The organism is Bradyrhizobium macuxiense, from assembly GCF_001542415.1.
Lineage (GTDB): Bacteria > Pseudomonadota > Alphaproteobacteria > Rhizobiales > Xanthobacteraceae > Bradyrhizobium > Bradyrhizobium macuxiense.
In genome coordinates, this window is sequence record NZ_LNCU01000010.1 from 217,786 (window position 1) to 271,899 (window position 54,114).

Sequence of the window (54,114 nt, forward strand, 5' to 3'; positions counted from 1 at the left end):
GGTCAAGCCGGCGCCCGGCACGGTCAGGCCGCGGCCGCGTCCGCCATTGTCGTTGACACCGCAGGTTGCCAATCCGCCGCCGCGACCCGCGATGCAGAACTAAAGCATTTCGGTTCTGATCGAGTCCGAGCCGAAGCGCTGGATCCTCGTCTTGACGCGTTTCATCACGCGAACCGGCGTCGCTCTCGCTTACGAGCGGTGCTGGAGAATATTGACCAGCCTGCCGAAGGGATCGCGCACGAAGAAGCGCCGAACGCCCCACGGCTCGATCGCCGGCCCATATTCGATCGCGATGCGGGCCGCCGTCGCGCGACGAAGCGCCTCGTCGAGATCATCGACCTCGATCGAGAGATCGGGCACCGGCGTGCCGGAGCCACCTTCGGATGCGAAGCTGATTTGAACCTGCATCGTTTCGGATGAGCCGTAGGTCGCAATCCAACCGAAATCCATCAGCGGCTCGAGCCCGAGGACGTCGCGATAGAAGCGCGCCGCTGCCGCCACGTCAGCGGCGGCAATGTCGGCTACGATGCGTTTGACTTTCATCCTGATGTCCGCGCGACAACCCGATCGCATGCTCTATAGCATGGCAGCGATCCGGTCGCGGGACCGGGCAGGTTGTCAGGCCTGCTGGCGCGTATCGACCTGTTGCGGCCTGACGTCCGCCGGCACGGCCGGCGTGGCGCGCGAACGGAAATAATCCAGCACGAAGAGACGGATCGCCGAGGAAAGATTGCCCTGCTGGCGATTGCTGTCGATCTCGCCGACCAGCTCCGACAGCGTCATGTTTCGGAGACCCGAGATCTCCTTCATGCCGTTCCAGAACGCCTCTTCGAGGCTGACGCTGGTCTTGTGTCCGGCGACGACGATCGAACGTTTGACGACGGGAGATTTCATGACGCTTCTCCGCCATCGATGTGATGTTGATCCAGCAGGCGCGCGTTGCGCTCGGCGATATCCTCGTCGCGTGCGCGTTCGGTCTTGGTGCGACCAAATAGCGCACGGTTGGCGTCAGCCTGCTTCGCTGCTTGTTCGCGCTCGTTGCGCTTCTTGAACCGTTTCAAGTTGACCACGTCGCCCATGCTCGTCCTCATCGTCCCTTCATCCGAGTTGGTGATGCATCGTGACGAAAGCAAGAGTGGCCGCGCTGTGCGCCTGGTTCGATATCCATCCAGAATCCTCATTTTGATGCTTCGTGATAGCATCAAAGAATCGGTTTCGCTCTGCGAAAACTTGACGTCTGTCTTGCTGTACCATGCGTCAGCGCAGAGCTGATAGATGAGCTGCCTTAGTCTTTAGGCGTTATGATCCATAATTATATCACGCGCGCTGACCGTAATTATCCGGACATTGAATTACTCACCTAGCCCGGGTGTGTCATTTTGTCCGGCTGCACCAGACGATCGAATTCATCTGCAGATACAAAGCCGAGCCGCAGGGCTTCTTCCTTCAACGTCGTTCCGCGCGCATGTGCTGATTTCGCGACCTTCGCTGCGTTGTCGTAGCCGATCTTCGGCGCGAGCGCGGTCACCAGCATCAGCGAACGCTGCATCAGCTCGCTGATGCGCTTTTCGTCTGCGCGTATGCCGACAACGCAATGCTCGGTGAACGAGCGCACGACGTCGGACAGCAATTGAATGGAATTTATCATACAATATGCCAAAACGGGCTTGTATACGTTGAGCTCGAAATGCCCCTGGCTGCCGGCGATCGTGATCGCGGTTTCATTGCCGAACACCTGGCAGCAGACCATCGTCACCGCCTCGCACTGGGTCGGGTTCACCTTGCCCGGCATGATCGAAGAGCCCGGCTCGTTCTCGGGCAGGATCAGTTCTCCTAGGCCCGAGCGCGGGCCGGAGCCGAGGAAGCGGATGTCGTTGGCGATCTTGAACAGGCCGGTCGCGACCGAATTGATCGCGCCATGCACCAGCACATAGGCGTCGTTGGAGGCGAGCGCCTCGAACTTGTTCGCAGCACTCGTGAACGGCAGCTTGGTGATCCTGGCGACATGCCGCGCAAAGGTCCTGGCGAATCTCGGCTTCGAGTTGAGCCCGGTGCCGACTGCGGTGCCGCCCTGCGCCAGCGGAAACAGATCCTTCACCGCCACGCGCAAGCGTGCGATGCCGCTCTCGACCTGCGCGGTGTAGCCGGAGAATTCCTGGCCGAGCGTCAGCGGCGTCGCGTCCTGGGTGTGCGTGCGTCCGATCTTGACGATCCTGGCGAACGCCTTCTCCTTCTTGCGCAGCTCGCGATGCAGTTCGGTCAGTGCGGGAACCAGGTCGGAGATGATCCGCGTTGCGGCGGCGATATGCATCGCGGTCGGGAATGAATCATTCGACGACTGGCTCATATTGACGTGATCGTTCGGATGGATCGGCTTCTTGGCGCCGAGTTCGCCGCCGAGCATCTGGTTGGCGCGGTTGGCGATCACCTCGTTCACGTTCATGTTGGTCTGCGTGCCCGATCCGGTCTGCCAGACCACCAGCGGAAAATGATCGTCGAGCTTGCCCTCGATCACTTCCCTGGTGGCGCGGACGATGGCGCCGGCACGGCGCGCGTCGAGCTGGCCAAGCTCGCGATTGGTCTCGGCGGCAGCGAGCTTGACGATGCCGAGCGCGTGGACGATCGCGATCGGCATCCGGTCGCGCCCGATCTTGAAATTCTGCCGCGAGCGTTCGGTCTGCGCGCCCCAGTAGCGATCGGCAGGAACGTCGATGGGACCGAAGCTGTCGGTCTCGCTGCGGGTGGTTGCCTTGGATGGTCTGGTCGATCGGGCCATGGATGCTTTCCGTTGCGTCTCGTCTGCGCATGATCCGACGTGCCAAACGCGAAACGTCGGCGCAAGGTCACGCTCATGCAGAAGATAGTCCGGGATGACGATCCGTCACCCCGGTCTTCGCAAGCATCCTACAGGGTCGATGATTGGTCTGTGTCTAGATTATTTCTTGCGGAAGCGATCGAGCCGCACCACCTCGGCGCCTTCGCTGGGCTTGGCTGGCTCGTCCGCTGTCTCGGCCTCGATGGTCTCGGGCGCCGCGCGGGCCTGTGGCGCGGGAAGGGAGGTCGCCGGCGTCGCGGCCGGCACCTGGGACGGCGGCGCTTCGGCCACCGCATCCGAGGCGTCGAACTGCAGGTCGAATGGCGCTGACGGATCGAGGAAGCGCGTCACGGAGGCGAACGGCACCGTCAGCCGCTCGGGGATTCCGCCGAACGACAGGCCGACCTCGAAGCGATCCTCGGTCACCACCAGGTCCCAGAACTGGTGCTGCAGGATGATGGTCATCTCTTCCGGATATTGCGCAAGCAGCCGCGGCGATATCTTCACGCCGGCGGCGGTCGACAGGAAGGTGATGTAGAAATGGTGCTCGCCCGGCAGGCCATGTTCGGCAGCGTCGGCCAGGACCTGGCGCAGCACCCCGCGCAGCGCATCCCGCGCCAGCACGTCATATCGGATGTGATCGGTCGCCATGAGTATCCCGTCGCTTTCGAAAATGGCCGGCTTCAAGGGGGCCGGAGCCGTCCGACTCGCCCCTGGGCCATGCTACCCCGCCGGGAGCCGGAAATCAGCAGGGGGTAATGGAAATGGGCGCGGAAGCACGCGCCCAAAAAAATGAAGTGGAGGCTTCTGTTGCCAGGTGCCTCCGAACCCCGCCTAGCGGAGCTTAACCCGCTAGGACTTTAAGATGGTCTTTCAAACTGCGTTACGCAGCCTGAGCAACCGGAGCAAAGTTGTCGTTGGCAACTATTGCAATGGCCCGATGTCGGCGGAACCATACCGAGAAAAAACACGCCCTTTACGCCCTCGTCGATCCTATTTCGCCCCCGCCAAAAGCCACCCGTGATGGGTTTTGGTGGAGGCGCCGGGTACCGCCCCCGGGTCCGAATGGTTTATTGCGACGGCCATTTATTTCCATAGCCGGCGAACCGGCACTCCTAATATAGAGTGCGCGGTCGAAGAAAAACAGAGCCGATTCAGGGCCTTTCCCGCGCGAAAACCGTCTCGATCGGGGTTGGCGCGGCCACGAGGCCGCCCTCGCGGCCATGTCACCCCAATCGGCACGGCCCGCTGAAGCTGTTCCCGGCCTCTGCCGCACGTCGCTGGCCAGCTTTGGCGGGGGCCGGCCCAGGCTTGGTCGGGCATCGTCGGCGCTAGCTTGCCGACTTCGCCGGCCTGGTCGGCCGTCCCGGGCCATCGCGACTGTCCTCGGCGATCTACGGCGAGATCGATGCGCTGCGGCGTCTGCTCGGCGCCGTGGTCGGACTGCTGATCGCCGTCGTCTTCGAGATGGTGGTGCTGGAGCGGCGCGATGTCATAGGCCATATCCTCATGACTCGATCGCGATCGTGACGCGCCGCAAGGTGACGCCATGAGCTCGCGACGCTGCTCTGGACCTTCGGCCTGATGTCGCTGTTTGCGATCTCGCAGTTGTCGCCGGGACTGAGCGTGCTGATCGCGGAGCGGATAGGCTATTCTGTCGCAGGGTTGTCGGCGCATTGGCGGCAACAATTGCGATGCGTGGACCGACCGCACTGCTTGCCCATTATGTATGTGAGCCGCTTCCTCGAACGCTCGCGCCATTCGCGCTTGTCCGCGATCATTCAAGCGGGCGCTGGTTCCATCGTCGGCCGCGAGCGGGCTGATCCTGCTGCAAACATTAGACCAAAATTGGATCGTCCCCGAGCATGATGTCGCAGCCGCGCTTGCCGGCGGCATTTTTGGTTTCGCTGGCGTTGTCCGGCGAAAATCGCTAGCAAGTCGTCGGGGCCATCATCACAAGCCATCCAATCAGATCGGGCGGGAAACCCTGCCGGGGGAGCGAAATCATGAGTGACACGCCGAGCCAGGCGCAAGTCAAATCCATCTTGCCGAAATGGGTGCGCGGACCGCAGGATTTTGTCGGCGGCATCGCACTGATGGCGATCGCCGTGTTTGCGCTGTGGGCGTCGAGTGATCTACAGGGCATGCACGGATTTTCGTTCGGTGCCGGCACGGCGCCGCGCATGTTCGCGGTGCTGCTGCTGCTGCTTGGTGCCGCCATCGCGCTGACGGGGATCCTCAACGAGGGCCCGCCGATCGCGGCCTATTCGTGGCGCGGGCCATTCTTCGTGGCGCTGTCGATCCTGTTCTTCGCATTGGCCATCAGGCCCCTCGGGCTTGTCGTCTCGGCGTTCTCGAGCTTCCTGATCGCAGCGCTCGGCTCGCATGAGACCAAATGGCTCGAGGCCATCATCGTCGGCGCCTGCCTGACGCTTGGCTGCGCGCTCCTTTTCCCCTACGTGCTGGGACTGCCGATGCCGATGTTCCCGCGTTTCCTGATCCAGTGAGGACGTGATGGAACTCTTTGCCAATCTCGCACACGGTTTCGCCGTCGCCTTCTCGCCGATGAATCTCTTGATGTGTCTGATCGGTGCGCTGGTCGGCACGCTCGTCGGCGTGCTGCCGGGCATCGGCACCATCGCGACCGTCGCGATGCTGCTGCCGATCACCTTCGGCCTGCCGCCGGTCGGCGCGCTGATCATGCTCGCCGGCATCTATTACGGCGCCCAGTACGGCGGCTCGACCACGTCGATCCTGGTCAACATTCCAGGCGAGGCGACATCGGTCGTCACCGCGCTCGACGGCTTCCAGATGGCCAAGCAGGGCCGCGCCGGTCCTGCGCTCGCGATCGCCGCGATCGGCTCGTTCTTCGCCGGCTGCGTCGCCACCGTCCTGATCGCGGTGCTCGGCGCGCCGCTGACCAAGCTCGCGCTGGCGTTCGGTCCGGCCGAATATTTCTCGCTGATGGTGCTCGGCCTGATCTTCGCAGTCGTGCTCGCCAAGGGCTCGGTGCTGAAGGCGATCGCGATGATCGTGTTCGGCTTGCTGCTCTCGATGGTGGGCTCCGACATCGAGACCGGCGCCTCGCGTATGGCCTTTAATATTCCGGAGCTTGCCGACGGCCTCGGCTTTGCGACGGTGGCGATGGGCGTGTTCGGCTTTGCCGAGATCATCCGCAACCTCGACGCCGGTTCCGAGATGAACCGCGACCTAGTGCAGCAGAAGATCACCGGGTTGATGCCGACGCGGAAGGACATCGCGGATTCCACGCCTGCAATCCTTCGCGGCACGGTGCTCGGCTCGATCCTCGGCATCCTGCCCGGCGGCGGCGCCGTCATCGCGTCGTTCGCGGCCTATACGCTGGAGAAGAAGCTCGCGAAAAATCCGTCACGCTTCGGCCGCGGCGCGATCGAAGGCGTTGCGGCGCCGGAGAGCGCCAACAATGCCGCGGCACAGACCTCGTTCATCCCGCTGCTCACGCTCGGCATTCCGCCGAACGCGGTGATGGCGCTGATGGTCGGTGCGATGACCATTCACGGCATCGTGCCGGGCCCGCAGGTGATGCAGAAGCAGCCCGATCTGGTCTGGGGCATGATCGCCTCGATGTGGATCGGCAATCTGATGCTCATCATCATCAACCTTCCGCTGGTCGGCATCTGGGTCCGCCTGCTGCGCGTGCCCTATCGGCTGATGTTCCCCTCGATCGTGATCTTCTGCTCGATCGGCATCTACTCCGTGAACAACGCGCCGGTCGACGTCATCCTGGCCGGTGTCTTCGGGCTGGTCGGCTACTGGTTGATCAAGCACGATTTCGAGCCGGCGCCGCTGCTGCTCGGCATGGTGCTGGGACCGCTGATGGAAGAGAACCTGCGGCGCGCGCTCTTGATCTCGCGCGGCGACTGGAGCGTGTTCATCTCGCGGCCGCTGTCGGCGGTGCTGCTTGCGATCGCAGGCGGTCTGTTGCTGCTCGCGGTGTTGCCGGCGCTGCGCGCCAAGCGTGATGAGGTGTTCGTGGAATCGGAGAGCTGATCGCACGTCGGCCTGCGTCCGCGCGCCGCAGGCGGAAGTCGAGTAGACTTTCGATGCAGCTTCATGAAATGAAAATGCCGGCCCGATTGGGTCGGCATTTTTGTTTGCTTGGACGTTCTGCCTGGACGTTCTCAGGGAGGATTCGAGATGATGTCCGTTCGCTCGCTTGCGGGCGCGTGCCTTGCCACGGTCGCTTCACTGTGCGTGGTCGCCGCGCCGGTCTCGGCGCAGAATTATCCGACGCGCACCATCACGATGATTGTGCCGTTCGCGGCCGGCGGTCCGACCGACGTCATCTCGCGCATCGTCACCGCCAACATGGCGCAGACACTCGGACAGAGCATCGTCATCGAGAACGTGGTCGGCGCCGGCGGCACCACCGCAACCACCCGCGCGGCGCGCGCCGCCAATGACGGCTACACGCTGATCACCGGACATATGGGCACGCACGCGGCCTCCGTGCCGCTCTATCCGAAGCTCGCCTATCATCCGGAGAAGGATTTCGAGCCCGTGGCGTTGCTCGCCGGCACGCCGATCCTGATCCTCGCGCGCAAGGATTTTCCGCCGAAGGATCTCAAGGAATTCGTGGCCTACGTGAAGGCCAATGCCGAGAAGGTCAACGCCGCGCATGCCGGTGTCGGTTCGGTCTCGCATGCGTCGTGCGAGCTGCTGAACTCGATCCTCGACGTCAAGCCGGTCGGGGTTCCCTTCAACGGCACCGGTCCTGCGATGAATGCGCTGGTCGCGGGGCAGGTCGACTACATGTGCGACCAGATCGTCAACGCGGTGCCGCAGATCAACGCCGGCACCATCAAGGCCTATGCGATCGCAACGCCCGAGCGCAATCCGTCGCTGCCTGACGTGCCGACCACAGCCGAAGCCGGCCTCCCGGCATACCAGGCCCAGGCGTGGAACGCGATCTTCGCGCCGAAGGGAACGCCGCCCTCCGTCATCGCCACGCTGAGCGCGGCCGCCACCAAGGCGCTCGACGACGAGGCGGTCCGCAAGCGCCTGCTGGAACTCGGCAGCGTGATCCCGGCGCCCGCCAACCGCACGCCGGAGGCGCTGGCGACGCTCGTCAGAAGTGAGATCGCGAAGTGGACGCCGGTGCTCAAGCCAGCAACTTAAGCCAATGCAATCAAGCGGATAGGGAAGGGGCGGGACGCGAGTTCCGCCCCTTGCCGTTTGGTGCGGAGGTGCTCATTTTTCGGGGTATAATCGCTGCAATCAGCCGAATCGGCGTGTCGGCCGGCGGCCTCGGCCGCTAAGTTCGCCGTTTCCTCGAAGACCCGAAACAGACGCCATGAACCAGTATCACGATCTGCTCGAACGCATCCTCGCCGACGGCGCGGAGAAGCACGACCGCACCGGCACCGGCACGCTGTCGATCTTCGGCCATCAGATGCGCTTCAACCTGTCGGCCGGCTTCCCGATGCTGACCACCAAGCGGCTGCCGCTGAAGGCGATCGTGCACGAGCTGCTCTGGTTCCTCGCCGGCGATACCAACATCAAATATCTCAACGACAACGGCGTCACGATCTGGGACGAATGGGCCGACGCCAATGGCGATCTCGGCCCGGTCTATGGCTCGCAATGGCGCTCATGGCCCGCGCCTGATGGCCGCAGCATCGACCAGATTGCCAACGTCATCGAGATGATCAAGCGCAACCCGGACTCGCGGCGGCTGATCGTCAGCGCCTGGAATCCGGCCGAGGTCGACAAGATGGCGCTGCCGCCGTGCCACTGCCTGTTCCAGTTCTACGTCGCCAACGGCAAATTGTCGTGCCAGCTCTACCAGCGCTCCGGCGACGTCTTCCTCGGCGTGCCCTTCAACATCGCCTCCTATGCGCTGCTCACCATGATGGTGGCGCAGGTGACCGGCCTGAAGCCCGGCGACTTCGTGCATTCGCTCGGCGATGCGCATCTCTATTCGAACCATCTCGAGCAGGCGAAGTTGCAGCTAACGCGGCCGACGCGGCCGCTGCCGACGATGACGATCAATCCCGATGTGAAGGACATCTTCGCGTTCCGTTACGAGGACTTCAAACTCGAGGGTTACGACCCGCACCCGCACATCAAGGCCGAAGTCGCGGTGTGAGGGATTGAATGTCTCTCACCATCCGCCGCGCGCGGCCCGATGAGGCCGGACTGGTTTTCTCGCTGGTTCGCGAGCTCGCCGAATACGAAAAGCTGCTGCACGAGGTTCGCGCCAGCGAGGCCGACATTGCCGAGGCGCTGTTCGGCCCCAATCCGCGGCTGTTCTGCGACATCGCGGAATGGAACGGCGAGCCCGCAGGCTTCGCCGTCTGGTTCGTCAATTTCTCTACCTTTGCCGGCAGCCACGGCATCTATCTGGAGGATCTCTTCGTGCGGCCGGCGCTGCGTGGCAAGGGCATCGGCAAGGCGTTGCTCGTGCATCTGGCGCAGGAATGCGTCGCCAACGGATGGTCGCGCCTGCAATGGGCGGTGCTCGACTGGAACGCGCCGTCGATCGCGTTCTACAAATCGCTCGGCGCCGAGCTGATGGACGAATGGACGATTTGCCGCGTCTCCGATGCCGCCCTCACGGCGCTGGCCAAGGGAGTACGCTGATGGAGATCGTGCTCGTCGTTGCAGTCGCCGAGAACGGCGTGATCGGGCGCGACAACACAATTCCGTGGCGGCTGAAAACCGATCAGCAGCGCCTCAAGGCCATCACCATGAACAAGCCGGTCGTGATGGGACGCAAGACGTTTGAATCGCTGCGCAGGCCGCTTCCGGGACGAACCAACATCGTGGTGACGCGTGACGTGAATTACCAGGCTCGGGGCGCCGTCGTGACGACGTCGTTCGAAAACGCGCGCGCTGTTGCTCATGGCGACGCGCTGCGGCGTTTCGCCACCGAAATCGCCGTCATCGGCGGCGCGGAGATTTATGCCCAATGGATGGGTGTTGCCGATCGTTTGGAAATCACCGAAGTCCATGCCAGGCCTGACGGCGATACACGGTTTGACATAATCGATGCGAAGGACTGGGAAGAGGTCGCGCGTGTGCGGAATCCCGCCGGACCGGACGACAGCGCCGACTTCTCCTATGTGACATATCGTCGGCGCGGCCGACGTTAACCAATGTTTGCATTGACAAATTTGCCCCGACGCATAGCTCGTCTCGCCAGGAAGCTTGCGTTGTAAGGGCCCCGACGGTCCCCTATAACCGGGCCGGACATTCGAGCCCGGGCATCGCCGCCCGGACTTGCCGAGGAGATCTTTGATGCCGTGGAAAAATCAGGGCGGGGGGCCGTGGGGCTCGGGTCCGAAAGGGCCGTGGGGCACAGGTCCGCAATCGGTTGGACCAAGGCCGCCGGATCTTGAGGATCTGCTGCGCCGCGGTCAGGACCGGCTGCAGCAATGGCTGCCCGGCGGGCATTTCAGCGGCGTCGGCATCGCCTTGATCCTGGCCGCCGCGCTGGTGATCTGGTTTGCGACCGGCATCTTCCGCGTTCAGTCCGAAGAGCTCGGCGTGGTCCTGCGGTTCGGCAAGTATGTGCGCGATGCGCAGCCGGGCCTGCGATATCACCTGCCGTATCCGATCGAGACAGTGTTGCTGCCGAAAGTGCTGCGCGTGAATACGACCTCGATCGGCATGACGCTGATCGACGATCCCGCCCGGCGCGGCCGCACCATGCGCGACGTGCCGGAGGAGAGCCTGATGCTGACCGGCGACGAGAACATCGTCGACGTCGACTTCACCGTGCTGTGGCGCATCAAGCCGAATGCCGCGGGCGAGTACCTCTTCAATATCCAGAACCCCGAGGGCACCGTGAAGGCGGTTGCCGAAAGCGCAATGCGCGAGGTGATCGGCCGGTCCGAGATTCAGCCGATCCTCACCGGCGCGCGGACCCAGACCGAAACGACCGTGCAGGACCTGATGCAGAGGACGCTCGACACCTATGGCGCGGGCATCCTGATCACGCAGGTGCAGATGCAGAAGGTCGACCCGCCGCAGCAGGTCATCGACTCGTTCCGCGACGTGCAGGCGGCGCGCGCCGACCTCGAGCGCGCGCAGAATGAGGCGCAGACCTACGCCAACCGCGTCGTGCCCGAAGCACGCGGCCGGGCCGCGCAGATCATCCAGGCCGCCGAAGGCTACAAGGAGCAGGCGGTCGCCGAGGCCAAGGGCCAGAGCGCGCGCTTCCTGAAGATCTACGAAGAGTACAAGAAGGCCCCGGACGTGACGCGCGAACGCATCTATTTGGAAACCATGGAGCGCGTGCTCGGTGGCGCCGACAAGCTGGTTTACGACGGCGGCAAGGGCCAGAACGTCGTGCCCTATCTTCCCCTGAGCGAGCTGACGACGCGGCGTCCGCCAGCGCCGGCCACGACCGGCCAGCAGCAGGGGGGCACGCGATGAGGTCCCCCGTCGCGGGCATTGCGGCCCTGATCGTCCTGTTCGTCCTGATCATCGTCGCCTACAGCTCGGTGTTCACCGTGCAGCAGACCGAGCAGGCCCTCGTGGTCCGGTTCGGCAAGCCGGTTGACGTGGTCACGCAGCCTGGCCTGAACTTCAAGGTTCCGTTCACCGACAGCGTCATCCTGATCGACAAGCGTATCCTCGATCTCGAAAACCCGTCGCAGGAAGTGATCGCGTCGGACCAGAAGCGACTGGTCGTTGACGCCTTCGCCCGCTATCGCATCAAGGACGCGCTGCGCTTCTACACCAGCGTCGGCTCGATCCAGTCCGCCAACCTGCAGCTGACCACGCTGTTGAATGCGTCGTTGCGGCGCGTGCTCGGCGAGGTCAACTTCATCGCGGTGGTTCGGGACGAGCGCGAGAAGCTGATGTCGCGGATCCGCGATCAGCTCGACAAGGAGGCCGACGGCTACGGCATCCAGGTCGTCGACGTGCGCATCCGCCGCGCCGATCTGCCGGAGCAGAACAGCCAGGCGGTCTATCAGCGCATGCAGACGGAACGTCAGCGTGAAGCCGCCGAGTTCCGTGCCCAGGGCGGGCAGAAGGGGCAGGAAATCCGCTCCAAGGCCGATCGCGAGGCAACCGTGATCGTTGCAGAGGCGAACTCGACCGCCGAGCAGACGCGCGGCGCCGGCGATGCCGAGCGCAACCGCCTGTTCGCCGAAGCCTACAGCAAGGATCAGGACTTCTTCGCGTTCTATCGCTCGATGACAGCCTATGAGAATGGCCTGAAGTCCGGCGACACGCGTTTCCTGTTGCGGCCGGACTCGGAATTCTTCAAATATTTCGGCAGTGCCAGTGGCAAACCGCCTGAGGCGGCGGCCGCCGCGCCGAAACAATAACGCCAACACAGGGCGGCGACGCGGATCATGCGTCGCCGCCTTTCAAGAAGAAGAACTATGAAGCGGGAGATGGCCATCCGATGAGGTCCATAGCGTTCGGCGACTTCCTCATCGGACTGGGAATCCTGTTCGTGCTCGAAGGCATCCTGTTCGCCGCAAGCCCGGCCTGGATGCGCCGGGCGATGAAGAGCGCGCTGGCGACACCCGACAACATTCTGCGTGTCGTCGGCATCGGCTCGGCGGTCTGCGGGCTGATCCTGATCTGGGTGGTGCGGCGCTAGGAATCAGATCGTCGTTCCGGGGCATGCAAAGCATGAACCTCAAGGGCGCAATTGCGCCCGAGGGAACCTCGAGATACCCCGGGGCGCAATCGCGCCCCTGAGGTCTGGTCCTTTGAACCATCCCGGAATGACAAGCCAAGATTGAACACAATCGTGAGCTTCTTGCAGCCGGTTTTTCGCCGAAATGGCCGGCTGAGATGCTTGCGCCGTACGCCCCTTCGGGCGCACTCTGCAATCAACGATTTTGACCCGTTTGCCTGGAGAAATTCCGACATGATCGCTGCCAGACCAGCCCTGAGCCGTCGCCTCCGCCTGATGGGAGCTGCGATCTCGATCGGTGCTGCGAGCATGCTGAGCTCCGTGCCGGCATTCGCGCGCGGTCCCGACGGCATCGCCGACATGACCGAGAAGGTGATCGATGCCGTCGTCAACATCTCGACGTCGCAAACGATCGAGGCCAAAGGCGGCGCGATGCCGCAACTGCCGCCGGGCTCGCCGTTCGAGGAGTTTTTTGACGACTTCTTCAAGAACCGCCGTGGACCGGGCGGCAAGGGTGGTGACAAGGGCGGCGAGTTCCAGCCGCGCAAGACCAACTCGCTGGGCTCCGGCTTCATCGTCGATGCGTCGGGCCTCGTCGTCACCAACAATCACGTCATCGCCGATGCCGACGAGATCAACGTCATTCTCAACGACGGCACCAAGATCAAGGCGGAGGTGGTCGGCATTGACAAGAAGACCGACCTCGCGGTGCTCAGGATCAAGCCGCCGAAGCCGCTTACCGCGGTGAAGTTCGGCGACAGTGACAAGATCCGCCTCGGCGACTGGGTCGTTGCGATCGGCAACCCGTTCAGCCTCGGCGGCACCGTCACCGCGGGCATCGTCTCGGCCAAGAACCGCGACATCAGCCAGGGTCCATATGACAGCTACATTCAGACCGACGCCGCCATCAATCGCGGCAATTCCGGCGGCCCGCTGTTCAACCTCGATGGCGAAGTGATCGGCGTCAACACGCTGATCATCTCGCCGACCGGCGGTTCGATCGGTCTCGGTTTCGCCGTGCCGTCGAAGACAGTGGCGGGTGTCGTCGAGCAGCTGGAGAAATACGGCGAGCTGCGCCGCGGCTGGCTCGGCGTGCGCATTCAGCAGGTCACCGACGAGATCGCCGAGAGCCTCAACATCAAGCCGGCGCGCGGCGCGCTGGTTGCCGGCGTCGACGACAAGGGCCCGGCCAAGCCGGCCGGCATCGAGCCCGGCGACGTCGTCGTGAAGTTCGACGGCAAGGACGTGAAGGATCCGAAGGATCTATCGCGCATCGTTGCCGACACCGCGGTCGGCAAGGAGGTCGATGTCGTCGTCATCCGCAAGGGCAACGAGGAAACCCGCAAGGTGACCCTCGGCCGCCTCGAGGACAACGACAAGGTTCAGCAGGCCAACGCCAAGCCCAAGGACGAGCCGGTCGAGAAGCCGGTGACGCAGAAGGCGCTCGGCCTCGACCTGGCGTCGCTGAGCAAGGATCTGCGCACCAAGTACAAGATCAAGGACAGCGTGAAGGGCGTCATCGTCACCGGTGTCGAAGGTACCTCCGATGCTGCCGAGAAGCGCATGTCGGCCGGCGACGTCATCGTCGAGGTTGCGCAGGAGGCGGTCTCAAGCGCCGCCGATATCAAGAACCGCGTCGAGAAGCTGAAGAAGGACGGCAAGAAATCGGTGCTGCTGCTCGTCTCCAACGGCGACGGTGAGCTGCGCTTCGTCGCGCTGAGCGTGCAGTGAAGCTTGCTGGTCATTGCCGGGCTTGACCCGGCAATCCATCGGCGAAAGATTCTGCAACGGAAGATGGATGCCCGGTCAAGCCCGGGCATGACGGGTGTTAGCTAGGCTAACCCTCCACGAACTCGTCCCGCCGATAGCCCTGCGCATAGAGCAGCGCGGAGAGGTCGCCGTGATCGATCCGCGCCGCGGCGGCGGCTGCCACCGCCGCCTTGGCGTGATAGGCGACGCCGAGGCCCGCGGCCTGGATCATGCCGAGATCGTTGGCGCCGTCACCGACCACCAGCGTGTCGATGTCGTCGAGATCGAAGGATTCCATCAGCTCGACCAGCGTGGCGAGCTTGGTGGCGCGGCCGAGGATCGGCTCGATCACCTCGCCGGTCAGCTTGTTATCCTCGACCTTCAACTGGTTGGCCCGGTTCTCCTGGAAACCGACCCTGGCGGCGACCACGTTGCTGAACAGTGTGAAGCCGCCCGAGATCAGGCAGGTGTAGGCGCCATGCGCGCGCATGGTCCTGACCAGCTGGCGGCCGCCCGGCGTCAGCGTGATGCGCTTCTCCAGCACCTCGTCGACCACGCTGACGGGCAGGCCCTTGAGCAGGGCGACGCGCTCGCGCAGCGCCGACTCGAACTCGATCTCGCCGCGCATCGCGCGCTCGGTGATGGCGGCGACATGGGCCTTCAGTCCGGCGAAATCGGCGAGCTCGTCGATGCATTCCTGCCCGATCATGGTGGAATCCATGTCGGCCAGAAAAAGCTTCTTGCGCCGGGCGATCCGAGGTTGCACGACAATGTCGATCGGCAGGTCGACGCGCGCCTGGCGCAGGCGGTCTTCGATCGCCTTGATCGCCTCCTTGCCGGTGTCTTGGCTCTCGAAGGGAATATCGACGGCCACCTCGTTGAACAGCCACTGCGCCGGACCCGGCGACGGCAGCACGGCCCGCGCGCCGTCGACGACGGTGGAGTCGAGTGCGGGTGTTGCGGGATTGCAGATGAGCGTGGCGACGAGGGACATGCAGGCGCATTCGAAATTGTTGGACAAGGCCGTGCTTATCGCAGGGCCGACCGCCAGCGGCAAGTCGGCGCTGGGGCTGGAGCTGGCGCAAAAAGCCGGCGGGGTCGTGATCAACACAGACTCCATGCAGGTCTACCGCGACTTGCGGATCATCACGGCGCGGCCGACCGCCGATGAGGTGGCAACGGTTCCGCACCGGCTCTATGGCCATGTCGATGCGGGCGTGAATTTCTCAGCCGGAGCCTGGGTTGCCGATGCCGCAAATGTGCTTGCCGAAGCGCGCGGAGAGGGGCGGCTGCCGATCTTCGTCGGTGGCTCGGGGCTGTATTTCAAGGCGCTGACGCAGGGGCTGTCGGCGGTGCCGCCGATCGCAACTGCAGTGCGCGACGGCGTTCGCGCACGGCTGGAGCGTGACGGTGTCGAGGCGCTGCATGCCGAACTGGCGCAGCGCGATCCGGTCTCGGCCGCGCGCTTGAAGCCGCGCGACCGCACCCGGATTGCGCGCGCGCTCGAGGTCGTCGAGGCGACAGGGCGACCGCTGCCCGACTGGCATCGCGAGGGCCTGCCGCCGTTGCTGCCGCCGGGCGAATTCCGCGCGCTGTTTCTCGCCCCCAAGCGCGAGCGGCTCTATGCGCGGATCGATGCGCGGTTCGGCGCGATGCTCGATTCCGGCGCGCTCGACGAGGTCGCGGCGCTGGCCGCGCGCGAGCTCGATCCGCTGCTGCCGGCCATGAAGGCCCATGGCGTGCCGGCCCTGATCCGGCACCTGAGGGGCGAGATCAGCCGGGAGGAGGCCGCCGAGATCGGCCGGGCCGACACCCGCCATTACGCCAAGCGCCAGTTCACCTGGTTCCGCCATCAGCTCCCGGAATTCGAGTGGGTTGCGCCGGACGCGGCGCGGGAATGGCTGCGGCTCTCTCGCTTTTGATCGGGCGCCCGTCTGCCATGCGTGTTTCGCCGCGCAAAAATGCTCGCCGAACGGGCGGAACCCCGTTACACTCCCCCCAAACCGCGAAAATCTCTGCCTTGCCTTGACATTCAAGCTTTGGCCGCTATGTTTCGCGCGCAACCTTTGGGAAGCCTGAGCAGTCTCATGCGCAACATTATTACCAAACTGCTTATCGCCGTCGTACCCAGGCACACCGCCGGGGATGGCTAGCGGCCATCCAAATTCAGGCGGTGTGCATGGGGCCTCTCGGGCCCTTTTTTATTTCCCGAAGCAGAATTCAAGAGAACTGACAAAAGTCGCGCAAAAACAAGCGCATCCGGAGCGAACCATGACCGATAAGAGCCACGATCCCAATCAGATGACCGGCGCCGCAATGATCGTGCGCGCGCTCATCGATCACGGCGTGCAGCATGTCTTCGGCTATCCCGGCGGCGCGGTGCTTCCGATCTACGACGAGATTTTCCAGCAGAGCGAGGTCGAGCACATCCTGGTGCGCCACGAGCAGGGGGCCGGCCACGCCGCTGAAGGCTATGCGCGCTCGACCGGCAAGCCAGGCGTGGTGCTGGTGACGTCGGGTCCCGGCGCCACCAACATGGTGACGCCGCTGACCGATGCGCTGATGGACTCGATCCCGCTGGTCTGCATCACCGGCCAGGTGCCGACCCATCTGATCGGCAACGACGCCTTCCAGGAATGCGACACGATCGGCATCACGCGCCCCTCGACCAAGCACAACTGGCTGGTGCGCGACGTCAATGACCTCGCCAAGGTGCTGCACGAGGCCTTCTACGTGGCGACCACCGGCCGGCCCGGCCCGGTGCTGGTCGATGTGCCGAAGGACGTGCAGTTCGCCACCGGCACCTATCATCCGCCGCGCAAGTCGGACGTGCACATCTCCTACACGCCGCGCGTGAAAGGCGACGCGACGCAGATCCGCAAGGCGGTCGCGATGCTGGCCTCGGCCAAGCGTCCGGTGATCTATTCCGGAGGTGGCGTGATCAACGCGGGGCCGGAAGCCTCCAAGCTGCTGCGCCAGTTGGTCGAGGTGACGGGCTTCCCGATCACCTCGACGCTGATGGGGCTGGGCGCTTATCCGGCGTCGGGTCCGAATTGGCTCGGCATGCTGGGCATGCACGGCACCTACGAAGCCAACATGACCATGCATGATTGCGACGTCATGCTGTGTGTCGGCGCGCGCTTCGACGACCGCATCACCGGTCGCGTCGATGCGTTCTCGCCGGGTTCGAAGAAGATCCACATCGACATCGACCCGTCCTCGATCAACAAGAACATCCGCGTCGACGTGCCGATCATCGGCGACGCCGCCAACGTGCTCGGCGATTTGTTGCAGGTGTTCAAGGCGGAAGCCAAGAAGCCCGACATCAAGGCGTGGTGGCAGCAGATCGCGCAATGGCGTGCGCGCAACTCGCTCTCCTACAAGAAGAACAACGATGTCATCCTGCCGCAATACGCGATCCAGCGCCTGTTCGAGCTGACCCGGCGCAAGGACACCTACATCACGACCGAAGTCGGTCAGCACCAGATGTGGGCCGCGCAGTTCTTCGGCTTCGAGGAGCCGCACCGCTGGATGACCTCCGGCGGTCTCGGCACCATGGGCTACGGCCTGCCGGCCGCGGTCGGCGTGCAGGTGGCGCATCGTGACAGCCTGGTGATCGATATCGCCGGCGACGCCTCGGTGCAGATGACGATCCAGGAGATGTCGACGGCGGTTCAGCACGAGCTGCCGATCAAGATCTTCATCCTGAACAACCAGTACATGGGCATGGTGCGGCAGTGGCAGCAGCTGCTGCACGGCAACCGTCTGTCGCATTCCTATTCGGAGGCGCTGCCTGATTTCGTCAAGCTCGCGGAAGCCTATGGCGGCGTCGGCCTGCGGGCGATGAAGCCGTCCGATCTCGACGGCGCGATCAAGGAAATGATCTCGATCAAGCGCCCGGTGCTGTTCGACTGCCGCGTCGCGGCGCTGGAGAACTGCTTCCCGATGATCCCGTCGGGCAAGGCGCACAACGAGATGCTGCTGCCGGAAGAGGCGACCAGCGAAGCGACCGCGACCGCTTTCGCCGGCGGCAAGGCGCTGGTGTGAGGATGCCGGTCACAAATTCCCCTGTCATCGCCCAGCTCGACCGGGCGATCCGGTACGCCACGGCGTCTCGATGTTTCTCGGACGCTTCTGGAATGCTGGATCCCCGCCTTCGCGGGGGATGACCAGTATGGAGAGCAGACAGGAAGCCACGATGTTTGACCTCAACGAGCTCGAGCGTGCACACGCCATCGTCGGCACCGCAGTGCCGCCGACGCCGGTGCATGCCTGGCCGCTCTTGGCCGAGCGGCTCGGCACGCGCGTCGTGGTCAAGCACGAGAACCACACGCCGATCGGCGCCTTCAAAGTGCGCGGCGGCCTGGTCTATCTCGAGCGGCTGAAGCGCGAGCGGCCCGATGTGCCTGGCATCATCTCGGCAACGCGCGGCAATCACGGCCAGAGCCTGGCGTTTGCTGCTGGTCGACACGGCGTGCCGGCGGTGATCTATGTGCCGCGAGGCAATTCGGTGGAGAAGAATCGCGCGATGCGCGCCTTCGGCGCCGAGCTGGTCGAGCACGGCGAGGATTTTCAGGCCGCGCGCGAAGAGGCGGAGCGCCGCGCGCAGTTCGCCGGCCTCCACATGGTGCCGTCGTTCCATCCGGACCTTGTGCTGGGCGTTGCGACCTACGCGCTCGAACTGTTTCGCTCCGCGCCCGATCTCGACATTCTCTATGTGCCGATCGGGCAGGGCTCCGGCGTCTGCGGCTGCATCATGGCGCGCGACCTGCTCGGCCTGAAGACAGAGATCGTCGGCGTGCAATCGACCGAAGCGCCGTCCTACGCGCTGTCGTTCGCCGCCGGAAAGATCGTGACGACGGAAACCAGCAACACCCGCGCCGACGGCATGGCGACGCGGATTCCCGATCCGGACGCGTTCGCGCTGATCCGCAAGGGCGCATCCCGCATCGTCCAGGTCACCGATGACGAGGTCGGGCAGGCGATCCGCGCCTACTGGACCGACACGCACAACCTCGCCGAGGGCGCCGGCGCCGCGGCGCTCGCGGCCGCGCTGCAGGAGAAGGGCAAGCTCGCCGGCAAGCGGGTCGGCCTGATCCTGAGCGGCGGCAATATCGATTTCGATCTGTTCCGGACATGGATAGGGACGGATGCCGCGCCGGCCGCCAAGCGGGCGGTGGCGTGACGAGAATGTAAGGGAACGACAATGAACCAGCCCGCATCCGCCTACTTCCTCGAAGAGCGTCACGATCCCAACGAGACGCACACGCTGTCCGTGCTCGTGCAGAACGAGCCCGGCGTGCTCGCGCGCGTCATCGGCCTGTTCTCGGGCCGCGGCTACAATATCGAAAGTCTCACCGTGTCGGAGACCGAGAGCCAGAAGCACCTCTCGCGGATCACGATCGTCACCACGGGAACGCCGATGGTGATCCAGCAGATCAAGCACCAGCTCGATCGCATGATCCCGGTCTATCGCGTCGTCGACATGACGCTGACCGGCAACGCGATCGAGCGCGAGCTCGCGATGGTCAAGGTCAGGGGCACCGGCGATCACCGCGTCGAGGCGCTGCGGCTTGCGGATGCGTTCCGCGCGCGCGTGATCGACGCCACGACCGAGAGCTTCGTGTTCGAGATCACGGGCAATACATCCAAGATCAATCAGTTCATCGACCTGATGCGCCCGCTGGGCCTGGTCGAGGTGTCACGAACCGGGGTGGCCGCCATCACGCGCGGGCCGGAGGGGATGTGAATCATGTTGGCGCGCGACTGGTACTACACGCAACGGCGGCGGGTCGGTCTCGATACGGCGGTCGCCTCGATCTATGGGCAGCATGACGACGCCGATCTCCGCGCCCGCCAGGCGCTGACCATGCTCGGCGTCAAGCCGGGCTGGCGCGTCGCCGATATCGGCTGCGGCAACGGCGTGCTGGCGACCGAGGCGGCCCTGATGGGTGCCCAGGTCGACGCCATCGATATTTCGCCGGCGATGCTCGGGCTCGCCGAGATCTACGCGCGCGACCGCAAGGCGCGGATCCGGACCGAGCCGGCCGGGCTGCTTTCGTTTGCCTACCAGCCGAATTCCTATGACCTGATCGTCAGCGAGTTCACGCTGCACCATCTGCCTGACTTCTGGAAGGCGGTGGCAGTGTCGCGGATCTTCAACGCGCTGAAGCCCGGCGCGAACTTCTATCTGCGCGACATGGTGTTTGTCAGCATGCCCGACGGTGTCGAGCGCGACGTCGAGGCCTGGGCCGACTTCTCGATCAAGAACCACGAATTCGAGCGCGAAAGCGTGATGACCCACATGCGCGACGAATACTCGACCTTCGGCTGGGTGATGGAGCGGATGCTGACCGAGACCGGCTTCGCGCTGGTCTCCGCCGATTATCACGCGCCGTTGCACGGCACCTACCTGCTGCGCAAACCGACCCCGGACGAACAGATCTAGACCCGACCAGCGAAACCGAACCAAAGAAGAAGAATAATGAAGCCGGCCGACGTTGGCATCGCCGTCATGGTCGCGGTGATCTGGGGGCTTGCGTTCGTCGCAAGCCGCATGGCGCTCGATGAGTTGCCGCCCGAACTGATGACGGCGCTGCGCTTCGGCATCGCGGCGGTGCCGTGCCTCTTCCTGTCCAAGCCGAAGCAGGTCTCGTGGCCGCTCCTGATCGGCATCAGCTTCACTTTGTTCCTCGGCCAGTTCCTGGCCCAGTCGATCGCCATCGCCCATGGCGTGCCGGTCGGGCTCACCAGCGTGATCGTGCAGAGCCAGGCCCTGTTCACCATCGGCTTTGCCGCGCTTCTGTTCGGTGAATTGCCGCCGCGGATGCAGACGATCGGCATCGCCATCGCCGCGGTCGGGCTGCTGATGATCTGCGGCACCGTGGGCTACGATTTCAGCGTCACGGCCTTCGCCATCCTGATGATCTCGCCGATCTCGTTCGCGATCGGCAATTTGCTGCTGCGGCCGGCGCAGGGCGCGCGCATGTTCGATCTGTTCGCCTGGCTGTGCCTGTGCGCGGCGGTGCCGCTGTTTGCCCTGTCGTTTGTGACGCTGGGAGCCGAGCCGGTGTGGCAGGCGCTGTCGCATCTGTCGATGCGCGGCATCGTCTCGATGCTGTTTGTCGGCGCGATCTCGACCAGCATCGCCTATTGGCTCTGGGGACGGCTGTTGCGCGACTATCCGGCGGCGCAGGTGGTGCCGTTCGCGCTGCTGGTGCCGTTCGTCGGCTCGGCGGCATCGAGCATCGTGTTCGGCGAGAAATTCGGGCCGCTGCGGCTCGCGGGCATGATCACCGTCGTCGGCGGCATCGCGATGATGCTGCTGTCAAAGCGGCCCAAGCCCGTGCCGAAAGTCGTGTGAGGGGACCATGTCGAATTCCCTGATGTTCGCCTTCGTCATGTTCTCCGTCGTGATGTTCTTCACGCCCGGCCCGAACAACATCATGCTGCTGTCGTCGGGGCTGACCTATGGTTTCCGCCGCACCTTGCCGCATATCGCCGGCATCACGGTCGGCTTCGCCTTCATGGTCGGCGCGGTCGGCGTCGGGCTCGGCGCCATCTTCATTGCCTATCCGGTGCTGCAAACGATCCTGAAATATGCCGGCGTGGCCTATCTGATCTACCTCGCCGCCGTCATCGCCATGGCCGAGCCGCCCGCCGCGGACAAGGAGGCGAAACCCGGCCGCGGCCCGATGACCTTCTGGGGCGCGGCCATGTTCCAGTGGATCAATGCCAAGGGCTGGGTGATGGTGATCGGCACCATCACGGCCTATGCAGCGATTGCCGTCTTCCCCTGGAACATCGCGATCCAGGTCGGCTTGAGCCTAGCCCTGGGGGTGGTGTCCTGCACCGTGTGGGCCTTGTTCGGGACCGCGCTACGGCCGGTTCTGACCTCGCGGCTGGCCATCCGTGCCTTCAACGTCTTCATGGCCATCCTGCTGCTGGCCTCACTCTATCCCGTCTTCATGGACGCATGATGCCGCACTGCGCCATGCGAGATGGGGGTTTCCCCTGAGGAGAAAAATGCTCTAGACAACGCCGGAAATTCACGGGCGCCCGGCGGTTTGTCCTTCCGAAAGCCTGATCCATCGGCCGATTTTGGCCCCCCTTTGCAAACGAGGAAAACCACGATGCGAGTTTACTACGATCGCGATGCCGACCTGAACCTGATCAAGGGCAAGAAGGTCGCCATCGTCGGCTATGGCAGCCAGGGCCACGCCCATGCGCTGAACCTGAAGGATTCCGGCGTCAAGGAGGTGGCGATTGCGCTGCGCAAGGGCTCGGCCTCGGCCAAGAAGGCCGAGAATGCCGGCTTCAAGGTGATGGAAGTCGCCGAGGCCGCGAAATGGGCCGACCTCGTGATGATGCTGACTCCGGACGAACTGCAGGGCGATATCTATCGCGAGCACCTGCACGACAACATGAAGAAGGGCGCCGCGCTCGTCTTCGCCCACGGCCTCAACGTGCACTTCAACCTGCTCGATCCGCGCGCCGACCTCGACGTGCTGATGATCGCGCCGAAGGGCCCCGGCCACACCGTGCGCTCGGAATATCAGCGCGGCGGCGGCGTGCCCTGCCTGATCGCGATCGCCAAGGACGTGTCCGGCAACGCGCATGACCTCGGCCTCAGCTACGCTTCGGCGATCGGCGGCGGCCGCGCCGGCATCATCGAGACCACCTTCAAGGAAGAGTGCGAGACCGACTTGTTCGGCGAGCAGGTGGTGCTCTGCGGCGGTCTGGTCGAGCTGATCAAGGGCGGCTACGAGACGCTGGTCGAGGCCGGCTACGCGCCGGAGATGGCCTATTTCGAGTGCCTGCACGAAGTGAAGCTGATCGTCGACCTGATCTATGAAGGCGGCATCGCCAACATGAACTACTCGATCTCCAACACCGCGGAATACGGCGAGTACGTCACCGGCCCGCGCATCGTCACGGCGGAGACCAAGGCGGAAATGAAGCGCGTGCTAGCCGACATCCAGGGCGGCAAGTTCGCCCGCGACTGGATGCTCGAGAACAAGGTCAACCAGACCTCGTTCAAGGCAACCCGCGCCAAGCTCGCCCAGCACCCGATCGAGGAAGTCGGCGCCAAGCTGCGCGACATGATGCCTTGGATCAAGAAGGGCGCGCTGGTCGACAAGAGCAAGAACTAAGCGTGTGATCGGCTCTCCCCGTTTGCAGGGCAAACGGGGAGATGCCCTCTCAATCGAAGGCCACGCCGAGCCGGGTGGATTTGCGCCAGGCGACGTGGCAGGGCCTGTGCAGCCTATCCGCTGGAACCGCCAGGGTGAATTGATCGGGGATGCCCGTCTGACTTTCGACCTGGAGTGCCGCGCCTGAAGCCGACAGGTTGCGGATCGTGCAATCGATGGCGCCGCCGCCGAACTCGATCGTTCCCGCCTTCAACACCCGATGTCTTGTACTCCGGCGTGCCTCTTCTGCCATCGTCCCGGCTCCATGCTGGCCTGACCGCCTCTGCGCGCTGAGCAGCGGCGCGCCAGAGGTCCATTCCTATCGCTACCCGACCGCCGTCGGCTGCTTCTCCAGCCTGTTGTGCAGTTGCCAGAACCGCACCGTGCGTTGCGCGGTTTCCAGCGACAGCCGCCGATAATCGCGCTCGGCGACCTTGAGCGTCACCTCGTCGATCGGATGCGTCATCGGCCGCTTGCACAGGACGGTTTCGACCGTCGGCCAGTTCAGGCGCGCGGAGCGGCAGGGGATCAGGATCAGGTCGGAGCGGGGGCCAAGCATCAGCCGCTCGATCATCTCGATCGGCATGTCGTTGAGCACCGCGAGCGCGACGGTGACCTCGTCGAACTTGCCTGACTCGGCGAACTTGTAGACCGCCGCGTCGTCGAGCTCGTTCAACTGCTTCATCAGCTTGACCAGCTCTTCGGCGACGCCGTAGTTGCGGCGCGGGGCGGTTGCGCCCTCCTGGGCGATGTCGTTCAGGACTTTCCGGATCTCGTCACGCACCGCGGCCGGCGCGATCGCCAGCAGGCGGGCGCGCACCGCATCCTTGGCGCGGCGCAGCAGGTCGCGCAGCAGCTTGGCCGGAAGATCCAGGCGCAGGCCGAGGATTTCGATCAGCTCGTCGTCACCTTCGGCGCGGGCGACAATGTTGGAATAGCCGTCGTCCGAGAACTGCGCGCTGGCGTTCTTGGCGAGGCGCCGGATCACCTTGTCTTCGCCGCGGTTGATGATCACGTCGGTGACGCTCTCAGGCAGGTTTTCCCGTGCCGAGATCGCAAACAGATGGTCTTGCCCCTTGGTGCGGGCGATCTCGATCAGCGCTTCGTTGCTGAGGCGGCTGGATTGGGTCAGCACGTCGCCCGCGACGCTGATGTCGTCGTCCCATGCAAGGTACTGGATCACCTCGAACGGGGCGTAGTCGAGCGGCGCCAGCCGCTTGCTGAGCTCGGCCCGCGCACGCGTCTCGACGCGCGCGGTCAGCAGGCAGAGCACGTCGTCGAACACCTTCACCTGATCGTCGTTGAGGCGGTCGCCGTCATTCAGGAACAGGTCGGTGACCCGCCGCAGCGTCTGCACGCGCTTTGCGGTCGTCCCGTCCCGGACAGCATCTTCAAGTTCGGCAATAATCGATTGTGCCGGCTGTTGCGCCATTGATCGGCAGCCTGTTGTTGTTGGATGGTACCCATGTGCACGATGCACCACTTGGCGTTACACGTGCGTTAAGTGGGAACCCGGTGCAAACACAGGTGCACTGCATCCTTAACGGTCGGCGACCAGTCATGGTTACCGAACTGCCATCGCCGACCATACAATTGATCTTCGACGTACGACAAATGCGCCGCACCATGGCTCCGGCGCGACAAAACGCCACCGATCATAGCAGCCGTTAATGATGCGTCGTTGCTTTCTAAGGCCCGGCGTCCGCTGCTATCGTCAGCGCACAAGAAAGCGGCAGAGGAAACGACCCGACAACAAGCCCGCCAAGGGAGGACGAAACTCATGAAGCGCTCGCCCAATAATTTCTTCTGGACGAACTCGATTCGGGCTATCGGGCTTGCCGCGGTCATCATGATCGCGAGCGCCGTGTCGGCTGCCGCGCAGAAGCAATACGATGCCGGCGTCACCGACGCCGAGATCAAGATCGGCAACATCATGCCGTACTCGGGACCGGCATCGGCCTATGGCATCATCGGCAAGACGATGAGCGCCTATTTCCGGATGATCAATGACGCGGGCGGCGTCAACGGCCGCAAGATCAACTTCATCAGCTACGACGACGCGTACAGCCCGCCGAAGACGGTGGAGCAGGCGCGCAGGCTGGTCGAAAGCGACGAGGTATTCCTGATCTTCGCGCCGCTCGGCACAGCGACGAATGCGGCGATCCAGAAGTACATGAACACGAAGAAGGTGCCGCAATTATTCGTTGCCACCGGCGCATCGCGCTGGGGCGACCCCGAGCACTTCCCCTGGACCATCGGCTGGCAGCCTAACTATCGCGCGGAAGGCCGTGTCTATGCGAAGTACATACTGGAGCATTACCCCAATGCGAAGCTCGGCGTGCTCTATCAGAACGATGATTTCGGCAAGGACTATGTGCTCGGCCTCAAGGACGTGCTGCGCGACAGATACGACAAGATGGTGGTCGCGAGCGCTCCTTACGAGATTGCGATGCCGACCGTGGATTCGCAGGTGGTAGCGATCAAGACCGCCAATCCTGATGTCTTTCTCAACATCGCGACCCCGAAATTCGCGGCGCAAGCGATCAAGAAGGTCGCGGAACTCGGTTGGCATCCGGTGCATATCATGACCAACGTATCGGCCTCGGTCGGCGCCGTGCTGAAGCCTGCCGGTCTCGACAATTCTACCGGAATCCTTTCGGCGGGCTACCAGATGGACGTCACCGATCCGCAATGGGAGTCCCATCCAGGCATGCAGAAGTACCGCACCTTCATGGCGAAGTATTACCCGGAGGCGGACAAGGCGGAGAGCGGGCCGCTCACCGCCTACAACACATCGACCGCGCTGGTCGAAGTGCTGAAGCGTTGCGGTGACAACCTCACCCGCGCGAATGTCATGAAGATCGTGGCCGACATGGATTTCGAGATCGATACTTATATCCCCGGCATCCGTATCAAGACGTCGCCGACGGATTTTTATCCAATCGAGCAGGTGCAGATGATGAGGTTCGGGGGCGAGAAGTGGGAATTGTTCGGGCCGATCATCGACGGACACGCGGAGTAGGCCGCTTCGTATCGCACTGCTTCACGCCGCCGATGTCGTGGCCGCCCGGATCGATGCCGGCGAATGCATGCGCAGCATGACGGAAACTCGGGCCAGGGAACTGGAACATCTTGGCCATCAGTGAGCCACTTTCCCGAGTCACCCCGTCATCATGACTGATGGAAAGAACCAGAACGAACTGACACTGCTGGCGGAGGAGGCGCTGCGCGCCCACCCCGGATGCGACACGGCACGCGTGCCGGCGGTCTCCGCGTTGTGGCATGTGCAGGTCGGCCGCAATTGGGAAATTCCGAACGTGGTGCTCGGCGACAGCCTGATCAGCGACGTCGACCGGGCCGTGATGTCGGTTCATCGCCAGCTTGGCCGCAAGTTCCATCTGGTGTGAACCGCGCGGCCCGCTTTCGCTTGAAAACGCTTTAGCCTGCCTGCGTCGGACGCGGCCTGGTCTGCGGCTTCGCGCGGATGTACATCGACGGCCATCTGCCGCGCTGGGGCGTCAGCGATGCGGAGGCGGAGCCGATGGCGGCTGCCAATATCGATCTGTTCATCGCGGGCATCGCAAGGCGCGCGACGCCTGCTGCGAAAGTCTAGGGCACGCAGCGCCGGCCGGTGCACGCTGGGCCCGGCAAATTCATTGCGTGTTCATGACAGTTCTATTACGGTTTTGTGACACGGTGCAGGGACCGGCTGTGCGGTGTGCCTCCTGGCCGTTGCCAGCCAAGGCGGTTGCATTGCGCCGGCTTGTGTTGCGTCTCACCCATGGCGCCCGCGCCACAACAAGATTCCTCCGTCACCGCGCTTGCCGGTGGCCTTATTGCGATCGGCATCTGGCGGCTGATGGCGGTCGCCGCACCGCATCTCGGCGCGCTGGCCGTGATGCTACAGACCGAGACCGATTTCGGCTCGCGGGTCTGCTTCCTGTTCACCTGGGGAATCCTGAACTTCCTGTTCATCGCGCTGCTGCGCAGGCCGGCGCTGTCGGGTGCGCTGTCGCTGACGTTGGTCGTGGTGCTGGTGCTGCTGTCGCGGTTCAAGCACGACGTGGTGCAGATGACCGCGAACTTCGTCGACCTGATGGTGATCGATCGCGACACCGCATCCTTCCTGCTCACGATCTTCCCGAACCTGCGCTGGTCGATCATCGGCACCGGGCTCGTCACGCTGCCGCTGATGTACGCGCTGTGGTGGCTCGACCCGTTCCGTATCCGCCGCCTGCCGGCCGTAGCCGCATGCCTTGCTTGCACCGCGGCGCTCTCGGCCTATGCCTTCACCTGGCCGGATGAAGCCTGGCGCGGCTATTACGATGACGGCTATCTGTCGAAGTTCGCGCGCTCCGGCGTGACTGCGGTGTCCGACTTCGTGGCCCATGGCTTCATGGAATCGGATCCCGCCCTGAAAGAGCGGCTCAAGGTGCCGCTGGTCGATGCCTGTCATCCGGCGGGACGGCGGCCCAACGTCATCATGATCCACGACGAGTCGAGCTTCGACATCCGCGCCGCCGCCGGCGTCAAAGTGCCGCGGGACTACGGCAGTCACTTCAAGTCCTATGACGGTGTCGAGCGGACATTCCTCGCCGAGAGCAATGGCGGGCCGAGCTGGTTCACCGAGTACAACGTGCTCGCGGGGCTGTCGTCGCGCTCGTTCGGCCGCTTCGCCTATTTCGTCACCCGCATCGCATCGGGCCGGGTCGAGCGCGGCCTGCCGCTGGCGCTGCGCCGCTGCGGCTACGACACGCTCTCGCTCTATCCCGCGTTCGGCGGCTTCATGAGCGCGCGCAGCTTCCAGATGACGACCGGCATCCAGCGCTTCTATGACGCGCATGACCTGCATGCCAAGGACGTCGAGCCCGACAGCTTCTTCTACGACAAGGCGCTATCCCTGATGGCGGAGCAGAAGGCGCCCGGCACGCCGCTGTTCGCCTTCGTCTATCTCGCCGCCAACCATTTTCCGTGGGAGACGACATTCCGTCCCGACCTGCTGCCGTCATGGAAGCGGCCCGGCAACGCGCCGCCCATCGACGAATATCTGCGCCGGCAGACGATGAGCGCCAACCATTATGCCGGCTTCGTCGCAGCGTTGAAGAAACGGTTTCCGGCGCAGCCGTTCCTGATCGTGCGCTATGGCGATCATCAGCCGGAGTTCTCGCCGCAACTGCTCGACCCCGAGCTCGACGAAGCCGGTATCGGCAAGAAGCTGATGGACTACGATCCGCGCTACTACGCGACCTATTATGCGATCGACGCCATCAATTTCGAGCCGGTGAAGAGCCCCGCGGTGATGAACACGATCGACGCGGCTTATCTGCCGCTGGTGATCCAGGAGGCTGCCGGCATTCCGCTCGATCCGTCATTCGAGGAGCAGAAAGCCATCATGCTCCGTTGTGGCGGCATGTTCTATTCCTGCAAGGACGGCGCCGAGGCGCGGCGCTTCAACCGATTGCTGATCGATGCCGGCATGATCAAAGGCCTTTGAGCCGGCTCGCGAAACGGAAGCCGGCGCGAGCGCTATGAACTCATGATGTTGTGATCGCATCATGAACTAGACGAACGTCGAACGTTGTTAGACGAAGGTCTCGCCGTCACGCGCGCAGCATTACTCATTTGTAATTGGCTCGCCGAGATTTGGTCACGATTGTTTCGATGATCTGTCGCGCCGCTGCCACGGTGTTCATCAACGCGCAGCGTCAACCCCGCCAATCTTGCTTCTCTTGCAGGAGTGTTTGCCCATGCGAGCGCTCGATCTTGCGCGCCTTGTCGTCGCCTTCGGATTTATCGTTCCCTCAGCCTATGCCGCCGAGCCGCCCCACGACATCAAGGGGCTCTACATGATGACGGACTATCCGGCCGTCACCATCAGGCCCGGCACCACCTCCAACATCTCGCTGCGTCTGCAGAACTACGGGCTCGGCCCGCAGCGTTACAAGCTTTCGGTCGAAGGCGTACCGAGCGGCTGGACCGCGACGCTGCTCGGCGGTGGCCAACCGGTCGCGGCCGCGATGCCGGCGCCCGATGCCAGCGTGCCGCTGCAGCTCCGGCTTGATGTGCCTGCCAACAGCTCGCTTGCCGAGCAGACACTGACCGTGAAGGCCGAAGGGCAGGGCAGCGAGGCTACGCTGCCGATCGCGGTCGCGCTCGCCAAGGAATTACCGGCGAAGCTTTCGGTGTCATCGAAGCTTCCAGAACTGCGCGGCAGCCCGAAATCGAACTTCGAATATACGCTGACCATCAAGAACGACAGCGGCCGCAACCTGGTCGCAAGCTTCGCGGCCGCAGCGCCGCCCAACTTCGAGACGTCTTTCACCGAGGCTTATGGCACCCAGGAATTGTCCTCGATCCCGATCGATGCCGGCCAGTCCAAGGACATCAAGCTCAAGGTCCGGCCGCCGAGCGCGGTCGATGCCGGACATTTCCCGGTCAAGGTCACGGTCAATGCCGAGGATGCATCGGCGCAGACGGAGGTGGCGCTCGATGTCGCCGGCCAGCCGCAGCTTCAGCTCTCCGGCCGTGACGGGCTGTTGAGCGCGCGTGCGGTTGCCGCGCAGCAGAGCACGATCCCGATCGTCGTCACCAACAGCGGCACCGCGCCGGCCGAGAATATCGCGCTCACCGCGACGGCGCCGAGCGGCTGGAAGGTGACGTTCCAGCCTGCCACGATCGACCGGCTGGTGCCCGGCAAGGATGCCGAGGTGCAGGCGCTGGTGACGCCGAGCGACAAGTCGCTCGCCGGCGACTACCAGCTCTCGATGCGCGCCACCTCGCGCGGCGAGACCGCATCGAGCCAGTTCCGCGTTACCGTCAATACGTCGACCGTGTGGGGCATGGCAGGAGCCGGCGTGATCGGCGTCGCGCTGCTGTTGATGCTGGGTGCAGTTGCAAGGTTCGGACGGCGATGAGCGACCAGAAACCCGAGGGCGGTGCGGCGTCGCCGGACGTCGTCATCGCGGCACGCGATCTCACCAAGCGTTACGGCAAGACCAGCGTCGTCGACGCCATCAACTTCGACATCGCCAAGGGTGAGGTGTTCGGGCTGCTCGGTCCGAACGGCGCCGGCAAGACCACGACCATCCTGATGATGCTCGGGCTTACCGAGATTTCAGCCGGCCGGGTCAGCGTGCTCGGCTTCGACCCGGCACGCTCGCCGCTGCAGGTGAAACGGCGCGTCGGCTATCTGCCCGATGCGGTCGGCTTCTACGACCATCTGACCGCGGTGGAGAACCTTGCCTACGCCGCCAAGCTGATGGGCCTGTCGATGGCCGAGCGGTCGCAGCGGATCGTGGCGGCGCTCAGCCGCGTGCGCCTGCTCGACGTCGCCAACAAGCGTGTCGCGACCTTCTCGCGTGGCATGCGGCAGCGGCTCGGGCTTGCCGAGGTCATCGTCAAGCGCGCCGAGATTGCGATCCTCGACGAGCCGACCTCGGGCCTCGATCCGCAAGCGACGCTTGAATTCCTCGACCTGATCAGGGAACTGAAGGCCGAGGGCGTCAGCGTGCTGCTGTCGTCGCACATGCTCGATCAGGTCCAGCGCGTCTGCGACCGTGTCGCGCTGTTCCGCACGGGGAAGATCGTGATGATGGGTTCGGTCGCCGAGCTCGCGGTTCAGGTGCTCGGCGCAGGCTTCGTCGTCGAGGTCGAGGCCGACGGCGCCGGCATCGCGCGGCGGCTTGCCGCGATCCCGGGCGTCGGCAATGTCGAGACGCTCGCCGAGGACCGTTTCCGCATGACCGCGGACCGCGACGTGCGGCCCGATGCGGCGCGTGCGGTGGTTGCGGCCAACGGCGCCTTGCGGCGGCTTTCCGTCGACGAGCCGAGCCTCGAGGCGATCTATGCCCATTATTTCCAGGCCTCGCAGTCCGGAGGAGTGCGTGATGCGGCGTGAAGGTTCAGCATTCCAGGGCGTCGGCGCCGTCTTCATCAAGGAGCTGTCCGACAACATCTCGAGCGTCCGCATGCTGATGCTCGAGCTCTTGATCGTGTTGACCGCGATGGCGGCGTTGTACGAGGCGATCATTGCGCTGCGTCAGAACACCGCGGAGGATCCGTTCCTGCTGCTCCGCCTGTTCACGGTCTCCCAGGCGCCGTTGCCGTCCTTTGTCGCCGTCCTCGGCTTCCTGATCCCGCTGATGGCGATCGGGCTCGGCTTCGACCTGATCAACAGCGAGCACAATCGCCGCACGCTGTCGCGGATCCTGGCGCAGCCGATCTATCGCGATGCGCTGCTGCTCGGCAAATATCTCGCCGGCCTTGCGACGATTGCGATCAGCCTGACGGCGTTGTGGCTGCTGGTGATCGGGCTCGGCCTGATCTTTCTCGGCGTACCGCCGGGCGGCGAGGAGATCGCCCGCTCGCTCGCCTTCCTGGTGATCGCGATCTTCTATGCCGGGGTCTGGCTGTCGCTCGCCATGCTGCTCTCGATCGTGTTTCGCTCGCCGGCGACCGCAGCGTTGGTGGCGCTCGGTATCTGGCTGTTCCTGACCGTGCTGTGGCCGATGCTGGCGCCGGCGTTCGCGCAGATGATCTCGCCGCCCGACCCGCGCTACGCCGCACTCGGCCTCGACACGCCGGATACCGCGATCTGGACGCAGCTGTTGCAGCGGTTCTCGCCGAACGACCTGTTCGGAGAGGCGATGCTGGCGGTGCTGTCGCCGACGACGCGTACGCTCGGCCCGGTGTTCCTCGATCAGCTGCGCGGCGCTGTGATGGGCGCGCCGCTGCCCTTCGGCGAGAGCGTGATGATCGCCTGGCCGCAGACGGTGGGCCTGATCGCCTGCACCATCGTGCTCTTTGTCGCTGGCTACATCCTGTTCCAGCGACAGGAGGTCCGCGCCTGAGGCGATTCTGCTGGTCCTTGACATCGTCATTGCGAGCGGAGCGAAGCAATCCATCTCACAGCGAGCGGATAAGTGGATTGCTTCGTCGCTGTCGCTCCTCGCAATGACGATGGGCTACTTGGGTCCAACTTTCTCCCATAGCCAGCGCGCCACGGCGTCGGGCGACGATGTCGAATCGTTGCCCGACGCACGCAGATTTGCCTCGCGCATCTCGGCAATGTCGATCTTGTCAAGCAGCGGCTGCAGCGCAGACTTCAGTGCCCCGTCGTCGCGTCGCTTCGGCGACAGCAGCACGATTGCGTCATAAGGCGGGATGGCGTGCCTGTCGTCCGCGAGCGTGACCAGATCGTATTTCGCGATCAGCCCGTCGCTGGTGTATCCCGCGATGACGTCGACCTCGCCTGAGGCGACCGCAGCATACATGAAGTCGGGCTGCATCTGCCGCTGGGTGCGGAACGTCAGCCCATAGGCCTTCTGGATACCCGCCCATTCCGGCCGCGAGAAAAATTCATAATCGCCGGCGATCGACATGGTCGGCGCCCGTGCCGCAAGGTCCGAGATCGAGTGGATGCCGAGCGCGTCGGCGCGCTTGCGCGGCATCACGAGCGTATAGGCATTCTCGAAGCCGAGCTCGCCGAGCAGGGTGACGTCCTGCTTCGCCAGCGTGGTCTTCAGTGCGTCCAACAGCTCGGCGCGCGGCGGGATGTCGGTGTGGTGGAACTGGTTGGCCCACAGCGTGCCGGAATAATCAACATAGACGTCGATGTCGCCGGTGGCGAGCGCATCGAAGATCACGTTGGAGCCGAGACCGGCGCGCGTCGTGGCCGACAGCCCGGCCGATTGTAGTCGCTCGGCGAGCAGCGCCGAGAGCACATATTGCTCAGTGAAGGTCTTGGCGCCGACGACATAGCCCGTATGCGGCCGCGCGATCGCCGGCACCAGCGTGGCCGCGATCAGTGTGGCAATGCCGAGGCCGCCGAGCCCGGCCCGCGCGCGGCTACGGTTACGCAAGCCGTTCTCGATCAGCGCAAGCAACTGGTCGACGACGAGCGCCAGCACCGCTGCTGCGACGCAGCCGAACACCACGAACACCCAGTTCTGGGTCTGCAGCCCCGCGAAGATATAGTTACCGAGGCTGGTCTGGCCGATCGGCGTCGACAGCGTCGCTGTGCCGATCACCCACACCGCCGCGGTGCGGATCCCTGCCATCATGACAGGCAGCGCGAGCGGCAGCTCGACCATCAACAGCGATTGTCGCTCGGTCATGCCGACGCCCTGCGTCGCTTCCAGGATTTCGGGATCGACGCCCGACAATCCCGTGATGGTGTTGCGCAGCACCGGCAGCATCGAATAGAGCGCAAGCGCCAGCACCGCCGGCAGGAAGCCGAACGCGGAGAAGCTGAAGCCGAACCATTCGGCGGTCAGCGCGGCCAGCGCCAGCAGCAGCGGATAGAACAGCGCGAGCAAGGCGAGGCCCGGCACGGTCTGCACGATGCTGGCGAGCCCGAGCAGCATGCCGCGCAGCACCGGCCGGTTGCGCGCGACGATGGCGAGCGGCAGGCTGACGGCAAGCCCGAGCGCCAGCGCAGCGACGCTGACCCGCACATGGTTGCCGAGATAGTCCGGCAGATGTGCAAGCGCCTCGCTCCAGCGTGGATCGGCGAGGAGACTCATGCCGTGCCGTCCCGCGGCAGCAGCGCGCCCAGCCGCTTGGCCTGCCGCCGTGGCGTGTGCAGCAGTTCGCCGACATAGGTATCGGTGCTGGCCGAAAGTTCAGCCGGTGTGCCCAAAGCCAGCAGCCGGCCGGCGCGCATCACCGCGACGCGATCGGCAAGCAGGATCGCCTCCGTCATGTCGTGGGTGATCATGATCGTGGTCAGGCCGAGCTCGCGATGCAGGGTGCGATAGTCATCGCCCAGCGCATCGCGGGTGAGAGGGTCGAGTGCACCGAACGGCTCGTCCATCAGCACGATGCGCGGCTTCGCAGCCAGCGCACGCGCCACGCCGACGCGCTGCCGCTGGCCGCCGGACAGTTCATGCGGCATGCGGTCGCGATATTGCGCGCGGTCGAGCCGCACGAGGTCGAGCAGTTCGTCGACGCGCGCCGAAATCTCAGCTTGAGGCCAGCCCAACAGCCTCGGCGTGATGCCGATATTGCCCGCGACGGTCAAATGCGGAAACAACGCGCCGCTCTGGAAGACATAGCCGATGCGGCGGCGCAGCAGGATCGGGTCGATGCGGCTGATGTCTTCACCCTCGACCGCGATCTGGCCGCGGTCGGCTTCGATCAGCCGGTTGGCGAGCCTCAGCAGCGTACTCTTGCCCGAGCCCGAGCTGCCGACAATGGCGAGGAATTCGCCCTCGGCGACATCGAGCGAGACGTCGTCGACCGCCACCACGCGGCCGCCGTTAAAACTCTTGCCGGCATGCGCGTAGGCGATCAGCGGTGTCGCAGGCATCGTGCGGCGGCCTCAGGTCTCACTGTCATTGATAACAGTGATAGCCCATAAAATGGACTTTGACTTGGGGCTGTGGGTAACTCGCCGCGCGGGTCCGCCGAATGTTCCCGATCCGGCTGGACGCCTACGACAATGTCGTCCCCATATTGGGGGCCTGTGAGCACATCACACTTCGTTCTTGGGCACATATTGGCCCATGATGCACTTATAGCTTTGCAGTCGCCATTCGTGATACGGCCCCTTGGCAAGCCAGTCGGCGATGCCGATTTGCGCATTGATTGCGCAGGCACCCATCGTGATGCCGGATTGATCACTGGTGGTGACGACCTTCTCCATGCAAAGCTGGGCGTTGCAGAGGATGGCGACAAGCGTAACGAGCATGAATGGCCTTTATCGGTGCGATACCCCGGTCAAACCTGATTTCTGAAGCGACTCATGCAGGGTTCATGCCATTATCAGCTTCGGCGGCCTCGTTGCGCGCAAGACGGGGAAAGTACGGCCGGGGCGCAAGGTCACATCAGACGGCGCGTAGCCGCCCGCTTGCGGATACGCTATAGTCCGTACCCAACTACGACGCGAGATCGGAGCCAGCGAGGAACGTTGCGCGGTCGGGGGCTGCATCGATGATGACGTTACCTGAGTTGGCGGCAGGTGCTCTGGAGAAGTTTCTTGCCAAGCAGGTGAACCGCTGGTTCGGCGTCGCGCAGGCGCGTTTCGGCGAGATCCTTCCGGCCGCGGCGCGTATCGCGCTCGAATGCATCGGTAACAGCGATGCGCTCTACCACAATGTCGAACACACGATGCTGGTCACCCTCGCTGGCCATGACATCATCCGCGGCCGCGCGCTGCATACGCATGTCACCGCCGAAGACTATACCCACACCATCGTGGCGTGCCTGACCCACGACATCGGCTATGTGCGCGGCCTGCTGAAGGGCGACGGGCCGGACGGCTACGTCGTCGATGCAGCGGGCCGGAAGGTCGTCCTGCCGCGCGGCTCGTCGGATGCGGGCCTGATGCCCTATCATGTCGACCGCTCGAAGCTCTACGTTCTCGACCGCCTCGAGGCCGTCATTCCGATCGATCGCGAGCGGATCGCGCGCAACATCGAGGGCACGAGGTTTCCGTCGCCGGAAGGCCAGGTCTATGACGACGAGGCGGCGATCGTACGCGCGGCCGATTTCATAGGGCAGCTTGGCGATCCCAACTACATCCGGAAGGCCAACGCGCTCTATCACGAGTTCGAGGAGGTCGGCATCAATCGCCAGCTCGGCTATGAATCGCCGGCCGACATCGTCGATCGCTATCCGCAATTCTACTGGAACATGGTGGCGCCGCACATCCAGGGCGCCATCAACTGCCTCAACATGACCGCAAGCGGCCGGCAGTGGATCGCCAATCTCTACAGCAATGTCTTCCGCGCCGAGCGCGAAGTCACGCTGTCCGGTCCGCAAATCTGACGCCGGTCCCGCGTCGATACCGTCCAGTTCGCTCTCCGTATTTCGGCCGCCTTCACCGGTTGCGCTGACAATGCAAATCGGCGACCTTGAGCCATGGACCTGCCCGTCGACCGCGTTTCCGATCGATCCAGCATGACATCGAGCTTCGCGCGGCTGATCGCGGCCGCGATCTTGTGCTGGCCTGCGCTCGCCACCGCCGGCCCGGTCTACGACGTCGATCTGTATGCGCTGATGTCCGGCACCTGCCGCAACGTCAACATCGCCGGGCGAAGCTACACCTGCAAGGCGGTCGCCTACTTCCACACCCTGCGCGGCCGTTCCGAATTCACCGTCGTGCTCGACGATCCCGCCGACAACAGCCACATCGTCTCGTTTTCCGGTGAGAGTTCGCCGCGGACCCAGGACAATCTGTTCGAGCTCGCGGTGGACCGCATGCTGCTGAAATCGAGCGACCGGCCGCGGGTCGACGGCCTGCCGGTGCCGCTGGTGGAGGCGTCGACGGGCTCGTGCCGGCAGGTCGGAAGCTTCGTCACACGGCAAGTCTCCAGCATCACCTGCGCGGCCACCGACCGCAACGGCAAGACATACGAGCTGAACTTCCAGTCCGACGGCTCGCCGATGACATTGCGCCGGCTGCGGCAGTCGTCACTGCCGAGCGAGCGGCAGCGCGCACGCCAGGTCGCGCAGCTCGAGTGCCGCCTCAAGGCGCGCGCCGCGAAAGTCCTGCCGCGCGACACGCCCGCCTTCGTCATCCGTTGCCTCGGCGAGGACGACGGCAAGCCGTCCGACGAGCAGCGATAGCCACCTGCCCGGCGCTTCGGACGGGGCTTTTAGGAGAGTTTGATGCGCATGAAATTCGCCATCATCGCCGTCATCGGCGTGTGTCTCGCCGGGTCTGCCAGCGCGCAAATGTACGATCCAAAGTATCCGGTGTGTATGGAAGTCTATGAAGGCAGGCTGACGCCCGAATACGTCGATTGCAGCTTCACGTCGCTTCCGCAATGCCAGGCAACCGCGTCGGGGCGATCGGCGACTTGCTCCGTCAATCCCTTCTACAAGGGGCCGAGAAAGCCGCCGAAGGAGCCTGGGCATCGACAGCGCCAACGGGACGGCTAGCGCACCGGCCATCGGCGGTCGCCGGCCTGTGACGACTTGCATGGGCGGCGCGTCGATGATCGTGTTGACTAACTCCGGCAGTTGTGAGGAAACGTTCCAAGCAATAAGGAGAATCCGATGCGCCTAAAATTTTTCGCGATCGCCGCGTTCGCGGTCGCGCTGGCCCGATCTGCCGCAGGACAGGCCTACGATCCGAACTATCCGGTCTGTTTGCATCTCTATAACGGGCCGATGGCCGGAGACCACATCGATTGCAGCTACACCTCGATTCCGCAGTGTCAGGCGACTGCATCGGGTCTCTCTGCGATGTGCATTGTCAATCCCTTCTTCGCTCCTCCGCCACCACTCCCGGAACGTCGGGTGCGCCGCGGACGCCATCCCGTTCAGTGAGGCGGCCCTGCGAAGCTCGTCCCGTCAAAGCGGCGAGGTCAACGCGTCGTAGGTGAACAACCAGTCATAGCGTTCGCGCACCCGGTCGGGCTGCCATTCGCGCGAAACATAGGCGTCGGCGCCTTCCGCATCCGCAAGCGCCGGGTTGTGGAAGCGCTTGGCATTCTCCGCAGACTTCAGCACGATTGCATTGGTCCGTGTCAGTCGCGCGGCCTGGAAACGCTGCAATGCCTCGAGGTGCGGAAAGCGTTCAAGGCAGCGCGCCAGCACCATGCCGTCCTCGATCGCCATGTTCGCGCCCTGCGCCAGGAACGGAAGTGTCGGATGCGCGGCGTCGCCGATCACGCAGGCGCGCCCCGCGACGAAGCGATCGAGCGGATCGCGTCCCAGCAGCGCCCATTTGTAGGGGACGTCGAGGTTGTCAATGATGGTGTGGATCTCCGGATTCCATCCCGGAAAGGCATCGCTGCATGCCTCGCGCGTGCCGCGTTCGGTCCATGATTCGACGGACCAGCTCTGGCCTTCGAAGATGCCGACGAAGTTCAGGAGTTCGCCGCGACGAACCGGATAGGTGATGACATGACCGCCGGGGCCCACCCAATTGGTGCCGACGTCGCGCTGCTGGTTTGCGGGCAGCCGCGCCACCGGCACCAGCCCCCGCCAGGCCGCTACCCCCGAAAAGAACGGTTTCGAATCGCCGCCGATCTGCCGGCGAATTTCGGAATGCACGCCGTCGGCACCGGCCATGACGTTGCCGCGGTGCCGCGTGCCATCGGCGAGCCGCAGCCAGATGCCGTCGCCGTCCTCGTCAAAGCCGGTGCAGCGGCAGTCGAGGTGCAATCGGCCCGGCGCCCGCGCATTGAACGCATCGACCAGCACGCGGTGAAAATCGCCGCGATGGACCATCCAGTAGGGCGCACCATAGATCGCCCGCGAGGAGGCGCCGAGGTCGAACAGCTTCCAGGTCCGCCCGGTGCTGAAAAGCCTGATCTCCTTGCCCGCAGGTTCGCAGGCGATGGCCTGCATCTGCGGCTGGAGGCCAAGCGCGATCAGGACGCGGGTGCCGTTGGCGCCGAGCTGGACCCCAGCGCCGAGTTCGCGGAGCTCGGACGCCTGCTCGAAGATCTCGACTTCGATCCCACGCTGCAGCAGCGACAATCCGGCGACCAATCCGCCGATCCCGGCGCCGGCAATCAAGACCTTCGGCGGTTTCTGCTGTGCACTCACGCGAAATGCTCGCCGCTACCTGCGCGTGATCAGGAAGTCGTCGGTGAATTCGCCGCGCGACACCTTGACCGGGATTTCGCCGTCGCTGCCGATCTCGAGAATTTCCGAGCCGGACTTGTTTTCCTGCGGCGTCAGCAATTCGATGCGCTCGGCGATCCGCTCGGCCTGCCAGCCAGTCAGCCTCCAGGCGAAGCGGCCGCCGAGGTCGCGCATTCCGAATTCATCGTCGGCGGGTGTCAGCACCAGCTCGTCACGCGAGACGGCGCCGGGAATGCGCTCCGCCACGGTGATGGCCTGGGGATCTTCGGCAAATCGCCGCAACAGCCCTGCCAGTGCCGCAAGGTCAGCTCCCTCGCCGAGGAACAGGAACAGCGGATGGAAATCGCTCGGCATGTATTCAAATCGCAGCATGTTCGCTTGTCCAAACCTAGGCACTACTCGCTGAGCACCATGACGATGTCCTGGGCATGGCACAGCTCGACCGTGCCGACCTCGTCGGGCCGGGCAGGGGATTCCAGGCACCGGACCTGCAACCACTCGCCGTCGTCCATGTTCTCGATCACCTCGGCGAGGACACCCTCCTGCAATTTCAGGCGCGTCCCCACCTTGATCGTCCTGACATCCATCATTGCGCGCCGGCCTTGCTCAGAAGAAGGTCGTCAGATTCTTGGCCATCAGGATATTCTGTTCAAGCAATATCTCGCGCCTCGCGATCTTCCAGCCGGCCTCGGTCAGCCGAAGCGTGTCGTTGCGGCGGCCCACGAAGGTGTAGGTCTCGTACTCGACGCGGTTCTGGTAGACCAGGAAGCGGCTCGTGACGTCCAGCTCGCGCGGCGCGTCGAGATCCGGCCGCACGGCCTTGATCTGCACATTGCTGACCATGTGCGTGATCCGCGACAGCGGCTCCTCGGCATAATGCACGCCGGTCAGGATCTGTTCGACACGCTTGGTCAGCGTCCACTTGTCTTCATCGAACCAGCTCATGCCTTCGCCGCGCCTGGTGTTCTCGCGCGCGGCCTGCTGGCCGAACTTCACGTTGCGCCGGATCGGCATGAAATAGCTGATGTCCTCGGCCAGAAGGTCGAGCCAGTCGCGAAAGCGGCGGTCGTCGATCAGGTCGGCCTCGTGGTAGTAGAAATCCTCGACGTCGGCTTTCAGCCGATAGTAGGCCGCGGTGCGTTCGATCGCCGCGTTGGCCGCAGCAGCGGCCGGCTGCTTGTCCTGAACGGTCGTCGTCATATGCATCTCCTCATCGGGTATGACACGTCGTCAGCGGCCTGGGCGGCACAGGTCCGCCCTGTTGCGCAAAGCAGCCGACGTCGATCACGGTGCCGGACAGCGTTTCGGCTTCCGGCGACAGCAGGAAGGCGACGACATTGGCAATGTCGTCGCCGGTGGCGACGCGGCCTGCGGCCGTGCCCGGCGCGCCCTTGCCGAAGCGGGCCGCATCGCCGTCGACGCGACCGAGGCTCATGCCGCTGACGATGCCGCCGCCACCGGGGATCACGGTGTTCACGCGGATGCGCTGGCGGAAGAAATCGTAGGCCATCGCCGCGCTCAGCGCCACGACACCGCCCTTGCTCGCGCTGTAGACCGCCATGTTCGGCTTGCCCCAGCCGGCGCCGGATCCGATGTTGACGATCGAGCCTCCGCCTTGCGTGATCATGTGCGGGATCGCAGCGCGGCTCGTCAGATACGGGCCCTTGAGGTTGACCGCGATGATGCGGTCGAACAGCGCCTCGTCGGTATCGAGCACCGTCCCGAGCGGACCGATCGCGGCGTTGTTGACGACGCCATCGATGCGACCGAAGCGCGCCAACGCGCGCTCGATCACACGCGCGACATCACCCGCGTCGGAGACATCCGCTTCCATCAGTTCGGCGGAGAGCCCCTCGCGCTCGAGCTCCTCGCGCAGGCCGGGAATGGCGTTCTGCGCGGTGCTCGAGACCTGCGGCGCCTCGAGGCCGAACGCCACGACCGAATGACCGCGCCTGGCAAGACCGAGCGTGATGGCGCGGCCGATGCCGAATGTGCCCCCGCTGACGAGGACGGTTTTTCCCGGTGCGGTCATTCTGCGGCCTGCCTGTTGCTTGCGGGCGAGCCGAGCAGCTCGTTCCAGTCGCCGCCCTGCATGTAGGTGGTCCAGCGGCGGTAGAAGCCGCGCGCGATCTGTTCGGTGACCTGCGTGCTGACCTCGCCGCCCAGCGGATGATCGGTCACGTAGGCGCCCATGGATTGCTGATAGTTGAAGGGATGGCGCCGCGCGATCGTGCCCGTACTGGCTGCGGTCGCATAGAGCCAGTTTTCCATGTCGTCCTGCTCGGTCATGCCGGCCGGACCGGAGTAGCGCATGTAGTAGTGGCGCAGATAGTCCTTGGCTTCCTGCGGCGCGTCCTTGTCGACCAGGAAAAAGCGCCAGCCTTCGGTCGAGGTCGGACTATGCGGATGCCAGGCGCAAAGTCCGCGCGGCTGTCGCCCGTGGTAGGAGGTGTTGGGGAAAATCGTGCCGACGAAGGGCAGCAGGCGCGCCTGCTCGCCGAGCCGTCGCTTCCGTTCCTCGAAGCAGTGCCGGAAGTATTTCTCGAGGATCGGATTGTCGAGGAAGGACTCGATGTATTCGTTGGCCTCCGGCTGGATCGCGCTATGCACGCCGTGCCCGCCCGGAAAACTGATCCAGACGTGCTTTGCCTTCTCCAGTTCGTCGTCGCGGCGGCCCTTCTTGCCGGCGGCGGCGCTCGGCCCGATGCCGATCAGGTCGACCGAGCGGTGGCTCGGATTGTGATAGGTGTCGCCGAGGAAATTCTCGGCGGCGAATTTCCAGTTGGCGGGGAACACCCATTTGTGGACGCCGATCACCTCCGAGCCGCCCTCCCGGCCGTCACGGCAATCGAGCGCCTGGTCGAGATGGATCTTGGCGTCGCCCAGATAGGTGTGGAAGTCGGGCGCATCCTTGTCCCAGGTTGCCCAGATCGAGCCCTTGTAATTGCAGAGCTTCGCAACCGACACCAGCGAGTTGGCCTCGCGGTCGAGCACGCCGTCATAGAGCGTCCGATGCAGCGGAACGCCCTGCAGCTTGCCGTCGGTTGTATAGGTCCAGCTGTGGTAGGGGCAGGTGAACAGCGACGTATTGCCCTGCTCGTAGCGGCACACCTTCATGCCGCGGTGCCGGCACGAATTGAGGAAGACGTGGATCTCGCCCGCCTTGTCGCGACAGAGGATCACGGATTCGTCGCCCATGCGCGACGTGTAGAAATCGCCGGGATTCGGGACCAGGCTTTCATGGCCGACAAGAAGCCAGGCCCGGGTAAAGACCTTGTCGAGCTCCTGCCGGTAGATATCGGCGTTCACGAAGATCTCGCGGCTGATGAAGCCGTTCTTGACGTCAACGAGCTGGTCGAAATCATTTCGCACGGACATCGGCTCCTCCTTGTGTGGCATTGTTGCTCAGCTTGCAGCCGCCCGAGTTCTCGGGGCGGAAGGCCTTGTCGCCGGGAATGACCGAGATCTTCTGGTAGTAGTCCCAGGGATACTTGCTCTCTTCCGGCTTCTTCACGCGGTACAGCGAGAGATCGTAGATGACGCGGCCGTCCTTGCGGATGTGTGCGGCGCGGCCGAAGAAATCGACCGGCAGCTTGCGCATCTCGGCGTTGACGGCCTTCGCCTCGTCGCTGCCGCCCGCCGCGATCGCCTTGAGATAATGGCGCACCGCTGCGTAGGTCGCCGCCTGCAATTTGGTCGGTTCGCGCTTTTCGATCGCAAAGAACCGCTTGGCGAATGCGCGTGTGCCGTCGTCTTCATCCCAGTAGTACTGGGATGCGATGTACATGCCTTGCGCGTCCTTCAGGCCGATCGAATGGACATCGGAGATGAAGGTCAGCATGCCGACGATGGTCTGCCCGCCCTGTTGCAAGCCGAACTCGTGGGTCTGTTTCACCGCATTGACGGTGTCGGCGCCGGTGCCGGCCAGCGCCACCACCTTGGCGCCGGAGCTCTGCGCAGCCAGCAGGAAGGACGAGAAGTCGGTGGTGTTGAACGGATAGCGCACCGCGCCGAGCACCTTGCCGCCGGCATCGGTGACAGCGCGCGAGGCATCCTTCACCATGGCCGTGCCGAACGAATAGTCGACCGCGACAAAGAACCAGTCCTTGCCGACGCGATGGCTGAATTCGCCGACCAGGCCGGCCGACAGCGCGTAGGTGTCGTCCGCCCAGTGCGTGACGACGGGAGAGCATTTGTCGCCGGTCAGCTCCGATGTCGCGGCGCCCGACACCAGCGCGGTGCGGTTGCTCTGTGTCGCGAGCCCGGCGACGGCGAGGCCGACGGAACTCACTGCGAGGTCGGTCACGGCGTCGACATGGTCGATGTCAAACCACTGCCGCGCGATCCCGACCGCGACATCGGGCTTGTTTTGATGGTCGGCCGAGATGATCTCGATCGGCTTGCCCAGCACCTTGTTGTGAAAATCTTCTGCGGCGAGCTTCGCAGCCGTCACCGAGCCGGGACCGCCGAGATCGCGGCCGCTGCCATAGTCACCCAGCACCGCGATCCGCACCACGCCGTCGGAGATATCAGAGCCGTCAGGCGCGGCGTGCGCCAGCGGCGTCGAAAACAGCAGCGTGGCGATCGTCGATGCGGCCCATGTCATGTGCCGTTTGCGCGGACGAGCTGTCTGAAGCAATTCCGGTCCTCCCTTGCTGTGTCCATCTAGTGGACATCGTTCTCATATTCTGGGATAGTATCGGGGATGGCAGATCGGTCAAGCCGCGCGGCGCGCAGTGCGCCCCTGCCGGAATCGCGGATGTGGCGGATGGCGAAGAAACCCAAGGCTGAAATCAAGGTTGAAATCGAAGCTGAAACTCAGGACGCGGAGCAGGGGGCGTCGGGTGTGCGGGCGGTGGACCGCGCGATTGCGATCCTGCAATGCTTCACGCCGGATCGGCCGGCACTGAGCGTGATCGAGATCCAGAAGCGCGTCGGGCTGAGCCGGCCGACGTTGTACCGTCTGCTGCAGACGCTGGCGCAACGCGACCTCATCCAGGCCGAAGGCGAGCCGCAGCGTTTCCGCCTCGCCCATGGCGTGATGAAGCTATCGCATGTCTGGCTGAAGGGGCTCGATATCGTCGCGACCGCGCGGCCGATCGTCGAAGGCCTGCGCGAGGCGACCGGCGAGACCGCCGCGCTGTTCCGGGTGCAGGAGGATCGCGGCATCTGCATTCTCGAATGCGAAAGCCGTCATGTGCTGTCGATCAGCCGCGGCGTCGGCGACAGCCTCAGTCTGATCCAGGGATCGACAGGCAAGGCCATGCTCGCTTTCATGGACCCGGCGCGACAAGCCGAGCTTCTCTCGACCGTCACGAAGAGCAGCGAGCGCGCGGAGCTTGAGGAAGCCCTCAAATTCGTCAGGCGCCACGGCTATGCGAGGAGCCACAGTGAGATCTTTGCCGGCGCGGTTGCGGTCTCCGCGCCGTGCTTCGATCACCGCGGCAGCGTCGTCGGCTCGATCGGCCTTTATGGCCCCAGCGCGCGCATCGATGAGCAGAAGCTGCTGGACTATTCGAAGCTCGTGCGCGAGGCCGGACGGCAGATTTCAGTGTTGCTGGGATTTCAGGACGGCGAGGTGGCGGCAACGAAACGCGCGCACCCCGATTGAGGCCGACGCCGCTTGACCGTTGTCGGCATTTCGGCTGACCTGACCATGAGGAGCATCTCATGAAGCAGCATCGCGTTCGCGCCTACAAATCCGCCGAGAGGCTCCCGCGTGCCGATCAACTCGCCTGGAAGATCGCGGGCGTAGCCGCTGATTCCGTTGCGGTCGAGCCTGATGTGGTCGAGATGATTGGCAACCGCATCATCGACAATGCGGCTGTTGCCGCCGCATCCGTCGCGCGCAGGCCGGTGCGCAGCGCGCGCGCTCAGGCGCAAGCGCACCCGTTCAAGCCCGGCGCGACCGTGTTCGGCCTGTCGCCGTCGGAGCGGATCTCGCCGGAATGGGCGGCCTGGGCCAACGGCGTCGCGGTGCGCGAGCTGGATTTTCACGACACGTTCCTCGCCGCCGACTATTCGCATCCCGGCGACAACATCCCGCCTGTTCTTGCGGTCGCGCAGCATTGCGGCCTCGGCGGTGCGGCGCTGGTCCGCGGCCTTGCGACCGGCTACGAGATCCAGGTCGATCTCGTGAAGGGCATCTGCCTGCACGGGCACAAGATCGACCATATCGCGCATCTCGGGCCGTCGGCGGCGGCCGGTATCGGCACGCTGCTCAATCTGCCGACCGAGACGATCTACCAGGCGGTGCAGCAGGCGCTTCACGTCACCACGACGACGCGGCAATCGCGCAAGGGCGAAATCTCGAGCTGGAAGGCCTATGCGCCCGCCTTCGCCGGCAAGATGGCGATCGAGGCCGTCGACCGTGTGATGCGCGGCGAGGGCGCGCCGTCGCCGGCATGGGAAGGCGAGGACGGTTTCATCGCCTGGCTGCTGTCCGGACCGAAGGCGACGTACATCGTGCCGCTGCCGGAGAAGGGCGAGCCCAAGCGGGCCATCCTCGACACCTACACCAAGGAGCACTCCGCCGAATATCAGAGCCAGGCGCTGATCGACCTCGCGCGCCGGCTCGGGCCGAAGATCGGCGATCTCGCTGACATCGAGAGCATCGTGATCCACACCAGCCATCACACCCATCATGTGATCGGCACCGGCGCCAACGATCCGCAGAAGATGGACCCGAAGGCGAGCCGCGAAACGCTCGATCACTCCATCATGTACGTCTTCGCCGTCGCGCTCGAGGACGGCGGCTGGCATCATCAGGCGTCCTACGCGCCGGAGCGCGCCGGGCGTCCCGAGACCGTCGCGCTGTGGCACAAGATTTCGACGGTCGAGGATCCCGAATGGACCCGGCGCTATCACAGTATCGATCCACGCGAGAAGGCGTTCGGCGGCCGCGTCGTCGTCACCCTCAGGGGTGGTTCGGTGATCTCTGATGAGATCGCGGTCGCGGACGCACATCCGCTCGGCGCGCGGCCGTTCGCGCGACCGCAATATATAGCCAAGTTCCGCAAGCTGGCCGAGGGCGTCATCGCGCAAGGGGAACAGGATCGTTTCCTCGCTGCGGTCGAGCGCCTGTCGTCATTGAAGGCGGGTGAACTGGGCGAGCTGACCTTCAGCGTCGCGCCGGATCGTCTCGGTCCGCCACAACCCTCGGGCATCTTCGATTTCGTCCGAGGCCACGTCGCGACTGCCAGTTAGGAGAGGCCACCATGCCGTATCTCGTCGCCGCAGATCTTCCCACCGAGAGTGCAGGCCGCAGGTTCCGCGCGATGCTGCGCGAGCCGGGCATCCTGCGGCTGCCGGGCGCGCATAACGGCATGGCGGCGCTGCAGGCGAAGGCAGCCGGCTTCAAGGGGCTCTATCTGTCGGGTGCGGCGATGACGGCCTCGATGGGTCTGCCCGATCTCGGCGTCATCACGGTTGATGAAGTTGCGTTCTTCGTGCGCCAGATCGTGCGTGCTGCCTCCGGCCTGCCGCTACTGGTCGACGGCGACACCGGCTATGGCGAGGCGCTGAACGTGATGCACATGGTCCGGGTGTTCGAGGAAGCCGGTGCGGGTGCCGTGCATCTGGAGGATCAGCTTCTCCCGAAGAAGTGCGGGCATCTGAACGACAAGAGGCTGGCCGATGCCCACGACATGGCGGCCAAGGTGGCGGCGGCGGCCAAGGCGCGCCGCGATCTCGTCGTGATCGCGCGCACCGATGCGGCGGCAAGTGAGGGGCTCGACGGCGCGGTGGCGCGGGCCAAGATCTATATGGAAGCCGGCGCCGATGCGATCTTTCCCGAGGCGCTCAACACCGCCGAGATGTTCCGCGCCTTCGCTGAGCGGATGCCCGGCACGCCGCTGCTCGCCAACATGACTGAGTTCGGCAGGACGCCGTTCTTCACTGCGGCCGAGTTCGAGGCCATGGGCTACGCGATGGTGATCTGGCCGGTCTCGGCGCTGCGGGTGGCGAACAAGGCGCAGCAGCAACTCTATGCCGCGATCGCGCACGACGGCGGCACGCACAACATGATCGACAGGATGCAGACCCGCGCCGAGCTTTACGCCACCATCGGGCTCGCCGACTACGAGGCGCTCGACGCCTCGATCGTCGCGACCGTCATTCCCGAAGGCATGCCGCAGCGCTGACTTCTCACCTCTCCCCAACGGGGAGAGGTGGACCTTCCGATGCTGTTCCCGTCAACTTGATCTCATCCTGCTTCTAGGCCGGCGCACCCATCGCATAGGGCTTGAGCACCGCATAGAGAAAGCCGTGCGTCGGCGTCGCCACGCCGAGCTTGCGGCCGAGCTCGACCACCTTGCCATTGAGCCAGGGCAGCTCGAGCCGGTTGCCGCGCTCGAGATCCAGCGCCATCGACGCCTTCATGGCCGGCGGCGCATGTCCGATGAAATCGAGCACCTTCTCCAGTGCGTCAGACGGCAGCTTGATGCCATTGGCGCGGCCGACGGCGATGGTCTCCTGACAGGCGGAGACGAGCAGCGGGCGCAGATCGGGATCGTCGCGCAGCTTGCCGATCGGCAGCCGTGTCACAGCCGTCATGCCGGCGTTGGTGGCGAGCAGGGCGAACTTCATCCAGAGCTCGGTGACGATCTGCTCGCTCAGCGTCGCATCGAAGCCGGCCTTCAGACAGAGCTCCACGAACGCCTTGCCGCGCGATGTGATGCTGCCGTCGAGCTCGCCGAAGATGATGCGCATGAAGGTCCCGACCTGGTTGATCACGCCGGGCTTGATGATCGACGCGCTGATCTGCGCGACGCCGCCCATCACCGCCTTGCGTCCGAGGATCGGGATCAGCCGTTCCGGCGCGTCGATGCCGTTCTGCAGCGGAATGACCGCGGTACCAGGGCCGACCATCGGCTTGATATGCTCTCCGGCGCTCTCGACATCCCACAGCTTGACGCAGAACAGCACGACATCGACACGTCCGACATCGGCCGGATTGTCGGTAGCCCGGGTCGGCACCAGATGGGTTTCGCCCCGGCCGCCCTGGACCTTCAACCCTTCGCTTCGCATCGCGGCCAGGTGGGCACCGCGCGCGATGAAGGTGACGTCGGCCCCGGCATGGGCAAGCGCCGCGCCAAAACCACCCCCGACGCCTCCGGCGCCAACGACTGCAATCCGCATGATCTGTCTCCTGCCTGGTCCGCCCCGGCGGCCGGTTGCGGCAGCCTCGACGATGTCGAGCCAATTCTCAACCCGCTCGTCCTGAAAACCGCGTGAACCGGCCGCCGTCACGGTCATCTACTTCTTCTTCCTGCGTTGAACTTGCCGGCTTAAATGGCTAAGCCATCCCGCGAAGTTCGGGAGGCAACGCGGTGGAGATGACGGAGCCGACGGCAGTCGCGCTTGATAACGCGACGGTGGCGTTTCGGTTGGCGGATGGACGGGTCTATACCGCGGTCGAGCAGGCAAATCTTTCGGTGGCGCATGGCGAGTTCGTCGCCATCGTGGGCCCGACCGGGTGCGGGAAATCGACGCTGCTGAACGTCGCGGCCGGATTGCTGAAGCCGGCCGCAGGCACGGCCCGGATCTTCGACAAGCCGCTCGCCGGGTTGAACCGCGACGCCGGTTACCTGTTCCAGGCCGATGCGCTGTTCCCGTGGAAGACCGCGATCGACAATATCGCGATCGGGCTCGAGATCAGGGGCACGCCGCGTGCCGAGGCACTCGAGCGTGCGCACAAATGGCTGGCGTCGGTCGGCCTCGGCGCCTTCGCCAATCGCTATCCGCACATGCTGTCCGGCGGCCAGCGCAAGCGCGTCGGCCTCGCGCAGGTGCTGATCCGCGATCCCAAGATCCTGCTGATGGACGAGCCGTTCGGCCCGCTTGACGCGCAGACCCGGCAGATCATGGGCAACCTGCTGCTGGAACTGTGGACCGCCGATCGCAAGGCGGTGCTGTTCGTCACCCACGACCTCGAGGAGGCGATCGCGCTGGCCGACCGCGTCGTGATCATGTCGGCCGGCCCGTCCGCCCGCATCATCGGCGACTGGCGCATCGCGCTGCCGCGGCCGCGCGACATTTCCGAGATCCGCATGGAGAAGGATTTTCATGCCCTGCACCGCGAGATATGGAGCGTGTTGAAGGACGAGGTGATGAAGGGCTACGAGCAGTCCTCGCAAGCGGGAGCTGCCTGATGTCGCGCCTGACGCTGTTGTCTTTGCAGGTGCTGGTCGCCGTCGTCGTACTGGTGCTGTGGCAGGTGTTCTCGAGCGTGCCGGTGTTCGGCAAGATCCTGCTGCCGCCGTTCTTCTTCTCCAACCCGGTCGACGTGTTCAGCCAGATCGTCACATGGTTCTCGACCGGCGTGATCTGGAAGCATCTGGCGATCACGCTGTGGGAGTCGATCCTCGCCTTCGTGATCGGCTCGGCCGGCGGCATCCTGGTCGGCTTCTGGTTCGCACGGCAGCCGCGCACCGCCGCGGTGTTCGATCCCTATGTGAAGATGGCCAATTCGCTGCCGCGCGTGGTGCTGGCGCCGATCTTCGCGCTGTGGTTCGGGCTCGGCGTCTGGTCCAAGGTCGCGCTCGGCGTCACGCTGGTGTTCTTCATCGTATTCTTCAACGTCTATCAGGGCGTGAAGGAGGTCTCGACCACCGTGCTCGACAATGGCCGCATGCTCGGCATGAACGAGCGGCAATTGATGCGGCATGTCTACTGGCCGTCGGCGCTGTCCTGGATGTTCTCCTCGCTGCACACCTCGGTCGGCTTCGCGGTTGTTGGTGCAGTCGTCGGCGAGTATCTCGGCGCCGCGGCCGGGCTCGGCTATCTGATTCAGCAGGCGGAAGGCGTGTTCGATGTCGCCGGCGTGTTCGCGGGCATGTTCGTGCTGTCGGCCTTCGTCATCCTGATCGACATGGGCGTGACGGTCGTGGAGAAGCGGCTGCTGGTGTGGCGGCCGACGGCGGCACGCCGGGACTGACGCACGCTCGATCTGGATCCCGCCAGCCATCACGTCCAGCCGGGTCGAGCTCGCCGCGGCGGTCCTTCAGACAGGTCCCGAACAGGTTCGCGACCTGCTCGCTGATCGTGTTGGCGGCTATACCACGATAATGTCACTACTTTACCAGAATAGGTGAGATGATCAGACTTGTCTCCAGCGAAACATCGGAGACTTGCTCATGCGCGTATTCATCACTGGAGCCACTGGCTGGGTTGGCCTGGCCGTCATGAAGGATCTGATCGCGGACATCGATCACCCGGCTTACTTCCCGCAGGAGCAAGGAGTGAGCAATGGCTGATGCAGCGATGTCGCTTGATGGCAAGCGCGTGGTCGTGATCGGAGGATCGTCCGGGATTGGCTTTGCCGTTGCTGCGATTGCGCAAGAGCGCGGCGCGGAGGCAGTGATCGCATCCAGCAACGCAAGCCGAGTCGATGCTGCGGTTGCGCGGCTGCCCGGTTCGACCGGGCGCGCCCTTGATATGCGCGACGAGACCAGCGTGTCGCATTTCTTCGAGCAACTCGGCGCGTTCGACCATCTCGTGATCACGGCGGGCGATTGGAGCGGCGCCGCGCCTGTCGCGATACGTGATCTCGATCTCGCCGCGGCGCGCGACAGGCTTACGATCCGCTTCTGGGGTGTGCTTGCGGCCGTCAAGCATGGCAGCCGCACCATCGCATCTGATGGTTCGATCACGCTGACGAGCGGCATGCTGGTACACCGTCCGAGAAAGGGCCGCGCGCTTGTGACTGCGATCGGCGGCGCTACCGAGTATCTGGCCCGTGGCCTTGCCGTCGATCTCGCACCGGTGCGGGTCAACACGGTATGTCCGGGCCTCATCTTGACCGAGCCGGTCCAGCAGATGCCGGAAGAGATGGTCCGCGGCTATGTGGCAGGCTTGCCGCTGCCGCGCGCGGCGTCGCCGAGCGAGGCCGCCATGGCTTACGTCTATCTGATGCTCAACGGCTACATCACCGGGCAGGTCCTGCCCGTGGACGGTGGCGGCATGCTGGTGTGACACCGCTGGCCGTCATTGCGAGGGGCCAACGGGTCGGCGCAAAGCGCCGCCCGATGACAGGCTCCGCGAAGCAATCCATCTGTCAGCGTACGCGGGTCGATGGATTGCTTCGTCGCGGAGCCTGTCATCGGGCGCGCGTTCGCGCGACCCGTTGGCTCGCAATGACGTGGACGGGTTCGCGATCAATCCAGCAGCTTGATATCGTCAGGCGCCTGAGGCGGCGTCTTGATGGCGATCGCCTTGATCGGGCGGCCGTTCGGCTTGTTGCCGCCGTGCGGCGTGCCCTTCGGGATCACGACGAGATCGCCCGGCTTCACGGTGACCTCCTTGTCGCCGAGCCAGATCGTGCCGGTGCCTTCAAGGATGTATTGAATCTCGTTGGTGTTGGGATGCATGTGCTTCGGCACGTTGCCGTCCTGGATCGAGACAGTGGCGCCGTCGGCGGAGACGAACATCTTGGAACGGAAACCGGCCTTGTTGGCGGCGCCGAGCTGGTCGCCTTCCATCTCGCCGGTATGGATCACCTGCGCGGTGATGGTCTCGGCGGCGAGTGCCGGCCGCAGCAGATGGCTGACGCCGCATCCGGCGGCAAACGCGGTGACGATCGACAGCGTCGTGGCAATGCGATTCATGAGAGGCCGCCCCTGACGTTTCTTGTGCGGTGGATGCTATGCCGTCGCTGCAGGCTTGACCAGCCATCGGAAAGTCGCCTTCTCAAGTCTGCCGCACTGCATTATCGTGCCGCCAAATTTGCAGTGGAGGACGTCATGAGGACGATGTTTGGCAAGGTCGCGGGCGCATTACTGGCGCTCGTGATGAGTACGGGCCTTGCCGCGGCGCAAAGTAAGATCACGATCGCGGTCGGCGGCGGCGCCTGCCTGTGCTATTTGCCGACGGTGCTGGCCAAGCAGCTCGGCGAATACGACAAGGCCGGGCTCGCGGTCGAGTTGGTCGACCTCAAGGGCGGTTCGGATGCGCTCAAAGCGGTGCTCGGCGGCAGCGCCGACGTCGTCTCCGGCTATTTCGACCATTGCGTCAATCTCGCGGCCAAGAAGCAGGAGCTGCAGGCCTTCGTGGTCTATGACCGTTATCCCGGCCTCGTGCTGGTGGTTTCGCCGAAGCACACCGGCGAAATCAACTCGATCAGGGATCTCGCGGGCAAGAAGGTCGGCGTCAGCGCGCCGGGTTCCTCGACCGACTTCTTCCTGAAATATCTGCTGAAGAAGAACGGGCTCGATCCGACGGGGACGTCCGTGATCGGCGTTGGCCTCGGCGCGACTGCCGTGGCCGCGATGGAGCAGGGCCAGATCGATGCCGCCGTGATGCTCGATCCCTCCGTCACCGTGCTGCAGGGCAGCCACGCCGATTTGAAGATTCTGAGCGACACCCGCACTCAGAAGGACACGCTCGCCGTGTTCGGCGGCGAGTATCCGGGTGGCGCGCTCTATTCGACCGCCGCTTGGGTCAACGGGCACGAGAAGGAGGTGCAGGCGCTGACCAATGCCATTATGGCCACGCTGTCCTGGATCCATTCGCATTCGGCCGAGGAGATCATGGCGAAGATGCCGGACGAGATCGTCGGCAAGAACAAGGACCTCTATCTCGCCGCGCTGAAGAACACGATCCCGATGTTCTCGGAGACCGGCCGGATGGACCCTAAGGGGGCCGAGGCCGTGCTCTCCGTGTTCAGCGTCGGTTCGCCTGAGGTCGCCAAGGCCGGCATCGACGTGACCAAGACCTACACCAACAAATATGTCGAGCAGGTCAAGAAAACGACCGGAATGAACGCCAAGTAGAGAGCATGATCCGGACCTGCGAGGCCGGAGCGATCATGTCGACGGGAAATGGGGCGCGGTGAACGACATGCAGTCTCCGGTCATTCAACGCGTCGCTGCCCTTGACTTGACGTTGCAGAGGCGGCCCTGGCCGTTCGCAGACGAGCGGCGCGCCGAGATCGACGCCCATTTCGCCGCCCAGCAACAGGCGAACCCAAGCCTGTGGAATGGCCGCGTGCTGCTCGGCCGCGATCCCGTGTTCGAGGGCGCGCGGCTGAGCGCCAAATACTTCGAGACCGATTTCGCAAGCTTCCTGGCCTGGCGCGACTGGGGCTTTCCTGACAAGGAGATCTTCAACGGGTTCGGCATGGGCGCGCTGCTCACGAGCGACGGCGCCTTCGTGCTCGGCGAGATGGGTCGGCATACCTCGAATCCGGGCCGGATCTATTTTCCGTCAGGCACACCCGATCTCGACGACATCAGGGGCGATACCGTCGACATCGACGGCAGCGTGATGCGGGAGCTCGAGGAGGAGACCGGTCTGTCCGCCGCCGACTGTCGCGCGGATGCGGACTGGCACTGCATCTACACCGGGCCTGCGCTCGCGATGATGCGCATCCTGCGTGCCGACATGCCGGGGGAGGCGCTGCGGGCGCGGATCGAGGCTAACCTCGCACGGCAGGACGATCCCGAGCTCGCCGCGATCCATTTGGTGCGCAGCCGTGCCGATCTCAACACGGCGATGCCGCGTTTCGTCACGGCATTCATCGAGACGCAGCTTCCGGTGTAGCACCATGCGCCTGCAACCAAGTGCTGAAGGAACTGCGCCGCACGGACGCGGCCATCGCGCTTGACATAACCCGCCGCGCCCCCTGTGATAGGCGATACGAAGAACAAGAATGCAAGGCACAATCTCCGGGGAGGGATTTATGCAGGTCATGAAGGCCGCATGCTGGCTTGCCGCTGCCTGCCGGCGTCGCCGATAGCCGCCGCTAGACCGCGAAAGGGACCGCCGTGCTCGCCGTCGAAGGTCTGGTCAAGCGGTTTGGCGGCTTTCGTGCCGTCAACAACGTGTCGTTCCGCGTCGAGCAGGGCGAGATCCTCGGGCTGATCGGTCCGAACGGCTCGGGCAAGAGCACGATCTTCAACTTGCTGTCGGGTACGCTGCCGCCGACCTCAGGCTCGATCCTGTTCGATGGCCGCGAGATCGCGGGGCTCGCCCCGCACCGGATCATCAATCGTGGCGTCGGCCGTACCTTCCAGATCCCACGGCCGTTTCATCGCCTCAGCATTTTCGAGAACGTCACGCTCGCCGGCTTCTACGGCCAGGGCCGCCATAGCCGCGCCAAGGCCGAGGAGGCGGCCGAGCGCGCGCTTGGCCTGGTCGGCCTGCCGACCGATCGCCACGCCAGCGTCGAGGGCCTCGGCGCC

The 54,114-nt window shown here is 64.4% G+C and carries 59 protein-coding genes and 1 other RNA gene (1 of these 60 only partly in view); 39 read left to right on the plus strand and 21 right to left on the minus strand.

All coding sequences use genetic code 11. From position 1 onward, the window contains the following. Positions 1-189: 189 nt before the first annotated feature. The 6 genes from AS156_RS01705 to ssrA form a co-directional block, all read right to left on the minus strand. Complete coding sequence (locus tag AS156_RS01705; protein WP_066499074.1) at positions 190-543, minus strand: VOC family protein; 354 nt, start codon at positions 541-543, stop codon at positions 190-192. Positions 544-618: 75 nt separating this feature from the next. Then, positions 619-894, minus strand: coding sequence for a ribbon-helix-helix domain-containing protein (locus AS156_RS01710; RefSeq protein WP_066499077.1), 276 nt, complete (start codon positions 892-894; stop codon positions 619-621). Beyond that, a complete protein-coding gene (locus AS156_RS01715; RefSeq protein ID WP_066499081.1) occupies positions 891-1,079 on the minus strand; it encodes a DUF4169 family protein in 189 nt (62 codons plus the stop codon). Before AS156_RS01715 ends, AS156_RS01710 begins: the two co-directional genes overlap by 4 nt. A 281-nt stretch (positions 1,080-1,360) precedes the next feature. Next, positions 1,361-2,776, minus strand: a complete 1,416-nt coding sequence (fumC, locus tag AS156_RS01720) for a class II fumarate hydratase (RefSeq protein ID WP_066499092.1) — start codon at positions 2,774-2,776, stop codon at positions 1,361-1,363. A 159-nt stretch (positions 2,777-2,935) separates the two neighbouring features. After that, positions 2,936-3,466, minus strand: a complete 531-nt coding sequence (locus tag AS156_RS01725) for an SspB family protein (RefSeq protein WP_066499095.1) — start codon at positions 3,464-3,466, stop codon at positions 2,936-2,938. A 145-nt stretch (positions 3,467-3,611) separates the two neighbouring features. Next, positions 3,612-3,965, minus strand: a transfer-messenger RNA (tmRNA) gene (gene ssrA, locus AS156_RS01730). 434 nt (positions 3,966-4,399) lie between these two features. Here ssrA and AS156_RS40190 point away from each other — a divergent pair. The 11 genes from AS156_RS40190 to AS156_RS01780 all read left to right on the plus strand — a co-directional run bounded on the left by AS156_RS40190 (position 4,400) and on the right by AS156_RS01780 (position 14,186). Continuing rightward, the gene (locus AS156_RS40190) at positions 4,400-4,684 is read left to right on the plus strand and encodes a hypothetical protein (RefSeq protein WP_245312506.1); all 285 of its coding nucleotides are present in this window, start codon (positions 4,400-4,402) and stop codon (positions 4,682-4,684) included. A gap of 137 nt (positions 4,685-4,821) precedes the next feature. Then, a complete protein-coding gene (locus AS156_RS01735) occupies positions 4,822-5,322 on the plus strand; it encodes a tripartite tricarboxylate transporter TctB family protein (protein ID WP_066499096.1) in 501 nt (166 codons plus the stop codon). Positions 5,323-5,329: 7 nt separating this feature from the next. Then, complete coding sequence (locus tag AS156_RS01740) at positions 5,330-6,844, plus strand: tripartite tricarboxylate transporter permease (RefSeq protein ID WP_066499101.1); 1,515 nt, start codon at positions 5,330-5,332, stop codon at positions 6,842-6,844. 147 nt (positions 6,845-6,991) lie between these two features. After that, positions 6,992-7,972 carry a tripartite tricarboxylate transporter substrate-binding protein gene (locus AS156_RS01745; RefSeq protein ID WP_066499105.1) on the plus strand — a complete coding sequence of 327 codons (981 nt, stop codon included), beginning with the start codon at positions 6,992-6,994 and terminating at the stop codon, positions 7,970-7,972. 175 nt (positions 7,973-8,147) lie between these two features. Further along, entirely contained in the window at positions 8,148-8,942 is a 795-nt protein-coding gene (locus tag AS156_RS01750) for a thymidylate synthase (RefSeq protein WP_066499115.1), read from the plus strand. An 8-nt stretch (positions 8,943-8,950) separates the two neighbouring features. Beyond that, positions 8,951-9,436 (plus strand): GNAT family N-acetyltransferase, encoded by a 486-nt coding sequence (locus tag AS156_RS01755; protein ID WP_066499119.1) that lies wholly within the window; start codon positions 8,951-8,953, stop codon positions 9,434-9,436. After that, the gene (locus AS156_RS01760; RefSeq protein WP_066499121.1) at positions 9,436-9,948 is read left to right on the plus strand and encodes a dihydrofolate reductase; all 513 of its coding nucleotides are present in this window, start codon (positions 9,436-9,438) and stop codon (positions 9,946-9,948) included. The genes AS156_RS01755 and AS156_RS01760 overlap by 1 nt, the downstream gene beginning before the upstream one ends. A 145-nt stretch (positions 9,949-10,093) precedes the next feature. Continuing rightward, entirely contained in the window at positions 10,094-11,233 is a 1,140-nt protein-coding gene (gene hflK / locus AS156_RS01765; RefSeq protein WP_066499123.1) for an FtsH protease activity modulator HflK, read from the plus strand. After that, positions 11,230-12,135, plus strand: coding sequence for a protease modulator HflC (gene hflC / locus AS156_RS01770; RefSeq protein ID WP_066499125.1), 906 nt, complete (start codon positions 11,230-11,232; stop codon positions 12,133-12,135). The genes hflK and hflC overlap by 4 nt, the downstream gene beginning before the upstream one ends. Before the next feature lie 80 nt (positions 12,136-12,215). Then, complete coding sequence (locus AS156_RS01775) at positions 12,216-12,416, plus strand: DUF2065 domain-containing protein (RefSeq protein ID WP_066499127.1); 201 nt, start codon at positions 12,216-12,218, stop codon at positions 12,414-12,416. A 273-nt stretch (positions 12,417-12,689) separates the two neighbouring features. Further along, positions 12,690-14,186, plus strand: a complete 1,497-nt coding sequence (locus AS156_RS01780; RefSeq protein WP_066499130.1) for a Do family serine endopeptidase — start codon at positions 12,690-12,692, stop codon at positions 14,184-14,186. Positions 14,187-14,292: 106 nt separating this feature from the next. On the opposite strand, the gene serB is transcribed toward AS156_RS01780, so the two are convergent. Next, on the minus strand, positions 14,293-15,198 hold the full coding sequence (gene serB / locus AS156_RS01785) for a phosphoserine phosphatase SerB (RefSeq protein ID WP_066499325.1): 906 nt from the start codon (positions 15,196-15,198) through the stop codon (positions 14,293-14,295). On the opposite strand from serB, the gene miaA reads away from it, so the two are divergent. From miaA to ilvC, 8 genes are all read left to right on the plus strand, one after another. Next, on the plus strand, positions 15,176-16,126 hold the full coding sequence (gene miaA, locus AS156_RS01790; RefSeq protein WP_066499327.1) for a tRNA (adenosine(37)-N6)-dimethylallyltransferase MiaA: 951 nt from the start codon (positions 15,176-15,178) through the stop codon (positions 16,124-16,126). The genes serB and miaA overlap by 23 nt on opposite strands. 349 nt (positions 16,127-16,475) lie before the next feature. Further along, entirely contained in the window at positions 16,476-18,251 is a 1,776-nt protein-coding gene (locus tag AS156_RS01795; RefSeq protein ID WP_066499131.1) for an acetolactate synthase 3 large subunit, read from the plus strand. 151 nt (positions 18,252-18,402) lie between these two features. After that, on the plus strand, positions 18,403-19,389 hold the full coding sequence (locus AS156_RS01800; protein WP_066499333.1) for a threonine dehydratase: 987 nt from the start codon (positions 18,403-18,405) through the stop codon (positions 19,387-19,389). Between the two features lie 21 nt (positions 19,390-19,410). After that, positions 19,411-19,953, plus strand: coding sequence for an acetolactate synthase small subunit (ilvN, locus tag AS156_RS01805; RefSeq protein ID WP_066499133.1), 543 nt, complete (start codon positions 19,411-19,413; stop codon positions 19,951-19,953). 3 nt (positions 19,954-19,956) lie between these two features. After that, positions 19,957-20,652: a class I SAM-dependent methyltransferase gene (locus AS156_RS01810; RefSeq protein WP_066499134.1), complete on the plus strand. Its 696-nt coding sequence runs from the start codon at positions 19,957-19,959 to the stop codon at positions 20,650-20,652. A gap of 36 nt (positions 20,653-20,688) precedes the next feature. Next, positions 20,689-21,567, plus strand: coding sequence for an EamA family transporter (locus AS156_RS01815; RefSeq protein WP_066499135.1), 879 nt, complete (start codon positions 20,689-20,691; stop codon positions 21,565-21,567). A gap of 7 nt (positions 21,568-21,574) precedes the next feature. After that, the gene (locus AS156_RS01820; protein ID WP_066499136.1) at positions 21,575-22,183 is read left to right on the plus strand and encodes a LysE family translocator; all 609 of its coding nucleotides are present in this window, start codon (positions 21,575-21,577) and stop codon (positions 22,181-22,183) included. A 153-nt stretch (positions 22,184-22,336) separates the two neighbouring features. Continuing rightward, complete coding sequence (ilvC, locus tag AS156_RS01825; RefSeq protein ID WP_027551328.1) at positions 22,337-23,356, plus strand: ketol-acid reductoisomerase; 1,020 nt, start codon at positions 22,337-22,339, stop codon at positions 23,354-23,356. 49 nt (positions 23,357-23,405) lie between these two features. On the opposite strand, the gene AS156_RS01830 is transcribed toward ilvC, so the two are convergent. Beyond that, entirely contained in the window at positions 23,406-23,648 is a 243-nt protein-coding gene (locus tag AS156_RS01830; RefSeq protein WP_066499137.1) for a PilZ domain-containing protein, read from the minus strand. 72 nt (positions 23,649-23,720) lie between these two features. Then, positions 23,721-24,827: a DUF2336 domain-containing protein gene (locus AS156_RS01835; RefSeq protein WP_066499139.1), complete on the minus strand. Its 1,107-nt coding sequence runs from the start codon at positions 24,825-24,827 to the stop codon at positions 23,721-23,723. 348 nt (positions 24,828-25,175) lie between these two features. Between AS156_RS01835 and AS156_RS01840 the strand changes: the two genes are divergently transcribed. From AS156_RS01840 to AS156_RS01865, 7 genes are all read left to right on the plus strand, one after another. Continuing rightward, positions 25,176-26,417 (plus strand): ABC transporter substrate-binding protein, encoded by a 1,242-nt coding sequence (locus AS156_RS01840; RefSeq protein WP_066499142.1) that lies wholly within the window; start codon positions 25,176-25,178, stop codon positions 26,415-26,417. Positions 26,418-26,568: 151 nt separating this feature from the next. Next, entirely contained in the window at positions 26,569-26,802 is a 234-nt protein-coding gene (locus tag AS156_RS01845) for a hypothetical protein (protein WP_066499145.1), read from the plus strand. A 77-nt stretch (positions 26,803-26,879) separates the two neighbouring features. Further along, entirely contained in the window at positions 26,880-27,008 is a 129-nt protein-coding gene (locus AS156_RS45565) for a hypothetical protein (protein WP_283807896.1), read from the plus strand. Positions 27,009-27,176: 168 nt separating this feature from the next. Beyond that, positions 27,177-28,889, plus strand: coding sequence for a sulfatase-like hydrolase/transferase (locus AS156_RS01850; RefSeq protein ID WP_066499147.1), 1,713 nt, complete (start codon positions 27,177-27,179; stop codon positions 28,887-28,889). A gap of 253 nt (positions 28,890-29,142) precedes the next feature. Then, positions 29,143-30,309 carry a COG1470 family protein gene (locus AS156_RS01855; RefSeq protein ID WP_066499149.1) on the plus strand — a complete coding sequence of 389 codons (1,167 nt, stop codon included), beginning with the start codon at positions 29,143-29,145 and terminating at the stop codon, positions 30,307-30,309. Continuing rightward, positions 30,306-31,292, plus strand: coding sequence for an ABC transporter ATP-binding protein (locus tag AS156_RS01860; protein ID WP_066499150.1), 987 nt, complete (start codon positions 30,306-30,308; stop codon positions 31,290-31,292). The genes AS156_RS01855 and AS156_RS01860 overlap by 4 nt, the downstream gene beginning before the upstream one ends. Then, positions 31,282-32,244 carry an ABC transporter permease gene (locus AS156_RS01865; protein WP_066499157.1) on the plus strand — a complete coding sequence of 321 codons (963 nt, stop codon included), beginning with the start codon at positions 31,282-31,284 and terminating at the stop codon, positions 32,242-32,244. Before AS156_RS01860 ends, AS156_RS01865 begins: the two co-directional genes overlap by 11 nt. Positions 32,245-32,358: 114 nt before the next feature. On the opposite strand, the gene AS156_RS01870 is transcribed toward AS156_RS01865, so the two are convergent. The 3 genes from AS156_RS01870 to AS156_RS01880 form a co-directional block, all read right to left on the minus strand. Continuing rightward, entirely contained in the window at positions 32,359-33,918 is a 1,560-nt protein-coding gene (locus AS156_RS01870; RefSeq protein ID WP_066499159.1) for an ABC transporter permease/substrate-binding protein, read from the minus strand. After that, positions 33,915-34,703 carry an ATP-binding cassette domain-containing protein gene (locus tag AS156_RS01875; protein WP_066499162.1) on the minus strand — a complete coding sequence of 263 codons (789 nt, stop codon included), beginning with the start codon at positions 34,701-34,703 and terminating at the stop codon, positions 33,915-33,917. Before AS156_RS01875 ends, AS156_RS01870 begins: the two co-directional genes overlap by 4 nt. A 165-nt stretch (positions 34,704-34,868) precedes the next feature. Further along, positions 34,869-35,084, minus strand: a complete 216-nt coding sequence (locus tag AS156_RS01880; RefSeq protein ID WP_066499164.1) for a hypothetical protein — start codon at positions 35,082-35,084, stop codon at positions 34,869-34,871. Between the two features lie 242 nt (positions 35,085-35,326). On the opposite strand from AS156_RS01880, the gene AS156_RS01885 reads away from it, so the two are divergent. The 4 genes from AS156_RS01885 to AS156_RS01900 all read left to right on the plus strand — a co-directional run bounded on the left by AS156_RS01885 (position 35,327) and on the right by AS156_RS01900 (position 37,669). Further along, positions 35,327-36,163: a metal-dependent phosphohydrolase gene (locus AS156_RS01885; protein WP_066499167.1), complete on the plus strand. Its 837-nt coding sequence runs from the start codon at positions 35,327-35,329 to the stop codon at positions 36,161-36,163. A 132-nt stretch (positions 36,164-36,295) separates the two neighbouring features. Continuing rightward, positions 36,296-36,964 (plus strand): hypothetical protein, encoded by a 669-nt coding sequence (locus AS156_RS01890; protein WP_245312507.1) that lies wholly within the window; start codon positions 36,296-36,298, stop codon positions 36,962-36,964. A 42-nt stretch (positions 36,965-37,006) separates the two neighbouring features. Next, positions 37,007-37,279 (plus strand): DUF3551 domain-containing protein, encoded by a 273-nt coding sequence (locus AS156_RS01895; protein ID WP_066499170.1) that lies wholly within the window; start codon positions 37,007-37,009, stop codon positions 37,277-37,279. Positions 37,280-37,396: 117 nt separating this feature from the next. Further along, positions 37,397-37,669, plus strand: coding sequence for a DUF3551 domain-containing protein (locus tag AS156_RS01900; protein WP_066499179.1), 273 nt, complete (start codon positions 37,397-37,399; stop codon positions 37,667-37,669). Between the two features lie 24 nt (positions 37,670-37,693). Here AS156_RS01900 and AS156_RS01905 read toward each other — a convergent pair whose 3' ends face one another. Genes AS156_RS01905 through AS156_RS01935 form a run of 7 tightly spaced genes read right to left on the minus strand, consistent with a single transcriptional unit; the run spans position 37,694 to position 43,541 of the window. Then, positions 37,694-38,896 (minus strand): FAD-dependent monooxygenase, encoded by a 1,203-nt coding sequence (locus AS156_RS01905; protein WP_066499182.1) that lies wholly within the window; start codon positions 38,894-38,896, stop codon positions 37,694-37,696. Between the two features lie 15 nt (positions 38,897-38,911). Continuing rightward, complete coding sequence (locus tag AS156_RS01910) at positions 38,912-39,307, minus strand: hypothetical protein (protein ID WP_066499184.1); 396 nt, start codon at positions 39,305-39,307, stop codon at positions 38,912-38,914. A gap of 23 nt (positions 39,308-39,330) precedes the next feature. Continuing rightward, positions 39,331-39,522: a hypothetical protein gene (locus AS156_RS01915; protein WP_066499338.1), complete on the minus strand. Its 192-nt coding sequence runs from the start codon at positions 39,520-39,522 to the stop codon at positions 39,331-39,333. A gap of 19 nt (positions 39,523-39,541) precedes the next feature. Beyond that, complete coding sequence (locus AS156_RS01920; protein WP_082747275.1) at positions 39,542-40,135, minus strand: 3-phenylpropionate/cinnamic acid dioxygenase subunit beta; 594 nt, start codon at positions 40,133-40,135, stop codon at positions 39,542-39,544. A gap of 10 nt (positions 40,136-40,145) precedes the next feature. Next, positions 40,146-40,967, minus strand: a complete 822-nt coding sequence (locus AS156_RS01925) for an SDR family NAD(P)-dependent oxidoreductase (RefSeq protein WP_066499192.1) — start codon at positions 40,965-40,967, stop codon at positions 40,146-40,148. Beyond that, the gene (locus AS156_RS01930; protein WP_066499195.1) at positions 40,964-42,313 is read right to left on the minus strand and encodes an aromatic ring-hydroxylating oxygenase subunit alpha; all 1,350 of its coding nucleotides are present in this window, start codon (positions 42,311-42,313) and stop codon (positions 40,964-40,966) included. The genes AS156_RS01925 and AS156_RS01930 overlap by 4 nt, the downstream gene beginning before the upstream one ends. Continuing rightward, positions 42,297-43,541 (minus strand): ABC transporter substrate-binding protein, encoded by a 1,245-nt coding sequence (locus AS156_RS01935; protein WP_066499198.1) that lies wholly within the window; start codon positions 43,539-43,541, stop codon positions 42,297-42,299. Before AS156_RS01935 ends, AS156_RS01930 begins: the two co-directional genes overlap by 17 nt. Before the next feature lie 162 nt (positions 43,542-43,703). On the opposite strand from AS156_RS01935, the gene AS156_RS01940 reads away from it, so the two are divergent. Genes AS156_RS01940 through prpB form a run of 3 tightly spaced genes read left to right on the plus strand, consistent with a single transcriptional unit; the run spans position 43,704 to position 47,076 of the window. Continuing rightward, entirely contained in the window at positions 43,704-44,546 is an 843-nt protein-coding gene (locus tag AS156_RS01940) for an IclR family transcriptional regulator (protein ID WP_082747279.1), read from the plus strand. A gap of 59 nt (positions 44,547-44,605) precedes the next feature. Beyond that, the gene (locus AS156_RS01945; protein WP_066499201.1) at positions 44,606-46,141 is read left to right on the plus strand and encodes an MmgE/PrpD family protein; all 1,536 of its coding nucleotides are present in this window, start codon (positions 44,606-44,608) and stop codon (positions 46,139-46,141) included. A gap of 11 nt (positions 46,142-46,152) precedes the next feature. Next, a complete protein-coding gene (gene prpB / locus AS156_RS01950; protein ID WP_066499203.1) occupies positions 46,153-47,076 on the plus strand; it encodes a methylisocitrate lyase in 924 nt (307 codons plus the stop codon). 73 nt (positions 47,077-47,149) lie between these two features. Here the strand turns inward: prpB and AS156_RS01955 are convergent, their stop codons facing one another. Then, positions 47,150-48,190: a 2-dehydropantoate 2-reductase gene (locus AS156_RS01955; protein WP_245312508.1), complete on the minus strand. Its 1,041-nt coding sequence runs from the start codon at positions 48,188-48,190 to the stop codon at positions 47,150-47,152. An 80-nt stretch (positions 48,191-48,270) separates the two neighbouring features. On the opposite strand from AS156_RS01955, the gene AS156_RS01960 reads away from it, so the two are divergent. The 3 genes from AS156_RS01960 to AS156_RS01970 all read left to right on the plus strand — a co-directional run bounded on the left by AS156_RS01960 (position 48,271) and on the right by AS156_RS01970 (position 50,908). Further along, the gene (locus AS156_RS01960; RefSeq protein WP_066499205.1) at positions 48,271-49,086 is read left to right on the plus strand and encodes an ABC transporter ATP-binding protein; all 816 of its coding nucleotides are present in this window, start codon (positions 48,271-48,273) and stop codon (positions 49,084-49,086) included. Beyond that, complete coding sequence (locus AS156_RS01965) at positions 49,086-49,871, plus strand: ABC transporter permease (RefSeq protein WP_066499207.1); 786 nt, start codon at positions 49,086-49,088, stop codon at positions 49,869-49,871. The genes AS156_RS01960 and AS156_RS01965 overlap by 1 nt, the downstream gene beginning before the upstream one ends. A 311-nt stretch (positions 49,872-50,182) precedes the next feature. Then, the gene (locus tag AS156_RS01970; protein ID WP_201455981.1) at positions 50,183-50,908 is read left to right on the plus strand and encodes an SDR family oxidoreductase; all 726 of its coding nucleotides are present in this window, start codon (positions 50,183-50,185) and stop codon (positions 50,906-50,908) included. 182 nt (positions 50,909-51,090) lie between these two features. On the opposite strand, the gene AS156_RS01975 is transcribed toward AS156_RS01970, so the two are convergent. Beyond that, complete coding sequence (locus AS156_RS01975; protein ID WP_066499208.1) at positions 51,091-51,540, minus strand: cupin domain-containing protein; 450 nt, start codon at positions 51,538-51,540, stop codon at positions 51,091-51,093. Between the two features lie 135 nt (positions 51,541-51,675). Between AS156_RS01975 and AS156_RS01980 the strand changes: the two genes are divergently transcribed. The 3 genes from AS156_RS01980 to AS156_RS01990 all read left to right on the plus strand — a co-directional run. Next, positions 51,676-52,704 carry an ABC transporter substrate-binding protein gene (locus AS156_RS01980; protein ID WP_066499217.1) on the plus strand — a complete coding sequence of 343 codons (1,029 nt, stop codon included), beginning with the start codon at positions 51,676-51,678 and terminating at the stop codon, positions 52,702-52,704. 67 nt (positions 52,705-52,771) lie between these two features. After that, positions 52,772-53,473, plus strand: a complete 702-nt coding sequence (locus AS156_RS01985) for an NUDIX hydrolase (RefSeq protein WP_066499219.1) — start codon at positions 52,772-52,774, stop codon at positions 53,471-53,473. 224 nt (positions 53,474-53,697) lie between these two features. Then, positions 53,698-54,114 carry the 5' portion of an ABC transporter ATP-binding protein gene (locus tag AS156_RS01990; RefSeq protein ID WP_066499227.1) on the plus strand. The gene runs 357 nt beyond the window's last position, so 417 of the gene's 774 nt are visible here — the first part of the coding sequence; the start codon lies at positions 53,698-53,700; the stop codon falls past the right edge of the window.

What these genes read in the sequence shown, in the direction of transcription:
- AS156_RS01705 (WP_066499074.1), bottom strand. Translation starts at nt 543, where the DNA reads ATGAAAGTCAAACGCATCGTAGCCGACATTGCCGCCGCTGACGTGGCG.
- AS156_RS01710 (WP_066499077.1), bottom strand. Translation starts at nt 894, where the DNA reads ATGAAATCTCCCGTCGTCAAACGTTCGATCGTCGTCGCCGGACACAAG.
- AS156_RS01715 (WP_066499081.1), bottom strand. Translation starts at nt 1,079, where the DNA reads ATGGGCGACGTGGTCAACTTGAAACGGTTCAAGAAGCGCAACGAGCGC.
- fumC (WP_066499092.1), bottom strand. Translation starts at nt 2,776, where the DNA reads ATGGCCCGATCGACCAGACCATCCAAGGCAACCACCCGCAGCGAGACC.
- AS156_RS01725 (WP_066499095.1), bottom strand. Translation starts at nt 3,466, where the DNA reads ATGGCGACCGATCACATCCGATATGACGTGCTGGCGCGGGATGCGCTG.
- AS156_RS40190 (WP_245312506.1), top strand. Translation starts at nt 4,400, where the DNA reads ATGTCGCTGTTTGCGATCTCGCAGTTGTCGCCGGGACTGAGCGTGCTG.
- AS156_RS01735 (WP_066499096.1), top strand. Translation starts at nt 4,822, where the DNA reads ATGAGTGACACGCCGAGCCAGGCGCAAGTCAAATCCATCTTGCCGAAA.
- AS156_RS01740 (WP_066499101.1), top strand. Translation starts at nt 5,330, where the DNA reads ATGGAACTCTTTGCCAATCTCGCACACGGTTTCGCCGTCGCCTTCTCG.
- AS156_RS01745 (WP_066499105.1), top strand. Translation starts at nt 6,992, where the DNA reads ATGATGTCCGTTCGCTCGCTTGCGGGCGCGTGCCTTGCCACGGTCGCT.
- AS156_RS01750 (WP_066499115.1), top strand. Translation starts at nt 8,148, where the DNA reads ATGAACCAGTATCACGATCTGCTCGAACGCATCCTCGCCGACGGCGCG.
- AS156_RS01755 (WP_066499119.1), top strand. Translation starts at nt 8,951, where the DNA reads ATGTCTCTCACCATCCGCCGCGCGCGGCCCGATGAGGCCGGACTGGTT.
- AS156_RS01760 (WP_066499121.1), top strand. Translation starts at nt 9,436, where the DNA reads ATGGAGATCGTGCTCGTCGTTGCAGTCGCCGAGAACGGCGTGATCGGG.
- hflK (WP_066499123.1), top strand. Translation starts at nt 10,094, where the DNA reads ATGCCGTGGAAAAATCAGGGCGGGGGGCCGTGGGGCTCGGGTCCGAAA.
- hflC (WP_066499125.1), top strand. Translation starts at nt 11,230, where the DNA reads ATGAGGTCCCCCGTCGCGGGCATTGCGGCCCTGATCGTCCTGTTCGTC.
- AS156_RS01775 (WP_066499127.1), top strand. Translation starts at nt 12,216, where the DNA reads ATGAGGTCCATAGCGTTCGGCGACTTCCTCATCGGACTGGGAATCCTG.
- AS156_RS01780 (WP_066499130.1), top strand. Translation starts at nt 12,690, where the DNA reads ATGATCGCTGCCAGACCAGCCCTGAGCCGTCGCCTCCGCCTGATGGGA.
- miaA (WP_066499327.1), top strand. Translation starts at nt 15,176, where the DNA reads ATGAGCGTGGCGACGAGGGACATGCAGGCGCATTCGAAATTGTTGGAC.
- serB (WP_066499325.1), bottom strand. Translation starts at nt 15,198, where the DNA reads ATGTCCCTCGTCGCCACGCTCATCTGCAATCCCGCAACACCCGCACTC.
- AS156_RS01795 (WP_066499131.1), top strand. Translation starts at nt 16,476, where the DNA reads ATGACCGATAAGAGCCACGATCCCAATCAGATGACCGGCGCCGCAATG.
- AS156_RS01800 (WP_066499333.1), top strand. Translation starts at nt 18,403, where the DNA reads ATGTTTGACCTCAACGAGCTCGAGCGTGCACACGCCATCGTCGGCACC.
- ilvN (WP_066499133.1), top strand. Translation starts at nt 19,411, where the DNA reads ATGAACCAGCCCGCATCCGCCTACTTCCTCGAAGAGCGTCACGATCCC.
- AS156_RS01810 (WP_066499134.1), top strand. Translation starts at nt 19,957, where the DNA reads ATGTTGGCGCGCGACTGGTACTACACGCAACGGCGGCGGGTCGGTCTC.
- AS156_RS01815 (WP_066499135.1), top strand. Translation starts at nt 20,689, where the DNA reads ATGAAGCCGGCCGACGTTGGCATCGCCGTCATGGTCGCGGTGATCTGG.
- AS156_RS01820 (WP_066499136.1), top strand. Translation starts at nt 21,575, where the DNA reads ATGTCGAATTCCCTGATGTTCGCCTTCGTCATGTTCTCCGTCGTGATG.
- ilvC (WP_027551328.1), top strand. Translation starts at nt 22,337, where the DNA reads ATGCGAGTTTACTACGATCGCGATGCCGACCTGAACCTGATCAAGGGC.
- AS156_RS01830 (WP_066499137.1), bottom strand. Translation starts at nt 23,648, where the DNA reads ATGGCAGAAGAGGCACGCCGGAGTACAAGACATCGGGTGTTGAAGGCG.
- AS156_RS01835 (WP_066499139.1), bottom strand. Translation starts at nt 24,827, where the DNA reads ATGGCGCAACAGCCGGCACAATCGATTATTGCCGAACTTGAAGATGCT.
- AS156_RS01840 (WP_066499142.1), top strand. Translation starts at nt 25,176, where the DNA reads ATGAAGCGCTCGCCCAATAATTTCTTCTGGACGAACTCGATTCGGGCT.
- AS156_RS01845 (WP_066499145.1), top strand. Translation starts at nt 26,569, where the DNA reads ATGACTGATGGAAAGAACCAGAACGAACTGACACTGCTGGCGGAGGAG.
- AS156_RS45565 (WP_283807896.1), top strand. Translation starts at nt 26,880, where the DNA reads ATGTACATCGACGGCCATCTGCCGCGCTGGGGCGTCAGCGATGCGGAG.
- AS156_RS01850 (WP_066499147.1), top strand. Translation starts at nt 27,177, where the DNA reads ATGGCGCCCGCGCCACAACAAGATTCCTCCGTCACCGCGCTTGCCGGT.
- AS156_RS01855 (WP_066499149.1), top strand. Translation starts at nt 29,143, where the DNA reads ATGCGAGCGCTCGATCTTGCGCGCCTTGTCGTCGCCTTCGGATTTATC.
- AS156_RS01860 (WP_066499150.1), top strand. Translation starts at nt 30,306, where the DNA reads ATGAGCGACCAGAAACCCGAGGGCGGTGCGGCGTCGCCGGACGTCGTC.
- AS156_RS01865 (WP_066499157.1), top strand. Translation starts at nt 31,282, where the DNA reads ATGCGGCGTGAAGGTTCAGCATTCCAGGGCGTCGGCGCCGTCTTCATC.
- AS156_RS01870 (WP_066499159.1), bottom strand. Translation starts at nt 33,918, where the DNA reads ATGAGTCTCCTCGCCGATCCACGCTGGAGCGAGGCGCTTGCACATCTG.
- AS156_RS01875 (WP_066499162.1), bottom strand. Translation starts at nt 34,703, where the DNA reads ATGCCTGCGACACCGCTGATCGCCTACGCGCATGCCGGCAAGAGTTTT.
- AS156_RS01880 (WP_066499164.1), bottom strand. Translation starts at nt 35,084, where the DNA reads ATGCTCGTTACGCTTGTCGCCATCCTCTGCAACGCCCAGCTTTGCATG.
- AS156_RS01885 (WP_066499167.1), top strand. Translation starts at nt 35,327, where the DNA reads ATGATGACGTTACCTGAGTTGGCGGCAGGTGCTCTGGAGAAGTTTCTT.
- AS156_RS01890 (WP_245312507.1), top strand. Translation starts at nt 36,296, where the DNA reads ATGACATCGAGCTTCGCGCGGCTGATCGCGGCCGCGATCTTGTGCTGG.
- AS156_RS01895 (WP_066499170.1), top strand. Translation starts at nt 37,007, where the DNA reads ATGCGCATGAAATTCGCCATCATCGCCGTCATCGGCGTGTGTCTCGCC.
- AS156_RS01900 (WP_066499179.1), top strand. Translation starts at nt 37,397, where the DNA reads ATGCGCCTAAAATTTTTCGCGATCGCCGCGTTCGCGGTCGCGCTGGCC.
- AS156_RS01910 (WP_066499184.1), bottom strand. Translation starts at nt 39,307, where the DNA reads ATGCTGCGATTTGAATACATGCCGAGCGATTTCCATCCGCTGTTCCTG.
- AS156_RS01915 (WP_066499338.1), bottom strand. Translation starts at nt 39,522, where the DNA reads ATGGATGTCAGGACGATCAAGGTGGGGACGCGCCTGAAATTGCAGGAG.
- AS156_RS01920 (WP_082747275.1), bottom strand. Translation starts at nt 40,135, where the DNA reads ATGACGACGACCGTTCAGGACAAGCAGCCGGCCGCTGCTGCGGCCAAC.
- AS156_RS01925 (WP_066499192.1), bottom strand. Translation starts at nt 40,967, where the DNA reads ATGACCGCACCGGGAAAAACCGTCCTCGTCAGCGGGGGCACATTCGGC.
- AS156_RS01930 (WP_066499195.1), bottom strand. Translation starts at nt 42,313, where the DNA reads ATGTCCGTGCGAAATGATTTCGACCAGCTCGTTGACGTCAAGAACGGC.
- AS156_RS01935 (WP_066499198.1), bottom strand. Translation starts at nt 43,541, where the DNA reads ATGACATGGGCCGCATCGACGATCGCCACGCTGCTGTTTTCGACGCCG.
- AS156_RS01940 (WP_082747279.1), top strand. Translation starts at nt 43,704, where the DNA reads ATGGCGAAGAAACCCAAGGCTGAAATCAAGGTTGAAATCGAAGCTGAA.
- AS156_RS01945 (WP_066499201.1), top strand. Translation starts at nt 44,606, where the DNA reads ATGAAGCAGCATCGCGTTCGCGCCTACAAATCCGCCGAGAGGCTCCCG.
- prpB (WP_066499203.1), top strand. Translation starts at nt 46,153, where the DNA reads ATGCCGTATCTCGTCGCCGCAGATCTTCCCACCGAGAGTGCAGGCCGC.
- AS156_RS01955 (WP_245312508.1), bottom strand. Translation starts at nt 48,190, where the DNA reads ATGACCGTGACGGCGGCCGGTTCACGCGGTTTTCAGGACGAGCGGGTT.
- AS156_RS01960 (WP_066499205.1), top strand. Translation starts at nt 48,271, where the DNA reads ATGACGGAGCCGACGGCAGTCGCGCTTGATAACGCGACGGTGGCGTTT.
- AS156_RS01965 (WP_066499207.1), top strand. Translation starts at nt 49,086, where the DNA reads ATGTCGCGCCTGACGCTGTTGTCTTTGCAGGTGCTGGTCGCCGTCGTC.
- AS156_RS01970 (WP_201455981.1), top strand. Translation starts at nt 50,183, where the DNA reads ATGGCTGATGCAGCGATGTCGCTTGATGGCAAGCGCGTGGTCGTGATC.
- AS156_RS01975 (WP_066499208.1), bottom strand. Translation starts at nt 51,540, where the DNA reads ATGAATCGCATTGCCACGACGCTGTCGATCGTCACCGCGTTTGCCGCC.
- AS156_RS01980 (WP_066499217.1), top strand. Translation starts at nt 51,676, where the DNA reads ATGAGGACGATGTTTGGCAAGGTCGCGGGCGCATTACTGGCGCTCGTG.
- AS156_RS01985 (WP_066499219.1), top strand. Translation starts at nt 52,772, where the DNA reads ATGCAGTCTCCGGTCATTCAACGCGTCGCTGCCCTTGACTTGACGTTG.